The sequence below is a fragment of the Fulvivirga sp. M361 genome, assembly GCF_007097395.1.
In the GTDB taxonomy this organism is placed as follows: Bacteria; Bacteroidota; Bacteroidia; order Cytophagales; family Cyclobacteriaceae; genus Fulvivirga.
On the sequence record NZ_VKDC01000035.1, the window covers coordinates 1 to 57671 of the forward strand.

The 57671-nt window shown below is 39.9% G+C and carries 52 protein-coding genes (1 of these 52 running past the window's edge); 26 read left to right on the top strand and 26 right to left on the bottom strand.

The window, feature by feature from the left end; translation table 11 throughout:
• Positions 1 to 468: 468 nt before the first annotated feature.
• From FNH22_RS25565 to FNH22_RS25575, 3 genes are all read right to left on the bottom strand, one after another.
• The gene (locus FNH22_RS25565) at positions 469 to 1698 is read right to left on the bottom strand and encodes a hypothetical protein (protein ID WP_143401355.1); all 1230 of its coding nucleotides are present in this window, start codon (positions 1696 to 1698) and stop codon (positions 469 to 471) included.
• A 19-nt stretch (positions 1699 to 1717) separates the two neighbouring features.
• On the bottom strand, positions 1718 to 4468 hold the full coding sequence (locus FNH22_RS25570) for a TonB-dependent receptor (RefSeq protein ID WP_185154410.1): 2751 nt from the start codon (positions 4466 to 4468) through the stop codon (positions 1718 to 1720).
• Between the two features lie 194 nt (positions 4469 to 4662).
• On the bottom strand, positions 4663 to 5658 hold the full coding sequence (locus FNH22_RS25575; protein ID WP_143401357.1) for a MoxR family ATPase: 996 nt from the start codon (positions 5656 to 5658) through the stop codon (positions 4663 to 4665).
• Between the two features lie 191 nt (positions 5659 to 5849).
• Here FNH22_RS25575 and FNH22_RS25580 point away from each other — a divergent pair, with 191 nt between their 5' ends.
• The 5 genes from FNH22_RS25580 to FNH22_RS25600 all read left to right on the top strand — a co-directional run bounded on the left by FNH22_RS25580 (position 5850) and on the right by FNH22_RS25600 (position 9574).
• Complete coding sequence (locus FNH22_RS25580) at positions 5850 to 6545, top strand: metallophosphoesterase (protein WP_143401358.1); 696 nt, start codon at positions 5850 to 5852, stop codon at positions 6543 to 6545.
• A 105-nt stretch (positions 6546 to 6650) separates the two neighbouring features.
• A complete protein-coding gene (locus FNH22_RS25585; RefSeq protein WP_143401359.1) occupies positions 6651 to 7031 on the top strand; it encodes a Rid family detoxifying hydrolase in 381 nt (126 codons plus the stop codon).
• A 1-nt stretch (position 7032) separates the two neighbouring features.
• Positions 7033 to 7506 (top strand): hypothetical protein, encoded by a 474-nt coding sequence (locus FNH22_RS25590; protein ID WP_143401360.1) that lies wholly within the window; start codon positions 7033 to 7035, stop codon positions 7504 to 7506.
• A 274-nt stretch (positions 7507 to 7780) separates the two neighbouring features.
• Entirely contained in the window at positions 7781 to 9334 is a 1554-nt protein-coding gene (gene gltX, locus FNH22_RS25595; RefSeq protein WP_143401361.1) for a glutamate--tRNA ligase, read from the top strand.
• 6 nt (positions 9335 to 9340) lie between these two features.
• Positions 9341 to 9574, top strand: a complete 234-nt coding sequence (locus tag FNH22_RS25600; protein ID WP_143401362.1) for a hypothetical protein — start codon at positions 9341 to 9343, stop codon at positions 9572 to 9574.
• Between the two features lie 154 nt (positions 9575 to 9728).
• Here FNH22_RS25600 and FNH22_RS25605 read toward each other — a convergent pair whose 3' ends face one another.
• Positions 9729 to 10316 carry an isoprenylcysteine carboxylmethyltransferase family protein gene (locus tag FNH22_RS25605; protein ID WP_143401363.1) on the bottom strand — a complete coding sequence of 196 codons (588 nt, stop codon included), beginning with the start codon at positions 10314 to 10316 and terminating at the stop codon, positions 9729 to 9731.
• A gap of 92 nt (positions 10317 to 10408) precedes the next feature.
• Here FNH22_RS25605 and FNH22_RS25610 point away from each other — a divergent pair, with 92 nt between their 5' ends.
• Together FNH22_RS25610 and FNH22_RS25615 are read left to right on the top strand one after the other, a co-directional pair.
• The gene (locus FNH22_RS25610; protein WP_143401364.1) at positions 10409 to 11620 is read left to right on the top strand and encodes an NAD(P)-dependent oxidoreductase; all 1212 of its coding nucleotides are present in this window, start codon (positions 10409 to 10411) and stop codon (positions 11618 to 11620) included.
• Between the two features lie 32 nt (positions 11621 to 11652).
• Complete coding sequence (locus FNH22_RS25615; RefSeq protein WP_255518160.1) at positions 11653 to 12888, top strand: Pycsar system effector family protein; 1236 nt, start codon at positions 11653 to 11655, stop codon at positions 12886 to 12888.
• A 79-nt stretch (positions 12889 to 12967) separates the two neighbouring features.
• Here FNH22_RS25615 and ppk1 read toward each other — a convergent pair whose 3' ends face one another.
• From ppk1 to FNH22_RS25630, 3 genes are read right to left on the bottom strand one after another with little or no spacing between them, the layout of a single operon-like run.
• Positions 12968 to 15007 (bottom strand): polyphosphate kinase 1, encoded by a 2040-nt coding sequence (gene ppk1, locus FNH22_RS25620; RefSeq protein ID WP_185154411.1) that lies wholly within the window; start codon positions 15005 to 15007, stop codon positions 12968 to 12970.
• A 58-nt stretch (positions 15008 to 15065) separates the two neighbouring features.
• Positions 15066 to 16799, bottom strand: a complete 1734-nt coding sequence (locus tag FNH22_RS25625; RefSeq protein ID WP_143401366.1) for a choice-of-anchor I family protein — start codon at positions 16797 to 16799, stop codon at positions 15066 to 15068.
• Positions 16800 to 16818: 19 nt separating this feature from the next.
• Positions 16819 to 20109 carry a carboxypeptidase regulatory-like domain-containing protein gene (locus FNH22_RS25630; protein WP_143401367.1) on the bottom strand — a complete coding sequence of 1097 codons (3291 nt, stop codon included), beginning with the start codon at positions 20107 to 20109 and terminating at the stop codon, positions 16819 to 16821.
• Between the two features lie 177 nt (positions 20110 to 20286).
• Between FNH22_RS25630 and FNH22_RS25635 the strand changes: the two genes are divergently transcribed.
• The 9 genes from FNH22_RS25635 (at position 20287) to FNH22_RS25675 (ending at position 28210) form a co-directional block, all read left to right on the top strand.
• Entirely contained in the window at positions 20287 to 22863 is a 2577-nt protein-coding gene (locus tag FNH22_RS25635) for a M14 family metallopeptidase (RefSeq protein WP_143401368.1), read from the top strand.
• A 118-nt stretch (positions 22864 to 22981) separates the two neighbouring features.
• Positions 22982 to 23371 carry a DUF4783 domain-containing protein gene (locus FNH22_RS25640; RefSeq protein WP_143401369.1) on the top strand — a complete coding sequence of 130 codons (390 nt, stop codon included), beginning with the start codon at positions 22982 to 22984 and terminating at the stop codon, positions 23369 to 23371.
• Between the two features lie 88 nt (positions 23372 to 23459).
• Positions 23460 to 24323 carry a carboxylating nicotinate-nucleotide diphosphorylase gene (gene nadC / locus FNH22_RS25645; protein ID WP_143401370.1) on the top strand — a complete coding sequence of 288 codons (864 nt, stop codon included), beginning with the start codon at positions 23460 to 23462 and terminating at the stop codon, positions 24321 to 24323.
• A 104-nt stretch (positions 24324 to 24427) separates the two neighbouring features.
• The gene (locus FNH22_RS25650) at positions 24428 to 24901 is read left to right on the top strand and encodes a YcxB family protein (RefSeq protein WP_143401371.1); all 474 of its coding nucleotides are present in this window, start codon (positions 24428 to 24430) and stop codon (positions 24899 to 24901) included.
• Between the two features lie 2 nt (positions 24902 to 24903).
• Positions 24904 to 25410 (top strand): regulatory protein RecX, encoded by a 507-nt coding sequence (locus tag FNH22_RS25655; RefSeq protein ID WP_143401372.1) that lies wholly within the window; start codon positions 24904 to 24906, stop codon positions 25408 to 25410.
• Between the two features lie 63 nt (positions 25411 to 25473).
• Positions 25474 to 25938 (top strand): YHS domain-containing (seleno)protein, encoded by a 465-nt coding sequence (locus FNH22_RS25660; protein WP_143401373.1) that lies wholly within the window; start codon positions 25474 to 25476, stop codon positions 25936 to 25938.
• A 78-nt stretch (positions 25939 to 26016) separates the two neighbouring features.
• Positions 26017 to 26523 (top strand): DinB family protein, encoded by a 507-nt coding sequence (locus tag FNH22_RS25665; protein ID WP_143401374.1) that lies wholly within the window; start codon positions 26017 to 26019, stop codon positions 26521 to 26523.
• A 57-nt stretch (positions 26524 to 26580) separates the two neighbouring features.
• Entirely contained in the window at positions 26581 to 27591 is a 1011-nt protein-coding gene (locus FNH22_RS25670; RefSeq protein ID WP_143401375.1) for a hypothetical protein, read from the top strand.
• A 1-nt stretch (position 27592) separates the two neighbouring features.
• Positions 27593 to 28210: a LysE family translocator gene (locus FNH22_RS25675; RefSeq protein WP_143401376.1), complete on the top strand. Its 618-nt coding sequence runs from the start codon at positions 27593 to 27595 to the stop codon at positions 28208 to 28210.
• Positions 28211 to 28234: 24 nt separating this feature from the next.
• Here FNH22_RS25675 and FNH22_RS25680 read toward each other — a convergent pair whose 3' ends face one another.
• The gene (locus FNH22_RS25680) at positions 28235 to 28858 is read right to left on the bottom strand and encodes a DUF4230 domain-containing protein (RefSeq protein WP_143401377.1); all 624 of its coding nucleotides are present in this window, start codon (positions 28856 to 28858) and stop codon (positions 28235 to 28237) included.
• 294 nt (positions 28859 to 29152) lie between these two features.
• Between FNH22_RS25680 and FNH22_RS25685 the strand changes: the two genes are divergently transcribed.
• Complete coding sequence (locus FNH22_RS25685; protein ID WP_143401378.1) at positions 29153 to 32899, top strand: hydantoinase B/oxoprolinase family protein; 3747 nt, start codon at positions 29153 to 29155, stop codon at positions 32897 to 32899.
• On the opposite strand, the gene FNH22_RS25690 is transcribed toward FNH22_RS25685, so the two are convergent.
• The 13 genes from FNH22_RS25690 to FNH22_RS25750 form a co-directional block, all read right to left on the bottom strand.
• Positions 32888 to 33784 carry an LD-carboxypeptidase gene (locus FNH22_RS25690; protein WP_255518161.1) on the bottom strand — a complete coding sequence of 299 codons (897 nt, stop codon included), beginning with the start codon at positions 33782 to 33784 and terminating at the stop codon, positions 32888 to 32890. The genes FNH22_RS25685 and FNH22_RS25690 overlap by 12 nt on opposite strands.
• Positions 33785 to 33856: 72 nt before the next feature.
• Entirely contained in the window at positions 33857 to 34390 is a 534-nt protein-coding gene (locus FNH22_RS25695; protein WP_143401380.1) for an OmpH family outer membrane protein, read from the bottom strand.
• Between the two features lie 22 nt (positions 34391 to 34412).
• The gene (locus tag FNH22_RS25700; protein ID WP_143401381.1) at positions 34413 to 34943 is read right to left on the bottom strand and encodes an OmpH family outer membrane protein; all 531 of its coding nucleotides are present in this window, start codon (positions 34941 to 34943) and stop codon (positions 34413 to 34415) included.
• 1 nt (position 34944) lies between these two features.
• Positions 34945 to 37752 (bottom strand): outer membrane protein assembly factor, encoded by a 2808-nt coding sequence (locus FNH22_RS25705; protein WP_143401382.1) that lies wholly within the window; start codon positions 37750 to 37752, stop codon positions 34945 to 34947.
• Positions 37753 to 37755: 3 nt separating this feature from the next.
• Complete coding sequence (locus tag FNH22_RS25710; protein WP_143401383.1) at positions 37756 to 38478, bottom strand: isoprenyl transferase; 723 nt, start codon at positions 38476 to 38478, stop codon at positions 37756 to 37758.
• 76 nt (positions 38479 to 38554) lie between these two features.
• Positions 38555 to 39292, bottom strand: a complete 738-nt coding sequence (locus FNH22_RS25715) for a DUF6089 family protein (RefSeq protein ID WP_143401384.1) — start codon at positions 39290 to 39292, stop codon at positions 38555 to 38557.
• Position 39293: 1 nt separating this feature from the next.
• A complete protein-coding gene (locus FNH22_RS25720; RefSeq protein WP_143401385.1) occupies positions 39294 to 40358 on the bottom strand; it encodes a DUF6089 family protein in 1065 nt (354 codons plus the stop codon).
• A 78-nt stretch (positions 40359 to 40436) separates the two neighbouring features.
• Positions 40437 to 41315, bottom strand: coding sequence for an NAD kinase (locus FNH22_RS25725; RefSeq protein ID WP_370513198.1), 879 nt, complete (start codon positions 41313 to 41315; stop codon positions 40437 to 40439).
• A 4-nt stretch (positions 41316 to 41319) separates the two neighbouring features.
• Positions 41320 to 41991, bottom strand: coding sequence for a CBS domain-containing protein (locus FNH22_RS25730; RefSeq protein ID WP_370513199.1), 672 nt, complete (start codon positions 41989 to 41991; stop codon positions 41320 to 41322).
• Complete coding sequence (locus tag FNH22_RS25735; RefSeq protein ID WP_143401387.1) at positions 41975 to 42742, bottom strand: alpha/beta fold hydrolase; 768 nt, start codon at positions 42740 to 42742, stop codon at positions 41975 to 41977. Before FNH22_RS25735 ends, FNH22_RS25730 begins: the two co-directional genes overlap by 17 nt.
• Before the next feature lie 42 nt (positions 42743 to 42784).
• Positions 42785 to 43354, bottom strand: a complete 570-nt coding sequence (locus tag FNH22_RS25740) for an aminodeoxychorismate/anthranilate synthase component II (RefSeq protein ID WP_143401388.1) — start codon at positions 43352 to 43354, stop codon at positions 42785 to 42787.
• Positions 43338 to 43874: a CvpA family protein gene (locus tag FNH22_RS25745; RefSeq protein WP_143401389.1), complete on the bottom strand. Its 537-nt coding sequence runs from the start codon at positions 43872 to 43874 to the stop codon at positions 43338 to 43340. Before FNH22_RS25745 ends, FNH22_RS25740 begins: the two co-directional genes overlap by 17 nt.
• Positions 43875 to 44327 (bottom strand): GatB/YqeY domain-containing protein, encoded by a 453-nt coding sequence (locus tag FNH22_RS25750; RefSeq protein ID WP_143401390.1) that lies wholly within the window; start codon positions 44325 to 44327, stop codon positions 43875 to 43877.
• 170 nt (positions 44328 to 44497) lie between these two features.
• On the opposite strand from FNH22_RS25750, the gene FNH22_RS25755 reads away from it, so the two are divergent.
• On the top strand, positions 44498 to 45226 hold the full coding sequence (locus tag FNH22_RS25755) for a pyridoxine 5'-phosphate synthase (protein ID WP_143401391.1): 729 nt from the start codon (positions 44498 to 44500) through the stop codon (positions 45224 to 45226).
• Here FNH22_RS25755 and FNH22_RS25760 read toward each other — a convergent pair.
• Positions 45223 to 45963 carry a head GIN domain-containing protein gene (locus tag FNH22_RS25760; protein WP_185154412.1) on the bottom strand — a complete coding sequence of 247 codons (741 nt, stop codon included), beginning with the start codon at positions 45961 to 45963 and terminating at the stop codon, positions 45223 to 45225. The two genes, FNH22_RS25755 and FNH22_RS25760, sit on opposite strands and share 4 nt — an antisense overlap.
• Before the next feature lie 111 nt (positions 45964 to 46074).
• On the opposite strand from FNH22_RS25760, the gene glyA reads away from it, so the two are divergent.
• From glyA to rpiB, 3 genes are read left to right on the top strand one after another with little or no spacing between them, the layout of a single operon-like run.
• Entirely contained in the window at positions 46075 to 47346 is a 1272-nt protein-coding gene (gene glyA, locus FNH22_RS25765) for a serine hydroxymethyltransferase (protein WP_143401393.1), read from the top strand.
• A 39-nt stretch (positions 47347 to 47385) separates the two neighbouring features.
• Positions 47386 to 48195: a twin-arginine translocase subunit TatC gene (gene tatC / locus FNH22_RS25770; RefSeq protein WP_143401412.1), complete on the top strand. Its 810-nt coding sequence runs from the start codon at positions 47386 to 47388 to the stop codon at positions 48193 to 48195.
• 1 nt (position 48196) lies between these two features.
• Complete coding sequence (gene rpiB / locus FNH22_RS25775) at positions 48197 to 48628, top strand: ribose 5-phosphate isomerase B (RefSeq protein WP_143401394.1); 432 nt, start codon at positions 48197 to 48199, stop codon at positions 48626 to 48628.
• Between the two features lie 7 nt (positions 48629 to 48635).
• Here the strand turns inward: rpiB and FNH22_RS25780 are convergent, their stop codons facing one another.
• Positions 48636 to 50066, bottom strand: coding sequence for a hypothetical protein (locus FNH22_RS25780; RefSeq protein ID WP_143401395.1), 1431 nt, complete (start codon positions 50064 to 50066; stop codon positions 48636 to 48638).
• An 80-nt stretch (positions 50067 to 50146) separates the two neighbouring features.
• Here FNH22_RS25780 and rbfA point away from each other — a divergent pair, with 80 nt between their 5' ends.
• The 3 genes from rbfA (at position 50147) to FNH22_RS25795 (ending at position 54808) form a co-directional block, all read left to right on the top strand.
• Positions 50147 to 50527, top strand: coding sequence for a 30S ribosome-binding factor RbfA (gene rbfA, locus FNH22_RS25785; protein WP_143401396.1), 381 nt, complete (start codon positions 50147 to 50149; stop codon positions 50525 to 50527).
• A 90-nt stretch (positions 50528 to 50617) separates the two neighbouring features.
• Positions 50618 to 51760: an ABC transporter permease gene (locus tag FNH22_RS25790; RefSeq protein ID WP_143401397.1), complete on the top strand. Its 1143-nt coding sequence runs from the start codon at positions 50618 to 50620 to the stop codon at positions 51758 to 51760.
• A gap of 123 nt (positions 51761 to 51883) precedes the next feature.
• Positions 51884 to 54808 (top strand): DEAD/DEAH box helicase, encoded by a 2925-nt coding sequence (locus tag FNH22_RS25795; RefSeq protein ID WP_143401398.1) that lies wholly within the window; start codon positions 51884 to 51886, stop codon positions 54806 to 54808.
• Between the two features lie 10 nt (positions 54809 to 54818).
• Here the strand turns inward: FNH22_RS25795 and FNH22_RS25800 are convergent, their stop codons facing one another.
• Positions 54819 to 55673 carry a lysophospholipid acyltransferase family protein gene (locus FNH22_RS25800; protein ID WP_143401399.1) on the bottom strand — a complete coding sequence of 285 codons (855 nt, stop codon included), beginning with the start codon at positions 55671 to 55673 and terminating at the stop codon, positions 54819 to 54821.
• A gap of 107 nt (positions 55674 to 55780) precedes the next feature.
• Between FNH22_RS25800 and FNH22_RS25805 the strand changes: the two genes are divergently transcribed.
• Together FNH22_RS25805 and FNH22_RS25810 are read left to right on the top strand one after the other, a co-directional pair.
• On the top strand, positions 55781 to 56587 hold the full coding sequence (locus tag FNH22_RS25805) for an SDR family oxidoreductase (RefSeq protein WP_143401400.1): 807 nt from the start codon (positions 55781 to 55783) through the stop codon (positions 56585 to 56587).
• A gap of 32 nt (positions 56588 to 56619) precedes the next feature.
• Positions 56620 to 57123, top strand: coding sequence for a hypothetical protein (locus FNH22_RS25810; protein WP_143401401.1), 504 nt, complete (start codon positions 56620 to 56622; stop codon positions 57121 to 57123).
• Between the two features lie 137 nt (positions 57124 to 57260).
• Here FNH22_RS25810 and FNH22_RS25815 read toward each other — a convergent pair whose 3' ends face one another.
• Positions 57261 to 57500 carry an acylphosphatase gene (locus FNH22_RS25815; protein ID WP_143401402.1) on the bottom strand — a complete coding sequence of 80 codons (240 nt, stop codon included), beginning with the start codon at positions 57498 to 57500 and terminating at the stop codon, positions 57261 to 57263.
• A protein-coding gene (deoC, locus tag FNH22_RS25820; protein ID WP_143401403.1) for a deoxyribose-phosphate aldolase crosses the window boundary here: on the bottom strand, positions 57484 to 57671 show its final stretch. It continues 478 nt past the right edge of the window; only the last 188 of its 666 coding nucleotides appear in the window; its start codon lies off the right edge, out of view — the gene reads right to left on this strand; the stop codon is at positions 57484 to 57486. The genes FNH22_RS25815 and deoC overlap by 17 nt, the downstream gene beginning before the upstream one ends.

Here is a 57671-nt window from a genome sequence, read left to right on the forward strand (position 1 = left end):
TTATCTTTAAGCATAAGGGTTGTTTTTGGGATTAGATATATTGAAAATCACAACTTTAATATACCCAAAAACAGCCTTTTTTCATAAACTAAATAATGCCTCACTTATCCGATATTCACGTTAAGTATGCTTCTCACACCATCATAAAACATTTAGTTAAGCCATTTACTCTGCCACTTTTATAGTATTAGCCCACATTTTCAATTATTCAATTGCTGGTAGCTTAAATTACAAAACCATAAAAGGGTCCTGATCTTACATCCAGCCCATTAGAAATAATCTTGCATGCATCTGATTAGAATGAAATACTGCTGAGGGTGTGGTTCTATAAAAAAAGAAAGCTGCCCTTTTGAGGCAGCTTCTTTAAGAAATATTGACGTTTCGGACTATCCGAAAACTGGGGTTTCATATTGGTTGCAGGTGAACACGCCAGATTGCGTCAATATTTTATTTTTAATGGATTTATTATTAAAGTAAACCTGTCCAGGAAAAAACTGAAGCTGCAACACCAGTAGCGCTTTCATCCAAGGTAAATGACGCATCAGTCATTTCGTCTGCCTGAATACCATCTGCAGGATCATCAAAATCCGCTTCTGTCTTCACATCATTAGTATCTACTTCACCATCATCTTTACCAATACCATTACCACTTACTGTAGTATCATCAGTCGCCATTCCCTTCCTATCACTGAAATCTATAAAGTCACTGGCTTTTGAAACATCTGTTACATATGCATTAGTAATAGTAGCTTTACTACCTCTTCTAATCTTGATCCAGTCAGCAACGTTGATCAAAGGCTCCTCATTGATAAGCGTTAGGTTTGTCACAACAACATCAGATTGACCAGCCTGGTCCGGAGAGTTACCATCTAGGTTTCCGTCTGCTTCAATACCTCTTACATCTTCAGAGATAGCTGTGAAACCTTCTTTTCTTATGCCATATGCATTTGTAATTGTACCAACGTACCCTTGAGTCCAATCAAACATATCGTCACGAGCATTAACTACCAACGCATTGTCTACATCCACTGTTCCTCCAAACCACTCAATGCCATCATCATCACCAAAGTTTACAGCGATATTATTAATAGTTGTTCCGGAACCCACTGCATAAAAAGTAAATCCATTGAATTCTTTCTCTCCATTAATACGAGCACCGGTATATTCTAATGTCATATAAGTAATAGTACCTGAATCATCATCAGCTGCTGTTCCCCCATAAGAAAGTGGTAATACTTCAGTAGTAGATGTACCGCCACCGCTGATAGGTGCCAGTCCGTTTACTAATAAACCACCCCAGTCACCAGCTCTGGGGTTAGTCGCTGCTGAAGTAATGATAATAGGGTTAGTTGCTGTACCAGCAGCATTAATTTTGGCACCTGTTTCAATTACAATATATACGTTAGTACCACCGGCCTGTGCCTTGATTGTAGTACCCGCTTCAATGGTAAGCGTAGCCCCACTTTTAACTGCCAAAGGTCCGGTTAATGTCCATTCAGTTGCTGCATTTAGCGTGATATCTGCTGTTACATTACCTTTTAGGTCATCCTTATCAAGATCATCGTCTTCCTGAGAAGCTATAGTCCCATCTTTGTTCAACATACCTCCTCCATTGTCATCATCATCATCACCACATGCGGAAAAAACCAGCATGGCGGCAATTGCAATCATGGAAAGAACTTTTCTAGTAATTTTCATTTTTAGTCAATAGTTAAGTTTAAAATTTATAAGTAAGGCCTAATGAGACACTTGTTCCGCGGTTAAAGTCCTCAATAGAAAAGTTTTCACCTGTCCCTATATCTTGCGACAATTGATATTCAGGATCAAGAATATTTTTCGCACTAAGATTGACCTGAAAGTTTCTATTTAATTTATATGAAGAAACAAAGTCCAGAGTAGGGATACCTTTTTCAACAATGTTTTTTCGATCTGCCGTACCAATTGTAAAAATACGCTCACTGAAAAAACCAAAAACCAAAGCAGCAGTAATTCCAGATTCTTCTGTTTCAGACCTAAAGGTCAAATCAGCATTAACTAAAACAGGTGACGCTCCCTCTAATTCATCTTCCTCTTCCGTAAATAAGACAGTAAGATTATCTCTCGGGTCATCTTTTAATTCTTGGTTAGAGTGTAGATAGGAAACATTAGCACCCAATGACAATGAGCTGATTTTTTCTCCAATCGTTTTTCGCCAAACATCTTTTTGGAATTCAACTTCAACTCCTGCCACGTCAGCATTACCTGTATTTACATAGGACAATTCAGTAGCTGCCGATGTCACTAAAACTCGATTGATAGCATCTTCAATACGCTTATAAAATCCTGTTATAGCTACTAACCCGTTACGTCCCAGGTACTTTTCAAATTTTAAATCCAAATTATAGTTTTCTGCAGGTCTTAGATCAGGATTACCAAAGCTTGAGAAGTTAACGTCTTCATAAAGGAATGGAGCTACTTCTTTAAACTGGGGAAAAGTATAAGATCTACTGGCCGCAAAACGGAAAACGTTATCATCGGACAATGCATACCTAATGTTCAAATTAGGCAATACATAGTTTGGGTCCCGAATTGCTATATTTTCACCAAATTCGTTTCTATCTTGATTAAAGTCCCAAATTACCTCCTGGTTTATTTGTTCAAACCTTACTCCGGCATTTATGATCAATTTAGTATTGAGCTCATAATTTACATTTGCAATGATTGAATGGATAGTTCGACTACCTTCATATGTATCAGGAGCAAAGACATCTATAGCTTCTTGATTGAACCCTCTTGTAGTAACCAATCGAAAAATCCCATCGTCAATAGATTGTTGATTAAACAAAGATTGATCGGGATTATTAACATCCACGGTGGCCTGTGATGAGAAATCAAAGCTATATTGGCGAAATCCAAATTCCCTATCTGTATTACGGTAAGAATAGCCTAATTCAACTTTGCTCTTACTTTCAGCATCATCTTTCAGTCTAAAGCTTAACGTACTCTCAGCGGTTAAATCTGTCTCTTCTAATTCTGAAAAGAAGCGATGGTTCAATCCGGCACTTCCTGCTGCTGCACTAAATTCTCCGGTCAACTCATTCAAAATAAAAGTATTGGTCCTCCTGTCCGGCTCATTACCTTTAGTCGTGTTGTAGGAACCTGCTACTTTCAAGTTTAACCTATCGGTCAATTCAAAATCTGAGAGTATTTGATTAACAAATAAGCTATTATCATTTATTTGCTGCCTTCTAACCAACGCGGATACATTATCAAGTTCTGTTAAATTTTGAGCCTGCCCTCGATATTCTCCAACATTTTGATTGTTATTATGAATAAAAATGGCGTTGTATGAAATATCCGCTTTACTTGAAATGTTGTAATTAAAATTACCCATAAGTATTTGAGAAGTGCTGTAGTCAAAACGCTCATAGGTATAATCTCTTCCGGCACCACCATCGGAACTAACAGCAGAACGCGTGATCCCTTCCTTGTAAACAAATTGGTTGTTGATAGAAGCAACTAAAAATGCATTAAAGTCATTGCCACCTACCTCAAATTTCTTACCTCCAGAAATAGAAAATGAACTATTCAGTGGTAGATCAGAAGTATAAGGCTGGAAACCAGAGTTAAAATCATAGCTTGTAAGGTCAGATATAGGATTACCTTTTTCAGTACCAGTCCCGATACCATTCGTCCCGTCTGCTCTCAAAAAGTCTTGACCTATCGCTTGAGTATTGAAGCCTACAGAAGCACTTACCTGCAATTCCTGGTCCTCAAAAAGCTCCTTAGATACTATATTAATATTAGCACCATCAACATCGCCAAAAAGAGATGAATTGAAAGTTTTGTTGATATCAATACTATTAATGATATCACTAGAGAAAAAATCAAGTGATATATTTTTGTATTCCGGGTCTTCGGAGGGTAGCGGCAAACCATTTAATGAAGTTGAATTATAACGATCTCCTAATCCTCGTACAAAAACGTTCTTTACCCCTTCTTGCTTACTGACCCCTGTAACTTTTGTAACAGCTGCTTCCGCATCGCCTACTCCTTTTCTTGATAATTCTTGTGCCCCTATGCTTTGCTTGATTTCAATTGACTGTTTCCTGTCAAGCAGCAATAAAGTCTCAGAGGCCTTATCAGCTTTTGCGGTAACAACTACTTCTTCCAATTGCACATCATCGGTCTGCAACTGGAGAGTCAGGTTTACTTCTTCGCCCTCAGATACAGTTAAATCCGTAACTCTGAAATTGGCATACCCAACAAACGTTGCAACCAAATTATAGGTCCCCGGTTCCACCTGGAAGGTAAATGCTCCAAAAACATCTGTAGCGGAACCGACTGTAGTTCCTTCAATAAAAACATTGGCACCGATGATCTCTTCACCAGTCTCTTTGTCTTTTACCACTCCTTTGAGTGTGCCTTTTTGTGCCAAGGCAAGTACTGTCGAAAAGGACAGTAAACATGTGATAATTAAACTTTTCATTTCTGCAACCATTAATAATTTAAGTTGCAAATCTGTAAGTTAATTGTTAAGTCATGCGGACGGCCATGTTAAGGGTTTATTAATAATGTGAAGTAATCATTAATCTAATGTTAAGACCTTTTCATTGTAATATTGCGATAGATTATGATAAATGTCTAAAAGGAAGAATTACTGCCTTTCTAAACAAACATTACCTAATTGTTAATAGGAACTTTACTTAAGATCGTCTGAATAATCTCTTTGGTATCCACGTTTTCAGCTTCCGCTTCATAATTGAGGATAATCCTGTGGTTGAGCACATCCGGCGCTATCTCTTTAATGTCTTCGGGTAGTACATAATCGCGTCCTTCAAAATAGGCAATGGCTTTTGCCGCCAGGTTCAGGTTGATAGAAGCCCTGGGTGAAACGCCAAACTGAATGTATTCAGCGGCTTTATCCAGTCCATACGACTTAGGGTCCCGCGTAGCATAAACCAATTCTACAATGTACTTTTCAAGGGACTCCGACATGGTGGTTTGATTGATCTCATTGCGAATAGCAAAAATATCTTCTTTCGAAAGAACTGTGTTTACAGTATAATCGAAATTCATATTGGCTATACGTCGCATAACCTCCAGTTCCTGGTCTTTGGTAGGGTAGTTCACATGTACTTTCATCATGAATCGATCTACCTGGGCTTCTGGCAACGGGTAAGTTCCTTCCTGATCCACCGGATTTTGTGTGGCCAATACAAGGAACGGCTTGTCCAATGCAAACGTATTTTCACCAATGGTAACCTGCTTTTCCTGCATGGATTCCAATAGTGCAGACTGCACTTTGGCAGGGCTACGGTTGATCTCATCCGCCAGTATGATATTGGCAAAGATCGGTCCCTTTTTCACCTCGAAATTACCTTGTTTCTGATTGTAGATCATGGTACCGATCAAGTCTGCAGGAAGCAAGTCGGGGGTAAATTGTATACGTTGAAAATCAAGATGAAGCACTTTTGCTAAAGTACTTACAGTAAGTGTTTTGGCAATACCCGGCACTCCTTCGAGTAAGACATGGCTCTGCGTAAACAGACCTATCAGAAGGCGATTTAACATGGCTTCCTGGCCTACTACCACTTTACCCACCTCTGCAAACACCTGTTTGATCTTCTCCTGGTATTCGTTTTTCTTTTCAGTTGCTGTTGTTATTGACTCTTCCATTGCTGATTATAATTTCCTTACTTTCTATCAACTTTTAAACGTATTGCAATATTATAGAATTTCAAAGCATATTTTTACAAAGGGACTCGAACGTTGGCCCTTTTGGCTCAATATTTACGTTTGCCAACAATAATAGTTTATATGTACTCCGTCTCTCACACTTATACTTTAAAAAAATATTCTACTGACTTATGCGACGTTACGTTATAGGTGATATCCATGGGGGTTATAAAGCATTGCTGCAATGTTTCGAACGCTCTGGTTTTGATCATAATAATGACCTGCTGATTTCACTGGGTGATTTATGCGATGGCTGGTCTCAAACATCTGAAGTATTGGATGAGCTTTTAAGCGTCAAAAATCTCAAACTGGTCCTCGGCAACCATGATTATTATTTACTGGAATGGGCAAAAACCGGTAAGGCTTCGTCAAACTGGTTACAAAATGGCGGTGACACTACACTGAAAAGCTATGGAAATCAATTTCCTGACGCCCATTTCCAACTACTTGAAAGCGCCTTTACTTATCTGAAGATAGATAATGCTTTTTTTGTTCATGCAGGCTTTGAAATAGGCATACCCATTGACCAGCAGCAAGCCGATATTTTTTTATGGGACCGGTCATTATTCCGGGAGGCCATCACACAATACCAGGCAGGTGTATATGAAAAGCTCACCCCGTTCGATAAGGTTTACATAGGCCACACCCCGTTACACAGATATAACATAGACAAGCCCATTTTATCCGGTGATGTCTGGCTTATGGACACCGGCGCCGGATGGGAAGGTGGGAGGCTTTCTATGATGGATATAGATTCTTCAGAAGTTTTTGCAAGTGACCAGGTGGACACACTTTATCCTCCCGGGTCAGGCAGACAACGCTATTAATACCTAATAGGGTCCTTTTATATACAAGCGTTACATGGTATCCTTTTCATTTCTGTTTAAATCAATTACTTTTCACTCTTCTCTTATTAAAACCAAATAATCGGTATGAAAAAAAACATCATTAACAGTGTACAGGCGCCTGAGCCCATTGGGCCCTACAGTCAGGCAGTTATGGTAGAAGATACCCTCTACATTTCTGGCCAAATAGCTATAAATCAATCTTCAGGCGATTTGGTTAATGAAAATATCACCCTCGAAACAGAGCAGGTTATGAAAAACCTGGGATTTATTTTAACTGAAGCCGGACTATCTTATGAGCATGTTGTGAAATGCAGTATTTTCATCAGTGATATGGACAACTTTGGCGAGATCAATGCTTCATATGGAAAATATTTTACTCAAAATCCTCCTGCACGTGAAACGGTAGAGGTTTCGCGATTACCTAAAGATGTGAATGTAGAAATATCATGTATTGCAGTGAAGTAATATGATCTTCCCACGCAAAAGGGAGACGGTGGTTTTACCCATCACAACGGATGAAGTGCTTATAAAACTGGCACGTGTCACAAGGGCTGTCTCTCTTTTGACAAAAAAAGAAGGGCCACAACATCTTTTTAACGGGACCATAACCAATGCACAGTTCACCCTTTCACTCAGGATAGATTATCCTAATAACTACATTCCACTGATCAAAGGCCGGTTTGAGGATTCCAGCAGAGGCTGCATTCTTTTTCTTAGCTATGACCTCTTTTTCAGTTCACTCTTATTTCTGGTGTTTTGGTCTGTATTGAGTGTTTTGATCAGCCTGTTCCTATTTTTTTATGCACAGGAAAGTACTTATGCTTTCATTGCTCTTAGCGGGGGACTGGCGAATTATGTAGTGACTCTTATGAATTTCAAAAAGCAGTTTTTCCAAAGTAAGCAGCTTCTCCTGGACGTTTTAGTTTCCGAAGATGGATAGAATGGCCTGATGGTTGAAAACTCCTAACACGAAAGACCGGACACCTTCATTAAAAAAGCCCAAACACGGAATTAACCCTGAATTATTTACTTTCTGTCATTGGAACCGGATTACATTCTACGCATGGACAAATCCTTTCTATCTTAATATCAGTACATTAAGATATTAATTGGTAAATCATACATGTTTATGGGTTTACTTTCTCTTATCTCATGTGACACACCTACAACTCATTGATATTTATTAATTTTGCAGCCCAAAATAATGATGACGAATGAGTAACGAAGTACGGGTAAGATTTGCCCCCAGTCCAACAGGCGCCCTTCACATAGGCGGGTTAAGAACCGCAATGTATAACTACCTTTTTGCCAGGAAGCACAATGGCACCATGATATTGCGTATAGAAGATACAGATCAATCACGATATGTCGACGGAGCGGAAGAATATATCAAAGAATCACTGAAATGGGCTGGCATACTTCCCGACGAAGGGCCTAATGCCGGCGGGCCTTACGGACCCTACCGACAGTCAGAACGTAAAGATATCTATGGACAGTACGCACAACAACTGCTGAACAGCGGTAAGGCTTATTATGCTTTCGATACTACAGAGGAACTGGATGCTTTACGCCAGCGCCTGAAGGAGGCCAAGGCAAATTCGCTTCAGTACAATGCCATTACGCGCATGCAAATGAAAAACTCGCTCACTTTATCTGCTCAGGAAGTAGAGAAACGACTGGCTGCCGGTGAGCCCTACGTCATACGATTTAAAATTCCTTTAAAAGAAGATATCCGGATCAATGATATGGTGCGTGACTGGGTGGTGGTACATAGCAGCACATTAGATGATAAAATATTAGTAAAATCTGATGGCATGCCTACCTATCACCTGGCAAATGTGGTAGATGACCACCTGATGAAGATAACTCATGTAATACGTGGTGAAGAATGGCTTCCGTCAGCTCCGCTGCATGTGCTACTCTACCGGGCATTGGGCTGGGAAGGAACAATGCCACAGTTCGCACACCTGCCTTTATTGCTCAAGCCGGATGGCAATGGAAAGTTAAGTAAACGTGATGGCGATAAACTTGGATTCCCCGTATTCCCAATTAATGGAGATTTTCCAGGTAAAACAGGCAAACCAGAACACTTTAGCGGTTTCAGAGAGGCAGGATATCTTCCCGAAGCATTTGTAAACTTCCTGGCGCTATTAGGTTGGAACCCCGGTACCGAGCAAGAACTGTTCTCCCTGGAAGAACTGGTGCGGCATTTTTCCTTAGAGCGTATTAACAAAGCAGGCGCAAAATTTGATATTGAAAAAGCCCGGTGGTTCAACCAACAATATATCAAACAGAAAAGTCCATCAGAACTCTCCACCTACCTTATTAAAGAACTTAAAAATCAAGACATAGACTATAAAGAGCACCTTTTAGAAAGGATCTGCGACCTGATGCAGGAAAGAATTGATTTCCCATTCCAGTTATGGACTGAAGGACAATTCTTTTTTCTTAAGCCCACGACATTTGACCAACAATTAATAGCTAAAAAGTGGACCGATGAAGCCATAACTATTCTCACCGCTTATCAGGCCAGTCTGGCAGAATCGTCAGATAGCATCAGTGCAGAAGAGGCGCGAGACATTTTAAGTAACATCCTGGATACAAAAGGCGTTAAAATGGGGAAAGTTATGCAGGCGTTACGTCTGGCCATCACAGGCAGAGGGGGAGGCCCCGATCTAATGGAGATCATATCAATATTAGGCAGTGATGAGGTGGCTGATCGTATACAGTATGCCATTGATAACGTAAAAGTATCCACATCAAATTAAGCAGGTATGGCTAAGAGAAAAGATAAAAAAGAGAAGAAAGATAAACCATCAGTGAATCCGGCGCTAGAGGGATTTAATATTGAAATAGACTCGTTTGGTGAGATCAAAACCACTTATAATATTGACGACATCAATAATTTTTTAAATGAAAATGTCGAAGATAAAAAACTAGAGGAGCGCGAAGACTACAAAGAGTTAAAGTCCGGCAAGAAAAAACAAAACCCTGACAATGAGGATTAAAGGCTGGAAAATCCTATAAAACTAACTTTAAGGCCAGAATTAATGGTATTCAATTCAGCCGTCAAAACAGCATACTTAACCCGAATGGAACGGTAATGGTTAAAATCAGCGCCATGTTAATATGCTGATCAGGGTATTACGCCCAAACGAGCGGTTAGTTATTATTTTTTTTGAAAGCCGGGATAAGCATGGGGACTTTTCTTTTATACTTTTGATACTTTTCTCCGAATTCTTCAATTAACTTTTTTTCTTCAAAATAGATCCCGAAAGGCAGGTAGATAAATATACATCCTGCTGATATTAAGGAAGGAAGTCTGGAATCGTATAGAAAAAAACCTATTACAAGGAGAATAGTGGCTGTATACAATGGATGTCTTATGTGGGCCAATATACCTGAAGCATGAAATTTCCCGGCTTCTGCTTCCTGCTCTAACCCAAGAAAAGCGCGCAGACTGTAAGATCTAAATGCTGCTTTGCCAATTAAAATACCACCTGTTGCAATAAATAAGCTCAGCAATTTCATCTCACGTGTATCAGGCAACAGATTATCCCCCCCTATCATACCGTTAAACAGAAACAATAAGAAAAGTCCCATAACAGATATGATCGTATAAATAATTCGCTGTTTTTGGAAGCTTATACCCAATCGTTTCCTGGCATATTGCTTGTTGTTTTTATCAGCTAGAGCGCTATGAAGAAAAAAATAAATACCCCAGGCCGTGATTAACATAACGTATTGCATAGTAACGATTAAAGTACGAATTAATCCGTGTTGACAAAATCCACATACATTTTAATGGTATATTTGTTAACGTATATAAAACTGCATGAGGTATGAAAAAAGTCAAAATCGGCATTATTAAAGAAGGAAAAGTACCGATAGACCGGCGAGTGCCTTTTACACCTCAACAGGTAAATGAGATAACGGAAAGGTTTGATAATGTTGAAATAAAGGTTCAAAGCAGTGATATACGCTCGTTTAAAGACGATGAATACCAGGCCTTAGGCGCCGAAGTTGTGGACGATGTCTCTGACTGTGACATACTGATGGGGGTGAAGGAAGTACCTATGGAGGACTTAATAGATAATAAGACGTACTTTTTCTTTTCCCATACTATCAAAGAACAGCCTTACAATCGCGATTTACTCAGACTTATTCTTAAGAAAAAGATAAGGCTCATTGATTATGAGCTACTTACTGATGAGAATAATGTCAGGATAGTCGCTTTCGGAAGATATGCAGGGCTGGTAGGTGCCTATAATGCAATTCTTACGTTTGGTAATCGATACAATCTGTTCCACCTGAGACCTGCACACGACTGCTTTGACCTGGACGATTTACAAACAGAATACGAAAAAGTACATCTCCCAGCCATAAAAATTGCGCTTACCGGGGGTGGAAGAGTCGCCAAAGGAGCCATAGAGGTATTAAACGGAATGAAAATTCGCAGAGTGACTCCGGCTAGTTTTATATCCGAGCGATTTGACGAACCTGTATACACTCAACTTAATTCAAGAGATTACCATAAAACAAAAGATGACACTGAATTCTCACGGGCTGAATTCTATCAGCATCCACAAAATTTTGATGGGGATTTTCTAAAATATGCATGTGAAGCAGATGTACTGATAGCCGGGGCCTTTTGGCATCCTGCCGCCCCGCGATTATTCACACGTAAAGATGCTGTAAGCCCGGATTTTAAAATTCGTGTGATAGCAGACATCACCTGTGATATAGAGGGATCCATCCCTTCCACCAAAAAACCCAGTACAATAGATGATCCTATCTACGATTATAATCCTACAGATGATAAAATAGAACCGCCACTAACTGATGAAGGAAACATTACGGTAATGGCTGTGGACAATTTACCTTGCGAACTACCGCGTAACGCTTCTGAGGACTTCGGCCACGAGTTAGTCGTCAATGTTCTACCGCATTTACTCGGAAATGACGCGCAGGGTGTTATTAAGAGAGCTACCATCACTAATGACGGTAACCTGACAAAAGGTTATGAATACCTGAAAAACTATGTGGGCGATTAGACAGAAAACAGCAAACAAGCGTTAGAATACTGATGTTAACACAGAAAATCACTACTTTAGATAAGATGGAAGAATTGAATCTGGTCAATGAATCGCAAAAATATGCGGAGAGTATCCTTCAATCATTATCACCTGGTTTTCATTATCATAACTTGGCCCATACCAGAGAAGTAGTAGAAGCTGTTCAGGAAATCGGTACCCGATCCGAGCTTTCACCCTATGATCTTGAAACTGTTATACTGGCAGCCTGGTATCACGACCTGGGGTATAGCCTGGGGGAAGAAAATCATGAAGATGAGAGCATACGCCTGATGAAGGAAAAGCTCCTGGAGTTAGGCGAAAAGCAGGAACGTATCGACCAAATAAGTAAAATTATCAAAAGCACACAGATGCCTCAGAACCCAAAAGATGAGCTGAGCAAGGTAATGTGTGATGCCGACCTATATCACCTTTCTACTGATCTTTTCTCTAACCGAAGCGAATACCTCAGAAAAGAATTAGGAGAGGTATGTCAAAAAAGCTTCAGTGAAAAGGAGTGGAAGAAAGTTACGGTGGAGTTTATGAATGCACATAGTTACTTCACCAATTATGCTAAATTAATTTTAGAACCAAGAAAAAAGAAAAATCTCAAGAAGCTGAAAAAAGAAAAAGCAACCGACTCGAAGTACATTGAAAAACTGGAAAATCAGGTAGTAAAACTTCAAAACAAAGTTGAACAAACCAAAATCCAAAAACCGGATCGAGGTATTGAGACTATGTTTCGTATTACCTCCAAAAATCACCTTACCTTGAGTGGCATGGCTGATAACAAAGCAAACATTATGATCTCCATTAACTCGATCATTCTATCCGTATTGGTATCGGTTCTATTCAGGAAGCTAGAAGACTATCCTCACCTTATAGTGCCTGGCCTCATCTTGGTATTTGTATGCCTTACCACCATTGTTTTTGCTATACTCGCTACAAGGCCTAACGTATCTTCAGGTACCTTTACCAAGGAAGACATTGTCAATAAAAAGACCAACCTGTTGTTCTTTGGAAATTTTCATAACTCACAACTGGATGACTATATGTGGGGCATGAAAGAGATGATGCGCGATGCAGACTACCTCTATGGAAGCATGATCAAAGACATCTATTTCTTAGGGTTAGTATTGGGGAAAAAATACAAGATGCTTCGAAAGAGCTACACCATTTTTATGTATGGATTCATCTTTTCAATTGTATCGTTTTTGATTGCCATGCTTTTCTTCAAACCCGGGGTATAAAGCATGCACTAAAGTTAACGGTTAAGCGCTGTATCAATATCCTGACCCTGACCTCTTCAAATTTTAATCTCCGGAAAATTTAATCTAAATCCGCCAACCACTGATAAAAAGCATGTTGCGACCTGATATCTTCAGCACCGTTTTCTACCTTGATGTTATTTAGGTCCCGGTCCAATTCACATCCTTTTACATTGTCCGCGAGTTGTATTTGAACCAATTTTATCACTTCCTTTTTCAATTCAGGGTTATGAAGGGGGAAAACTACTTCTATCCTATGATACAAGTTTCGTTTCATCCAATCGGCTGAGCCCAGGTATAGATCTTCCCGGCCGTTATTGTAAAAGTAAAAGACCCGTGAATGCTCCAGGTATCGGTCCACAATACGATGAACGGTTATAGTTTCACTTAACCCTTTAACACCAGGACGCAAGCAGCAGATTGCTCTAACGATCAATTCTACTTTCACCCCTGCCTGGCTTGCCTCGTACAGCTTGTCAATCATGATATCATCCTGCAGGTTGTTAAGCTTAATGATGATATGCCCCGACCTCCCCTGAAGAGCATGCTCTATCTCCTGATCAACCATTTGTTTGAATCGATCGGTAATATTGAATTGCGACACCAAAAGTTCCTGAAATGACACCTCCTGTGACTGGTCCACTAAATAGGAAAAGAGCTTGTCCAATTCATTCGTGATGTAATCCTGATGGGTCAGTAATGCCTCATCAGCATATATAACCGCTGTCTTTTCATTGAAGTTACCCGTTCCCAGGTAACCATATTTACGTATTGCGCCATCATCAGAATGCCTGATAACCAGCGCCACCTTGGCATGTACTTTTAAACCAGGAATACTATAAAGTATTTCAATACCGGCTTTTTTCATTTTTTCAGCCCATTTCAAATTATTCTCTTCATCAAAACGGGCCTTGATCTCAACAAAAACCGTGACCTTTTTCCCGTTGTTGGCCGCACTGATCAACGCATTGCAGATAAAGGAATCCGAAGCTATACGATAGAAGGTGGCTTTTATTTCTTTCACCTGTGGGTCCAGCGCAGCTTCATTAAAAAACCGGAGCACATAATCGTAGCTCTGATAAGGGAAGTGTAACAAGATATCTTGCTCGTCGATAGCATGAAAAATCAGGCGACTGTCATCTAACTTCTTTTTGCGAATAGCCGGTAATCCGGGATTTTCCAATCTTGGTTTTAATGGATTACTAAGCTGAAATAGGTCATACATATTATGGTATCGCCCCCCGGCCAACAGATCATTTGAAGTAAGTTGAAATTTTTCAGTAATGTATTCGAGTACCGGCAAGGGCATGGCGCTATCATATAAAAACCTGGAAGGTACCCCAAGGTCTCTTTTCTCAATCTGTTTCTTAATTTTTTTTACCAGGTTACCTGAGTATTCATCTTCAATATTTAAATCAGCGTCCCTGTTAAGTTTAATGCTATAACAGCCTTCGATTTGATATTGTGGAAACAGAAAATCGAGGTTTTCCCGCATAATATCATCAATAGCAGCTATGTAATAGGTATCCCCTATTTTAGGAAGGGCAATGAATCTGGACAGGTTGTTAGAAGGAATATTGAGTAGTGCATAGTCTATGTCACCTGTACCGTTTCTTAAGCAAACTATAAAATAAAGCTGCCTGTTTTCAAGGTGTATTGGACGGCTATGTGAACTGGTTAAAAGTACCGGCTGCAGGTAAGAAAGTATTTTACTTTTAAAGTAATGCTGTGCGAACTCCTGGTGTTCCGCAATAATTTTTTCGCCACGATAGAAATGGATACCCTCCTTTTTCAGTTGAGGTATGATCTCATCACGTTTTATTCTGCCAAATTCTTCCTGTTGTTGATATACCTCTTCCAGTAATTCCGAAAGGATCTCTTTGGGAGGTTTATTAAATTTCTTATTTATCTTCTTTTTATCAATGTCTACAATACTTCTAAGGCCTGCCACCCGTACCCTGAAAAACTCATCAAGATTAGAAGAATAAATGGCTAAAAACTTAATACGTTCATATAAAGGAACATCAGGGTTCGTGGCTTCCATAAGCACGCGCTTATTAAAAGAAAGCCAGGACAAGTCACGATCAAAGTATTTTACCATAGCCATATGAAAAAAGGAGGCCTAAATTAGGCCTCCTTTTTATTTAAATCAATATTGATCAGTTAGCGGTTTCATAAACTCTGATCGTTCCATCCCCTTCAGATGCAACTACCAATAAGCTTTTCCGAGTAGGACTTTGAGCCGGATTAATAAACACCAGTCCTTCGGGTGCATCACCTGTTTCCAAAATAGATAAAAACTTAGGCTCTTTTGGTTCTGAAACATCGTAAATAGCCACAGCGTCTGCTCTTTCCAAACCTATGAAAGCAACGGGACTTCCACTAACACTTCCAACTACCACACCTTCCGGCTCCACCCCCTTAGCATCACTTCTGCCATCAGGATATAAACCGGCTTTATTAGCCTCTTCCTCAAGTTCATTTCCACTGTCCCATTCAAGTTTGCCAGTGCCTCCATTCCAGATGGAGAACGATCTTGCTCCAAATGACCATAGAGCTTCATAGATACCGTCTCCGTTGATATCTCCGTTGACATTCGTGACTAGGAGTCTGCCTAAATTCTCATTCTCTTTTAACGTGGCAGCATCAGGAAATGCAGTAGCATCAAGCGGTAAATCACTAACTCTAACTTCTTCCGAAAAACCACCATAATCACGAGCGTCCCCTTCATTGGCAGATATCACATACGTTGTTCCATCTACTTCATAAGCTGCAATCGCATCTGGTTGATACATGCCAAAAACGGGAACTGACCGGAAGTTTACCCCGGCATCGTCATCACTGGGGTCAATTTCGTTACCTTCCTTAGAATAGTCCTTCAAACCGAGCGGTAATAAACCGGAGATGCGCTTAGCGGCCAGGTCAATCACAGCTAATCCATTATTCTCTTGTAGAGCTACGTATGCTGTAGATCCATCCGGAGATACTGTTATGTATTCGGGCTCTACATCCTGTGCCAATGTAGCTCCGGGACCGAAAACTCTAAATGCATCTTTGGCCAGGCTATCCACCATGTTATTAAACCCACTAAAACCGAGTGTAAGAGAAGAGAAATTTTCCGTTTCAACAATGGTCACAGAGCCTTCAGGATCCACAGAATAATCATCCTGAGGTTCCCCCTCATTAGCTGATAAAATGTAACTTCCATCCGGGCTAAAGGTCACCATATCAGGTAGTGCACCAGCTGTCACTACGGCTACAGGACCTGCTAAACTATCTGCTTTCCATACGACTATTACACCATTATCAGTAGCTACATTAGCCTCAATAGCCGCAGCCAGGTATTGTTTACTTACCGCCACGCTATTCACTCCGCCTCCATAAGCGCTGACATCAATGCTAGAAGTCACTGACATAGTGTTAGGATTAGAGAAATCGATCACATCAATAGTAGAACCTCCATCATTATTCACCACAAATAATTGTTGATTAATTGCGTCATGGGCGGCAATCTCAGCAGCCCCTTCGCCACCAATCGGCAAACTCGATATTTGTGCAAAAGAAGACGCATCTTCTGAAGGCGGTGCAACTGTCACTGTTCTTTGCACAGTAGCATCTTCGTCATTAATAGATAATGTAACGGTATATGAACCAAAATTTTCATATGTAATCGTCGGATTTTCCGCATCAGATGTTTGTCCGTCACCAAAATTCCAGTCATACGAAGTGGCATTTTCAGAAGTCACCGATGTAAAATCCACAGTAAGGAAATTTTGCTCAAAATTAAAATTAGCGAATGAGTCATTATTGAGGATTTGATCGTCATTATCGCAGCTGATCATAATCGTTGACATGAACGCAGCAGCGAATAGTATTTTAAATAAGTTTTTCATAATTAGTCTGATCAGATAATTAATTACCAAAAATATAGCGCACGCCTAACTGTATCTGCCATCTTGAACTTAACACGCCGGCATCATCAAAATCACCGAAGAAAGCTTCGTTTTCATCAAAACCATTGAAGGTGAATGTAGGTGTATCCGAACCCTCTTGAAAGCCTGCAAATTGAAGCAATTCGTAGCCTGCAAACTGCCGGTCATATCTTTTCCCCCATGCTTTATTCAACAGATTAGGAAGGTTGAAGATATCCAGGGAAAATTGTAACGTATTTTTCTTGCCATTGCCCATTTCCAAATAGAAATCCTGCAATACTCTCAGGTCGATGATACTCTCAAAAGGAGTTCGAGACTGATTCCGTTGCGCATACCTTCCTCTTCTTTCTTTCAGATAGTCATCTTCCTCTATAAATGCGTTAAGTGCCTCCCATTGTTCTGCCGCAGTAGATATCAGGTTATCATCATCATCAAACCGGTCTACCAGTACAATTTCATCGGCATTTCTAGGTACGTAAACCAGTTCTCTGTTCCTGGAATCTTCACCTGTGATATCATCTCCCAGCCCATAAACATAGCTGTATGGGTTACCGGATTGGCCTTCATAAACCAGAGATACTTGAGTAGCAGCAAATCCGGCATAATCTTTTCTATAGGTTAAGTTCGCTAATATTCGATGCCCCTGAGCAAAATCAGAACGCTGAATTTGCAACCAATTGTTTCTACCATTCACGGCATGAAGTCCTCTCCATTGCGAAGAGTTTTGTGAAGACGTGCCGTCATAAATAGTCCATGCATCTCCAAATGAATAACTCAATTGAGCATTTAATCCATAATCAAATCTTTTCGAAAGCGAAGCACTCAGGTTATAGGTATAGCCTTTGCTAGTATTACTACCCAGTAGAATTCGTCCGTAGGTGCCGTCAACTCTATCGTTAAAGTTTATCAGACGATTATCCGGTGTTCCGGTTGCTCCACCGGTAGGTCTGTCAACGTTAATATTTTGATAGTAAACATTGTTTAGAAACTTGGTATAAATACCTTCTACGGTAAGTACCATATCACCGGGAAGTGCCTTATCACCGGCAAGGTTTACCTTCAACACTTGAGGAATTCTGAAATCATCTACAAAAAGATCTACATTTCCGGAAGGTTCTTGTTCACCTACGGCAATGTTTCTCGGCTGATTGTTCACATCCGGAACAAGAGAAGGTGGAGTAGTAAAATCGATCCGTTCAAAATCAAACCCTGTATTCAGACCATTGTTGTTGTAAGCAGAACCCGGCCACACCAAAGGAATTCTACTTGTGAAGATACCTACACCTCCACGCAGCTGAAACGTTCTGTCTCCACGAACATCATAATTGAAACCAATACGTGGAGACCAGGAAACCTGCGGATCAATAAATTCACCTGTTTTAGCTCCCTGAAGATTATAAGGAAATTGCCTCAATGTACTTGGATCATTGAAGAAAGGGTTCGCAGGAGTATCTTCAAAGAAGTTGATATCTGCGCGTACACCAACAGTAAGTTTTAGCTTATCATTTACTTGAACTTCGTCCTGTACGTACAATCCGAATTGAGAGCTATTAAATTCTGCCGCAGTACCTGTTGTCTCATCACCATTCTGTGCACTGTTCAAGCCATAGCTAAACTGATATAAACTTGCCGGTCGGCGGTTGAGAAAATCATCCAGGAAACTTGGTCCTACGGATCCGACGCCTCGGGTAAACTCGTATGTATAATCTCCGAAGTTAAAAGGAATAAATAAGTTTTTCACACTGTAGAACTCAGCATTAGCCCCGACCAAAATAGTATGTCGGCCTTTGTAAATCTCCAGGTTATTGTTGATCGTAATAATATCCTGGTCCAATAAGTTGGCCGTTGAAAACGGTTCAGAACCAAAAGTGATACCTCCTTCTCCGTCATCAATAAAAACAGAGGGGAATGGATCGCCCTGAGGATCTCTGTCATCTCTAACAATGGTAGCGCCAATAGTAAAATGGTTTGACATATTGTTCCCCAAAAGAGATTTCAACTCTATGGCACTGGAATGGGTCTCCGATACAAAGAACTCCGATCCATTGATAAATTCAAGACCTGTGGCCGTAGACCTTCTTGCCTCAAGATTTTCAGCTTTAGTGTAAGAATGTCTTAAGGTTAACTTATGATTTTTATTCAGGTTAACGTCAAATTTAGCAATGACCTTATCACTCTCTAAAAAAGCAGTGTTGTTCAAGTAAGAACCCGGATTATAATTGTACGCCGTGTCAAGAAAGTTTACTAAAGTATCTATAGCCCCTCGAGTAGCAGACCCGCGGTAATTGGTAAAATCGAAAGGTTGAGGTGTCTCATCTCTTTGAAGCTCGACATTCACAAAGAAAAAGGCTTTATCTTTTACGATCGGTCCTCCAACTCTAAACCCATAAGTCTCTGCACTGAATTCAGCCAGTTTCTGACGATTGACTGTACTTTCATTGGCATCTTCAAACGGTGTCTTGCCCGCTAAATCTTGATTTCTAAAAAAGTAGTAGGCTGATCCTTCTATGTCATTTGTACCACTACGGGTAACCGCATTAATGCTACCCCCTGCAAAACCGGATTGTCTCACATCAAACGGAGCAACAGATACTGTCAATTGCTCTATAGCGTCCACCGATATTGGTGATACACCTGTTTGACCACCATTTGTACCACTCGCAGCCAATCCAAAAACGTCATTATTTACTGCTCCGTCAATATAAATGGCATTATAACGATTGTTAAGACCTCCAATGGATATTTCCAACCCATCATCTCCCTCATTTATAAGAGTTTGTGGATTAAATCGGGCAAAATCACCAAGTGAACGCCCTACGGTAGGAGCAGCATTGATGTTTTCAACAGATAGTGCCGTACCAGCACCTGTTTTATTTCCGTCAAAAATATCTCCCGCTGCCGTAACTACAATCTCTTCTAATTCTGTAGCCGTTTGACTCAGCTCAGCCGCAACGTAAAGCTTTTGACCAAGCTTTAATTGTATTCCCGATTTTTCAAAAGGTTCGAAACCAACAAAGGTTATCGTTACTTTGTAAGGTCCTCCTACGCGCATATTGGGAATCCTGAAAAATCCCTGCAAATCTGTTACGTTTCCGTATTGAGTTCCTGATGGAACATGCACGGCAATTACTGTAGCTCCAGGCAGCTCTTCGCCGTTGGAATCAGTAACCTTACCATTCATAGAAGAGGTGGTCACCCCTTGTGCAAATGCCATGGAGATCCCCATAGCAAGCAACATCGAAAAAGCAATCTTTCGTAAAAGTTGATTCATGTTGTTTAGGTTAGTTAAAATTTATCACTCGTTTGTTTATAATCGTGCAAAACAAATCATTAATCGCCCTGTGCGGGCATTTTTCATGTTAAGTTTAAGTTAATAAACCGTTCGTAATTTTTGACTTTAAATGGCCAATTAGATGTCTTATATTCGGTTTTTTAATAAAATAATCACATGGTGCACAAACTCCTTCGAAGGTCTATATTAATTTTCATAAGTACTAATTTTTGCATAGCACAAAGTCAGATCGATCTCTCTTATTATCTTCCTGAGAATGTCACTTACAATCAAGCTATCCCGAAGCCAAAAGAAGTGATAGGTCATGAACTTGGAGAATGGCACATCAGTCATGACAGGCTGGTCAATTACATGTACGCAATAGCCAAAACTTCTGAAAGGATCTCTATAAAAGAATTTGGGAGGACCTTTGAAACCCGGCCGCAACTGGCACTTACCATTACCTCTCCAGAAAATCATGCTAACCTGGAAAATATCAAAGCACAACACATCAAGTTAACCGACCCTGCTCTCTCCGGAAACCTGGAGCTGGAAAATATGCCGGCTGTAGTTTACATGGGATATAGCATACACGGTAATGAGCCAAGCGGTAGCAATGCCGCCCTGGCTGTGGCTTACTACCTCGCTGCCGCCCAGGGAAAAGAGATTGAAGCGCTGCTGGATAATGTAATCATCCTACTTGATCCAAGCTTTAACCCAGATGGTTTGAACCGTTTTGCGCACTTCGTAAATTCGAGGAAAAGCAAAAACCTGATATCAGACCCTAACAGTTCAGAGCTTAATGAACCATGGCCCAGGGGGCGTACGAATCACTACTGGTTTGATATGAATCGTGACTGGCTTCCTGTGCAACTTCCCGAATCAAGAGCACGCATAGCGCTATTTCATGAATGGAAACCCAATATATTGACAGACCATCATGAAATGGGAAGCAACTCCACTTTTTTCTTCCAACCCGGTATCCCTTCACGTAATAACCCGCTGACCCCGGAAAATAACTACAGGCTCACAGAAAGGATGGGAGAATATCATGCGAAAGCACTGGATAAGATCGGCTCACTCTATTACAGTCGTGAAAGCTTTGATGACTTTTATTTCGGAAAAGGATCTACTTACCCGGACATAAATGGCGGAGTAGGCATTCTTTTCGAACAGGCAAGTTCAAGAGGGCATTCCCGGGAAACTGTAAATGGTATACTTCGTTTTCCGTTCACTATAAGAAACCACTTCACTACTTCACTTTCTACACTTCAGGCGGCGCATGAAATGAAGAATGACTTTCTGGAACATCAACGGACATTTTATCAGGAAGCTATTCGGGAAGCCAATGCAGATAATAATAAGGCTTATGTATTCGGGTCAAAAGACCATTACCGGAATTATCACCTGGCTGAAATCATCCATCGCCATCAGATAAAAGTACATCGGGCGAATAAAAACATGAAAGTAAACGGCTATGACTACGAGGCAAATGAGTTATTCGTAGTACCTCTTAATCAGCCACAATACAAGCTGATCAAAGCAATATTCGAAAAAAACACTACTTTTCAAGATAGCCTTTTCTACGATGTTTCCGCGTGGACCTTGCCTCTGGCTTTCGGAGTAGACCACACTGTACTAAAAGGCAAGTCGTATAACCCGAATATAATCGGCGCGAAATTTTCACTGGAAAAAAGACCTGAAGGGAGTATCATTGGCGGAAAATCTGACTATGCTTATGTGTTTGAATATTATGACTATTATGCTCCAAAGCTCTTATATCAATTACTCAAAGATGATTATAAGGTAAAGCTTGCCAATGAATCATTTTATCATCCTGATGGTAAAAAATTTGGTAGGGGGTCAATCTTGGTACCTGTGAGTATTCAACAAAAAGACAGTGAAACCCTTTTCCAAAAACTAAGGATGCTGGCTAAAGATAATGGTATAACTATTTACTCTTTTAAAACAGGCCTGGACTATAAGGGAGTAAGCCTGGGAAGCCCTTCCTTTAGCAACCTCAGAAAACCCAAGACAGCAATGCTTGTAGAAGGTGATATGAGTGGCTATGATGCGGGTGAGGTATGGCATCTGTTTGATCAACGCTATGACATAGACCTGACATTGCTTCCGGTTGAAGTTTTTAATGAAGTAGATATATCGCGCTACAATACGCTGATCATGGTTAGCGGTAACTACACGGATATTACGCTTTCCGGAAAAGAAAAATTAAAAACCTGGATTAAAGAAGGGGGCACAGTGGTGGCCTCTAAAAATGCCGTAAAATACCTGAGCGGTATGGGTTTGTTCAAGTATATATTCAAACCTAATCCCTATCTTGATTCTGCCCGTACCATGCCCTATGCAGATATAGCAGAACATCAGGGTGCTCAAAGAATAGGTGGAGCTATTTTTGAGACAAGCATAGACCTGACCAATCCGCTACTTTATGGATATTATCGAAACAAATTACCTGTATTTCGAAACGGAAATTTATTTCTATCGCCATCTTCTAAACCCTTTGGGAATCCTATTACCTATACGGCATCTCCTCTGATGAGTGGATACATCTCCAACCAAAACCTCGATAACCTAAAAAACACATCCGGTGCGGGTATCACCACTTTTGGAGCTGGTAAGGTCATAGGGTTTACCGATAATATGAATTTCAGGGCCTTTTGGTATGGTACCAATAAAGTATTTATGAACGCAGTAATGTTTGGGAATACCATCAGTTCTTACGCTTCCAGGTAAATTTTGGGGGTAAAAGGTACACAAAATTGTAAGTGATCTTTAATTATGGTAATTTGACGGATTTACAATAAAGATTGGCATAGTTTTGGCCTATTTAACTCGGACATAATCTTTAGACATGAAGAAACTGATATGCATGGCGGCAGTAAGTCTGCTTATCATGGGAAGCGCTTTTGGGCAACGTGAGGTGATAGAAGATATTAAAACCGCCATGAAAACCGGTAGCTCCAAAGAATTGGGTAAGTTAATGTTTCAAAGTGTGGACGTCACCCTCAACGGAAACATTCAAACGTATAGCAGGACTCAAGCTGAATATGTTTTACGTGATTTTTTTAAAAAACACCTGCCTGAGAGCTTCACGATCATACATCAGGGTGCCTCTAAAGGAGGGCTTCACTTTGCCATAGGTCAGTATTTAAGTAAATCAGATACTTTCCGTGTTTTTGTAAGAATTAAAGGGCTGGAAGGACGCTACCTCATACATGAAATAAGTATTGATAAGGAATAATAACAATGTACATACTAACGTGTTGATTTTCTGCAAAAAGTATGTACTAATCCTCAATAATAGTCAGGGCCTTTTTTAATTTTACAGTATGAATCTGGCCTACCTTTCTACTGAATCTATCCACCATTTTATAACAGAAGCATTTTCCGAGGACGTCGGAGACGGAGATCATTCATCACTGGCCTCTATTCCTAAGGATGCTCGTAGCCGCGCTCAGCTTATTATAAAAGATGATGGGATCATCGCCGGTGTAGAACTAGCCAAAATCATTTTTCATCATTTTGATAAGGACCTGAAAGTAGACCTGCTGGTGAATGACGGTGACCTTGTCAAAAAAGGAGATATCGGGCTTTATGTAGAAGGTTCCGCCATTGCCATACTTACCTGCGAACGACTGGTCCTTAACTGCATGCAACGGATGAGTGGTATTGCTACTTATACCCGCTACTTAAGTAGCCTTATACAAGACACTAAAGCAAAACTATTGGATACCAGGAAGACCACTCCTAATTTTCGTTTACCGGAAAAATGGGCGGTAGCCATTGGTGGCGGCAAAAATCATAGGTATGGCCTCTTCGATATGATCATGTTGAAAGATAATCATATCGACTTTGCCGGAGGTATAGCCAGTGCCATCCGCTCAACACAGCAATACTTAAGTACACAAAAGAAAGCGCTTCGCATAGAAGTAGAAACCAGAACATTAAGTGAAGTCAAAGAAGTACTGGCAACAGGTGGTGCAGATGTGATCATGCTGGATAATATGACGCCGGAAGATATGAAACAGGCCGTAACAATGATCAATGGTATCTGTGAAACAGAAGCAAGCGGAGGTATCACAGAGGCCACTATTCAGGAGGTAGCCGCTTGTGGGGTAGATTATATCTCCATAGGCGCATTAACACACTCGGTAAAAAGTCTGGATATAAGCTTAAAAGCAATGACTCATTGAAAAAGCCAAGAAATCTTATCGTATTATTCATTGAAGCTGCCGTTTTTACGATAATCTTTGTATCATTTTTTTATCATTGCACTTGAATTGGAAAAAGCAGACTGATGATCGTTAAAACTAAGAAGTATAAGCTCGAAAGCGGAACATACATAAAATTAGCGCTGAAGAGCGTACTAAAACAACAGTGGTGGGTATCCTTAATCGTATTGGCATTATGTGCAGGCTATTTCTGGATACCAAACATTTGGTGGTTTATAGGTACAGGCATAGCTCTGGTGTTGTACATATTGTTTTGGCTCATTCAATTTGTAGGAGTAACACAGCTAGAGCAAACTAAAATGCTCTTCGAAAAGTTGTCGTACGAAATTAACAGCCAGCAAGTATTGATCAAACTCAATTCAAAACAAGGAATGCCTATCAAATGGGACCAAATTAAACGTGGCAGTATAGGGAAAAATTATATTCTTTTAACGGTCAATAAAGCTCAGCTGATCCATCTGCCTTTTAAAATCTTCAATAGCGACAACGAAAGAAAATTTGTGGAAAGCATTCTAAAAAGAAAAGGGCTGGTCAGTTAAGCATGTTCTTTGATGAAAATGCACGAAAGAAAAAAACCATCCCACCGCATGAGGTAAAAAGGAAGATTGCGGATTACTGTGCCTATCAGGAAAGATCACAACAAGAAGTCAGGGACAAGCTTTACTCCTATGGCGTTTTCAGTGATGAAGTAGAGGAGACCATTGCAGAGCTTATACAAGAAGGTTTTATAAATGAAGAAAGGTTTGCACGTGCTTATGTAAGGGGTAAGTTCAAATTAAAAAAGTGGGGCAGACGCAAAATCCTGAATGGGTTGAAACATCACAGATTATCTGAATATTGCGTTAAGAAGGGCTGGGAAGAAATCAATGAAGACGAATATATTCGTGTAATACATGAGTTGATCCAAAGAAAAATGGATTCGACAGGAGGCCTAAAAGTGATCAATGCAAGGCAGAAAATCGCTAATTTTCTCCTGCAACGAGGGTTTGAACATCACCTGATCTGGGAAGCATTGAGCAATTATCCTGAGAATGATGAACTGTACTGAATATGACAAACACTGATTTAGAAGTAACCCTGGCACATACTCAGGAGTATAAGTAACATGCCTATGAAAAGAATAGTACTATACTTTGTCTTGTCAATAACTTCTATACAGCTATTGGCTCAAAATGGAGAAATAAGAAAAAAACATTTCAATCTAAAAAAAAACGTAGCCATCCAAGGATATGACCCGGTCAGTTACTTTGATCATGACCCCAAAAAAGGAGACATGAACATCTCCTATAAGTATAATGGCATTTTGTATTACTTCAGCTCACAATCCAACCTTGAAGCTTTTAAAAAAGCACCCGAAAGGTATGAACCTCAATATGGTGGGTGGTGCGCTTATGCCATAGGAAAAACCGGTGATAAGGTTAAAATAGATCCAACCACTTATAAAATAATAGATGATAAACTATACCTTTTTTATAACTTCAGAGGCACTAATACCCTGGATAGTTGGAATAAAGAAGAACAAAGCCTGAAAAATAAGGGCGATAGAAACTGGCATCAACTCGTTAATGACAAGTAAGTAGTCACCGGAGGGTAGTAAATCATTAATGATAATTTAACTTTGTATTTATATTAACTTTTATTTCATATTTAACAGATGAAATTAATTAACGCTTGTATTAATATCCTTGAGCAGTTGGAATCTGTTTTGGAAAGTATCACGGACAATGATTTTACGCTTCAGATTGAGACATTAAATAACTCTACCATAGGGCAACATGTTCGTCATACACTGGAATTCTTTTCATGCTTGATGACCAACTACAACCAGGGAGTCATCAATTACGATGATCGAGATCATGACAAGTTGATAGAAAGCGATAAAATGATCGCACTAGAATTGATCAAAGATCTGAAACGTTTTGTTGCAGGCACCACCGGAGATAAAGAACTCACATTAGAAGCAAGTTATAGCCTGGAAAGTAATGATGTGGTAAGTATTAAAACAAATTATTTTCGTGAGTTAACATACAATATAGAACACGCTATTCATCACATGGCCATCATCAAGATTGGTTTGAAAGAAATAGCCCCTTACGTACCCATATCAAGTCACTTTGGAGTAGCCGTTTCTACTATAAGGTTCCAAAAAGGAACTGCCTAGTAACTGCTCTATCCTGACGCTATGGGCCTCTTCAGACAAATATGGCGTAGTAACTTCATGATTAAACTGAGGAGCTGGGAGTACTGGCCCTTTGGGGTAATATATGCTCCTGTATTCATCTATTGGTGTTGGCTATCACTAAAAGCACGGTCATTGTTTTTTTTCAGCGCGTCAAATCCAAGCATTGAAAATGGCGGGATGTTAGGGGAGTCCAAGATCAAGATCCTAAACCTGATACCTGAACAGATCAAACCTACCACACTTTATTTTCCGACTAATGTTAGCCTGGGTGAAGTAATGCGTGAAATGAGTACGTGCAAACTTGATTTCCCTGTTATAGCCAAGCCGGACATAGGAGAACGTGGGTGGCTGGTAAAAAAAATATCCTCTGAAAAAGAGCTTTCTGAGTACGTCAATAAGGTTCCGGTTGGTTTTTTGATCCAGGAATTTTTGAAAGACCCCTTAGAGATGGGTGTATTCTACTATCGGTATCCTAATGAAGATCAGGGTAAAGTCACCTCCATTGTTATCAAAGAAATGCTGACTATTGAAGGTGATGGAAAATCAACCTTAAATGAACTGATCCTGGGTAACGACAGAGCCAAGTTGCAGTGGGAGACACTTCGCTTAAAATATAGCAATGAGTTAGACTGTGTGCTGGGGCCAGGTGTAAAAAAGGAATTGGTATCTATCGGCAATCATTGTTTGGGCACTAAATTTCTCAACGGTAATGATCTTATTAATGATCAACTTCATAAAACCTTTGATGTTATTAGCAAAACCATCAAGGGGTTCTATTTTGGTCGTTTCGACATCCGGGTAGCCTCGACAAAGGATCTTCAGGAAGGTAAAATCAAAATTATGGAACTGAACGGTGCAGGGGCAGAACCAGCCCACATCTATCATCCGGGATTTTCTCTTTTTGAAGGAATAAAAGTATTACTGCATCACTGGAAAGTACTTTATGAAATTAGTGTGGAAAATCATAGGAGAGGGGTTTCTTACCTTTCGTTTAAACAAGGGCGTGTTGAATACGCCAAAGTCCAGGCCTTAAACAAACTAAAATAAATTGCTCCTCATATTTATTTTTGCTTTTCTTTTCAGTTTTCTGGGCTCCATTCCTCCAGGGTCCATCAATCTCAGTATACTACAACTGGCACTGGATTCTCGTGTGAAGGCTGCTTTGCGGTTTGCACTGGCTTCGGCTCTGGTAGAATTTCCATATGCTTACGTTGCAGTTCAATTTGAATCTTTCGTAACTTCATCCATTGGCTTGACAGATAATTTCCAACTTATCGCGGCCGTAGTAATGCTTACTCTTGGAGTACTGAATATTATTTCTCATTTCAGGGGAAGTAAAAACACGCTTCATGAAAAATTGAACAAAAGCGGTTTTAGAAAGGGAGTGCTCATCAGCATTCTTAATCCACTTGCTATTCCTTTTTGGATTGGCGTAACGGCCTATCTGAAGCACCAAGGCTGGATAGAACTATTGGATACAACTGATGTGATCATATATGTTAGTGGCATATCTTGCGGAACATTTACCTTGTTAGCGCTACTTGCCTTATTGGCCACCAGGGTCAGTCACTTTTTTAAAAAAAATGGTTTGATCGATCTCTTACCAGGAGTGGTATTTATGTTACTGGGTTTCTACGCACTTGCACAATATTTACGGCTTGTATGACTGTAAACAGGGATTTCTTTACACTTAATAAGTTGTTATATTGACACTGTCAGGTCTTTCCTTAAACACTACTACCTTTCCACTTATTTTTTCAAGTATAGGTTCCAATATGGTTTTGGCATTGCTTTTCGTCTGCATCAAAATACCAGAAGCCAATGCTGCTTCCCTAATATCCCGCTCAGCCTGCCGGTAGGCTTTTTGGATGAACTCTCCTTCATCTTTCAGTGGGTTGGTCTGGATAGAATAAATGTAGGTCTTTTCCATGTCCAACTTATAATAGCACATTTCTGGTTCAGGTAACCTTAAATACACCGTATCTGCCGACATAGAAATATCATCATCCATAAGGCGCGTTAAGTCAAGACAACCTACGGCCTCACCGACACTTACCAGTGCAATTTTAGAGTCAGGGCCTAATTTAAAAAAGCTCAAAAACTCTTCACTTAATTCTGTCAATTCGGTAATCTCTTTGAAATTATACCTGACCAGTTCAAGTTTACCGATTTTTTCCACCTCTCGTAAAATAGCAGATTGGTTTACAACCGATGTAGTTGCCTTATTCTTTTGGCTGGTAAACATAACCCAACCAATCAAACCGATGATTATCAGCCAGGGCAACATCCTGAGGAAAATTTGTATGGTCTTCATTGATCTCGTTTGAATCTAATTTACCGATATTTAAGGAAATCATTAAACCCGGATCATGCATCAAGATTCGTTATGAAAGTTCAAAATGCAGTAAGATCAAGTATTTTGGGTTATTTTGTCGCGGAATCGTGGTCTACCATCACGGTGAGTACCAAAATGTTCTGAAATGCTGGATGTTGAAGCAGTTTGGGCCTGGAATAGAATGTTAATGCATGATCCGGATTAAAGATGTGTATACATCAGAAGCTCAAAAATGAAAGGATCTCAAACTCATAAAATATTTACCTGACTATTATGTGGCAATTGTGGATTGATACAGGAGGTACTTTTACTGACTGTATTGCAGTAAGCGAACAGAAAATAAAAAGGCTAAAAGTACTAAGCAACAGCAGCCTTAGGGGCAAGATCATAAGGGTAAATGGCAATAAGGTAATGGCAGATTTTTCCTGGTCGGCGTCACACGATATATTTCACAATTATACATTTCAGCTCCTTAAGACAAATTTCAGTTCGGCTATTGAAAATGTTAATTTAGAAAGTAAAACCATTGTATTACGTGATGCACCAAAAACAAGTCTTCCTGAAGGTACTGACTTCCAACTCATTTCACCTGAAGAAGTACCCATTTTCGCTGCGCGACTAATAACGGGTACACCATTAAATGAACCGCTTCCTCTTTTAGAAATGCGCCTTGGATCTACAAAAGGCACTAACGCATTATTAGAGCGCAAAGGGCAAAAAGTAGCTTTTTTGGTCACGGAAGGTTTCAAAGACCTCTTAGTGATCCGAGATCAACAACGTCCTGACTTATTCACTACAAATATCAAGACACCACCTCCTGTTTATGAAAAAGTAATAGAGATATCAGAAAGGCTAAGCAGTGATGGACAAGTAATTAAAGCACTAAACACCAACAAGTTACTATCTCAACTTAAAAAACTACCAAAAGACACCGCAATGGCCATAGCTCTTGTCAATAGCTATAAAAATGATATCCATGAACAAGAATTAAAGAAACAGTTAGTTACCCTTGGTTTTAAGTACGTCAGCTGTTCTGCAGCATTATCTAAAGCCATTAAAATACTTCCAAGAGCGGAGACTGCGGTAGTTAATGCCTATTTACAACCGATCATTTCATCTTACATCAACGGAATTGAAACCAAGTTAGATAAGGGGAATTTACGTGTTATGGCCAGCAGTGGTTCCATCGTTAGTTCAGGTCAATATCAGCCCAAAGATAGTTTACTTAGCGGACCGGCGGGTGGAATTGTAGGAGCGGTTAAAACCGCTGAATTAGCAGGTGAGAATAAGATCATCACCTTTGATATGGGTGGCACCAGCACGGATGTAGCCATTTATAATAACCAATATGATTACAGTTTTGAAACCAAGGTAGGTAATGCTCAAATTGTGAGCCCCAGCCTGCACATAGAAACAATCGCTGCCGGAGGTGGATCGATATGTGCTTTTCGGAACGGCCTGTTTACCGTTGGCCCGGAAAGTGCCGGTGCTTACCCAGGGCCTGCATGTTATGGAGCGGGAGGCCCACTGACGATCACAGATGTTAACCTGCTTTCCGGCAAAATAGCCCCGCAGGGTTTTAGTATTCCGCTAAGTAAATCACACGCAAGGGAAGCCGCTCATCATATTATTGATGAAGTGTACCATAAAACCAGTAAAAAGTATTCCCTGGAAGAACTTTTAACCGCTTTTACAACTATTGCCAACGAAAAAATGGCCGAGGCCATTCGTAAAGTATCATTGAAAAAAGGGTATGACCCTAAAGATTATACCCTGGTGACTTTTGGTGGCGCCGGAGGGCAACATGCCTGTCAAATTGCTCAGCTACTAGGAGTAAAAAAAATAATCATCCCGTATGATGCCGGTCTATTAAGTGCTTATGGCATCGGGCATGCTGACATAGAAGTATTTAAGGAGAAAGTAATATTAGAAACTTTCGCATCCCTTTCAAACGTGGATGACTATTGGAATGAGCTAAAACGTGAAGCTTTCGATCATTTCACTAAGGATCATCATCCCGAAGGTCGCATGAGAGTAAAGCGAAGACTTTATTATTTACGGTTTAAAGGTCAGGAGAATACACTAGAGATAGAAGAAAAGGGGAATGTACTTAAGGCTTTTGAAGAAGCATATAAAAAAAGGTATGGACACTGGCTGGAAGGTCATGACGTAGAGGTAGAATCTTTAAGGTTAATTGCAGTAGTTAGAGGCGGCCAGGTAACACAACAGGTTTCTTCTACCAGCACACACACGCCTCTTTCACTTACTTCTCAATTAAGTTATACAGGTGAAAAGTGGGAAGATACTACAGTTTACAGCTGGGAAAACATCTCAACTGGCGCTACCATAGCAGCACCTTCCATCTTATCCAGCAATAACACCACGGTGCACTTAGGTAAAGGTTGGAATCTGGTACTGAATGAGTATAACGCAGCAATTCTACACTTTCAAACAGATGTCTCACACCAAACCATTAAGAGTAAGGAAGCCAACATAGAGCTGTATAAAAATCGGTTTATGTCTGTGGTAGAAGACATGGGCGCAATTCTCAGGAGAACCTCCTTTTCCGTAAATGTTAAGGAGAGGCAGGATTTTTCATGCGCTCTTATGGATGCTCAAGGTTATTTAATCGTAAATGCCCCACATATTCCGGTACACTTAGGCAGTATGGGAGTTTGCGTGCGAAGGGTCATGGATGTCCTGGATATGCAAGATGGTGATGTAGTGATCACCAATCACCCAGGATATGGAGGATCTCATTTGCCGGATATTACGCTAATAAGTCCCGTGTATATTGGAAAAGAGCTTCTTGGGTTCGTTGCTAACCGCGCACATCACTCAGAAATCGGCGGGAAAACACCAGGATCAATGCCTACCGACGCCACCTCATTGGAAGAGGAAGGTGTAATAATAACACCTCAATACCTGATAAAACAAGGACAGGAAAAATGGAGTGAGATTAAAGAACTATTCACCCAGGCTGTTTATCCTTCAAGAGCCATAGAAGAAAACCTTGCAGATCTCAGAGGTGGAATAGCAGCTCTAAAAACAGGTATTGAAGGAATAAAAGGACTTTGCGACAAATTTGGCATGAACAACATCCAATACTATATGAAAGGGTTAAAAAGCTATGTAGCAAATGCCATCGCAGATAGTATTAAGCCATGGAAAGGAGAATACCAGGCGAGGGAACGGCTGGATGACGGAACAAAACTTCAAGTGACTATCTCAATAGATAAACGTATAACTTTTGACTTTAAAGGTACCGGATCCGAGCACCGGAACAACCTGAATGCCACACCAGCCATTGTAAACAGTGTCATATTATATGTTTTAAGGCTAATGCTGGACAAGGACCTACCGCTGAATGAAGGGTTATTGGACAAAGTAGATATTCATCTGCCGCAAAGTTTACTAAATCCAGACTTTTCACATAGTAACCTGCCTGCCGTTGTCGGAGGAAATACCGAGGTGAGTCAACGCCTGACTGACACATTACTCAAGGCACTAAGGATGGCCGCTTGTAGTCAGGGCACAATGAATAACCTGCTGTTTGGCAACAGTAAGTTCGGCTATTACGAAACCATTTGTGGAGGTACCGGGGCCGGGAAAGGTTTTCATGGGCATGATGCTATTCATCAACATATGACCAATACCAAGATTACGGATCCGGAAATTATTGAACATCGCTACCCTGTGCGACTCGAAGAGTTCACCATACGAAATGGATCAGGAGGCACAGGTATATGGAATGGTGGAAATGGAATAGTACGTACGTTCACTTTTTTAGAAGCACTTAGCGTAACTTTCTTGACACAACACCGGCTGGAACAACCTTATGGCCTTCATGGAGGTGAACCTGGTCAGGCCGGTGAGCAGTTTTTGATTCGCAGATCTGGTGTTCAGCAGATGCTCCCGGGAATAGATAACCTGTTGGTAGAAAACGGAGATCAGCTCACCATTAAAACACCTGGCGGTGGCGGTTGGGGAGATAAAGCAAACGCCAAATCAAAAACTTAGTACTGTTTCTGAATTCGTTACATGTAGTTTTACCTCGCGCATGAGTGGAATGGAAAAGTTGGGTATTTCGTGCCCTGCCGGTAAGTTAAATGCTACCGGATAGTCATAATTTGAGACGTGTTCCAGGATAACCGTTTCAAGTAATTTACCAAAAGGTATCTGTGTGTCCTTGGTATTTGAAAAATCACCAATCACCAGTCCCTTCAATTGGTCTAGTTTACCAGCTCTTTTCAATTGGACCAACATACGGTCAATTTTATAGAGGTATTCATCAATTTCTTCCAAAAACAGTATTCTATCATGTGTCTGTACCTCGCTGGAGGTACCTAAACTATCACAAATCAACGACAAATTACCTCCGACTATGGGGGCACTTACTGTCCCATTTCGATTATATTCATTCCGTTGAGCTGATATACTCCCATCTCCTCTAAAAAGTAAACGTCGGAGTTGATCGGCTGATGATTCAGAATCCACATAGTCAAATTGCACCGGCATTAGCCCATGGATGCTTTCGATACCCGCCTTATTCAATGCAAGATGTAGTGCCGTAATATCGCTAAAGCCAATAATCCATTTCGGACTTTTCTGAAGGGGTGATAAATCGAGGTCATCCAAGATTCTCGTCATCCCATACCCTCCGCGTGCACAAAAAATGCAGTTTACGGATGAAAGATCAATCATCTGCTGAAAGTCTTCAAGCCGCTGCCTGTCGGTACCGGCAAAGTAACCCTCCTTGCAAAAAAGAGACTCTCCCTGCACAACTTCAAGGCCCCAGCTCTCCAAGGTTGCTATACCTCTGGCGATCTGGCTTGGTAAGATCATTCGGGCGGGGGCTACTATTCCAACAGTATTTCCCGGCTTGAGCAATGGAGGTCGTATCATAATCTGAATAACAAAAAAACCCCTCGTTTAACGAAGGGTTTTGCTTTTTTAATGAGTTTTAGTGATGCCAGACTAGTTATTTGGAGGAGTTATCCCCATTTTCAAAAGCACCTCATTAGAAATATCATATTTTTCATCGGCATAGAGGACTACGTCTATTCCACCCACCTGACCATTGAGGACATGAGTATATCCCTTTTCTTTTGCAACAGCCTCAATAGTGTTACCTACTTTCGTATATAGTGGTTCCATAAGCTCTGCCGTTTTCTTTTGCAATGAGCCTTGAGCATCCTGCTGAAACTTTTGTATCCGCTGTTGTAGTTGTGTCAGTTCCGTCTCCTTCTCCTGTCTTACAGCATCCAGCATGGTGGCTGCACTTTGTTGATACGCCTGCAGTTTTTGCTCATATTCCTGGTATTTAGCCTGAAGCTGATTTTGAAGTTGCGTATTGGTGGTTTGTAGCTGACTCTCTACTTCTTTTGATTCTGGCATCTGACCCAAAATAAAGTCGATATCTGCATATCCAATTTTCATGGCGCTTTGCGCATGCGCAAACACTCCAATTAAACTAAAAGCTAAAACTGCTAGTAACGATTTCTGTCTCATGATTTTATTTGTTAAAAATATTTTACTTTACTACATCGTTAGGATCTCCTAAACCTAATTCATCCAGTACATAGTCCGTATAATCGTGGCGCGGATCAGTGTAGATCATCACCAGATCTCCGGCTTTATCAAACATTATGGCCAAACGCTGTTCTTTACAGACTCTTTCTATAGCCTCAAAAATTTGATCCTGCACTGGCTTGACTAATTCTTTCTTTTTCAAGAAGAAAAGTCCATCAAAGCCGAATATCTTCTTCTGATACTCTTTCAGCTCGTTTTCTTTTTTGGTTATATTATCCAGTCTGTCCTTTTTCATTTCAGCCGTGAGTAACACTTCTTCCGCTTGTAACTCATTATACATGGCTTCAATGTCTTTTGACATACTTAAAATCTCCTCTTGCCAACCCTGCGAGAGTTTATCAATTTCACCCTGAGCCTCCTTATACTCAGGCATTTTCGATAGTACATAGTCTGTATCTACGTAGCCAAATTTTTGTGCTACCACCTCTGTAATCGAAAATAATGCCAGAAATATAAATACTACTTTTTTCATGCTACCTAATCTGTTGACCAATAGTGAAATGGAACTGAGCGCCACTAGGCCCGGCTGCACCCGGAAGAGTATCAAAACCATAGGCCCAATTGATCCCTATCAGCCCGAAAGCCGGCATAAATATCCTTGCACCCACACCAGCCGAACGGAACATATCAAAAGGGTTAAACTCTTCAAAACTATTCCAGTTGTTCCCTGCTTCTGAGAAAACAAAACCATAAATAGTAGCTGCCTGACCTGTGGTAACAGGATAACGTAATTCCATACCTACTTTATTGTAAGCAATACCTCCTTCAATGGCATTGTCCTCCAGCCTGTCAAAAGGTGGATTAATAGAATTGTTTTCATATCCCCTCAGGCCAATAATATCGGTTCCCAATAAAAACCCCTGTTGCCCGGCTAATCCATCTCCTCCCAGAATAAATCTTTCGAACGGACCTACTCCTGCGTTCTTGGAAAATGATCCTATAAAACCAAAGTGGGCCTTTGTCTCTAAAACGAGCTTCCCGACCACAGGTATATAGTATTTGGCATCAAACATCCATTTATGATACTCTATCCATTTGTATCTTCTTGAATTCTCAAGATTACGTTTTTCACTCGCCTCCAAAACCGTTCTTGTATCACTCTCACTTTCCAGCTGAGGATATTTATCAGCTAAAATCTGATTAACCAATTGGTCATCATTTTCTTTAATCCAAAAATCATCTCCTCTAAAAGCAGAATATGGAGGCGTAATTGCCAAACTCAAAGAAAGTGTGGAACCGGAAGAAGGGTATGTGGGATTGTCAATGCTATATCTGCTAATAGTAGTATTAAACGTAATACTGTTTGCCGGGCCATTCTCAAAGCCTAATCCTCTTGTACCAAAATTCTCCAACTCATATTGTAAATATGAAATTGAGTTATTCAATGAGAAATAATTATCCGGCCATTCTAGTTGTCGTCCAAGTCCCAGCGTAATTCCTCTTACGCCCAAACGAGCGTTAAAATCATCAAAGCGCCTAGCCGTGTTCTCTAATTCACCATCCAGCCCACGTCTGGGAACCGTCTGCCTCTGAACAGAATAATTAAAACTCACCGAAAATGAATTCGGCTTCCTACCTCCCAGCCAAGGTTCGGTAAAAGAAAATGAGTAACTCTGGAACTGCCTCCCGTTAGCTTGTGCTCTGAGAGACAAACGCTGTCCGTCTCCTACCGGAATAGGTGTGAATTTACCCTTTAGCATGTTGCGGACTGAGAAGTTATTCAACGTTAATCCTAGGGTACCCACAAAGCCAAAAGCACCCCCCCAGCCACCGGAAAGTTCTATTTGGTCACTTGAACGTTCTACCAATCTCCATTCAATATCTACCGTTCCATCTGCAGGGTTAGGCAAAGGTGTCGGTGATATTTGCTCAGGATCAAAATAGCCCAATTGTGATAGTCGTTGCTGGGTTCTGATAATGTCACTACGGCTGAATTTTTGCCCTGGAACCGTTCTAAGTTCTCTTCGGATCACATGATCCCTTGTTTTATCATTACCTGCGATAATAACATTTTTAATGGTAGCCTGCTCACCTTCATAGATCCTCATCTCAACGTCAATTGAATCACCGTCAACAGCCACCTCTACCGGGTTCACACGGAAAAACAAATAACCATCATCCATATATAGACCGCTTATGTCAGGACCCTTCGGATTAAAAGATAATTTTGTATCAATCAATTCCTTGTTATAAACGTCTCCTTTTTCAATGGCCAATATTTTTTGAAGGGTCTCATCCGTATGAATAAAATTACCTGTCCATATTATGTTTCTGAAATAGTATTTACTTCCTTCATCAATCTTAAGATGAACATTAATTTTATCGCCTTCATAAGCATATATGGTGTCAGCAGAGATATTTGCATCACGATATCCTTTTGAGTTATAGAAATTGATCAATGCTTGTTTATCGTCTTCATAGTCTGACTTAATAAATTTTGACCCTTTGAAAAAATTCAGCTTTACATTGTCATTGACAAACCTTTTCAGGTCTTTACCAGACATTTCATAAGTAGAATCAAAAAAGTTGACGACTTTCCCAGGCCTTATTCCCGCTAATAATTGAGCCGCCTGCTTAAAAAGTGAAACCCTAACATGTTCGTTAGTAGACTTCATTTTCTTTTTCAGACGAGTATCTGAGTACTCTTCATTGCCCTCAAATATAATTCTATTAACCCTTACTTTAGACTTTGGATTGACCACAATACGCAGTTTAACCCCGTCTCTATTAAGAGTATCCAACGTTTGAATCACTTTAACATCAGCATTTAAGAATCCCTTTTTCACATAATGGTTTTTTACCGTTATCTGGGTATTTCTTATAATGGCATCAGATAGAATTCTACCACGAATAAGATTGAGATCTTCACGTATTTCAGTTTCTCTTGATTTTTTGACCCCTTCAAATGTAAACCCGGTCAGGCGAGGGCGTTCTGTCAGTTCTATTTTCAGATAAACCTGGTCTCCCTCGATCTTGTCAATGGAAATGGAAACGTCCCCTACCAGACCGTGTTTCCATAATTTCTTAATGGCCCCGCTTATCTCGTCACCTGGAATTTTCACCTTATCTCCTACCTTTAATCCGGATAAGGATATTAAAGCATTTTTATCCAAAACTTTCAACCCGGTAACATCAATACCACCTACCACATATTGTGTAGGGTTCGAATAATTAAGAGAGCTATTGTTTTCTGAATTATCAGTGCTTCTCTTTCTACGGATCTGACCATCCACATGGTTAACAAACAGGCATAAGGCCAATAAGACTACTGTTCTTCTCATCAATCAAGAGTTCACTTGTTCACTAATTCTACCAAATCTTCTTTCTCTACTTTGAAAAGCCTGAATAGCCTCATAAAGATCTTCTCGTCTAAAATCAGGCCATAACTTACTTGTGATGTAAATTTCTGTATAGGCTATTTGCCATAACAAAAAATTACTGATTCTTAGTTCTCCACTTGTTCTGATCAATAGTTCCGGGTCAGGAATATCACGGGTTTGAAGGTATTGGCCGATCAATTCCTCATTAATATTACTTGCCATTAAGTCTCCATGCTGTACTTCTTTTGCTATCTGTTTTACAGCTTCGGTAATTTCCCACCGTCCGCTATAACTTAATGCCAAAATCAAGGTCAGACCCGTATTATCTTTTGTCATTTCCATAGCTTCCATCAGCTCTGATTGACATTTTTTCGGAAGGCTTTGAAAAGACCCAATAGTCGTTAGTCTGACGTTATTGTTTAACAGGGTTTTTAATTCTTTTTTTATTGTTAGCACAAGAAGCTCCATGAGTCCACTGACTTCTTCTATCGGCCGGCCCCAATTCTCTGTAGAAAAAGCATAAAGTGTAAGGAATTCCACCCCGAGTTCCGCGCATCCCTCGGTAACTTCCCGAACCGCCTTAATAGCATTTTTATGCCCAAAAATTCTGGCAGCGCCTTTCTTTTTAGCCCACCTGCCATTGCCATCCATTATAGCGGCAATATGCCTTGGAAGACCACTTGTCATAATATTTTCCTTTAAAGCAGACACAAGTTTGCAAAATTAAGTTTTTTGCACTAAATATTTCGTTATTACCACTTTTTTAACGACTTCTGTAGTTCCTTTTATACGGACTGTTGGGACAAGGAATAGTATAGAAAGAGTAAGTCATAGAAACACCGAAATAATAATAAGAATCATTATCGAATCGATTACCATAATCAAAATTCTTGATTGTTCCATCTCCTTCACTCACGTTATCTAAGTAGTCAAAAAATATTTTTCTCGCTCCAAACTCAACCCCCATATACCATTTAGGATTTAAAATGTATTTTATCCCCAGACCAAAAGGAATAGCAGGCTGTATATTGCTATATTCCGCAGGCTTATCACCTTCTCCGGACAGACCAAAAATGGCTAAGCCTCCAAACAAATAAGGGGTCCATCGGATAAGCGTATGCTCTTGCCTCCACTTTAAAAAATGGTACTCAAATACTGTAGAAGCTTCAAACACAAAAATGTCAAAAGAGGCATCACGTTGTTGCGCAAATGGATCAATAGGGGTTTTGTCATCACTGGCTGCCATTTGACCTGCAGTGAGGCCAACCCTAAAACTTACAGCATTGCTTAGGTTATTCCTGAAGAAAACAGTACCAGCCGGGGTAATAGATTTCAAATTTATACCTCTGGACAGGTCGCCGGAATACTTAAACCCGCCTATGCCAAAGCCTATTTCGGTCTCTTGTGACCAAGCCGACGAACAGAGCATGCAAAGCATTAAAACAAAAATGGGAAAACCGATAGTAGGTTTTCCCTTGAAAGATGCCATCATTAATTTCATATTACCTGAATTTCGCTCTTCTGAATGTAGCGCCTATAATATAAGCTAGTTTGATCGTTGTAACGAAATATTGGTCGTTATCGTCTTTATTGCCACGTATATTATCTCTGAACTCTGTACCATACCCATCGAAGAAGCCATCTCCATCCCTATCAAATGCTGTTGCATTGATCGCAGTGAAGTCCCTTTCCGAGTTTGAAACTGCAGCAGTCGTTTCCTGAGAGCGATCAGCCAGCTCTCTGGATAGATCGTTGGGCAAGAGGGATGGGTCAATATAGTTTTGACTTACATCATCAAGATAATCCGTAAAGGTGTATCTCAAGCCTACTTCAAAAGAAAGGTCAAACACCTGATTTAATCTATATCTAACTCCTATTCCTATTGGGATCGCTATTTGCCATAAGCTATAAGATTCGATCCCCGAATTCACGGCATCATCAGGCAAATTCGAATATTGCCCTTCCGTACCCAGGGGCTCCAAATCTACCCAACTACCTGCTTCGGGCAAAGAGCTACTTTCATTTACATATGCCTGTGGATTATGGTGAAATACAGTTAAGCCCACAAATGCGTAAGGGGTAAATTGTACTCTGCTTATATAGGATCCTTCATTTTTCAAAAGATCAAACATGGCTGTTATGGTAAGTTCCTTAATCCTATTCCTGAAGTGAAGGTTTCTGACATATCTAAACCTTGCCTCTTCATCTCCCGGATCTGCCGATTCAAAATCATCTCCTCTCAGCGTTCCATAGGTAAAAGCACCTCTCAAAGTATACCTTGGACCAAATCTATGTCCAAACTCCAATCCAAAACCTGGCCTCGTAAATGATATATCTGTGCTAAGCCGTCTCGATAAAGGGGCCAAATCACCAAAATAATTAAATGCATTAATAGAAAATGCCAGATAATTATATTTCTTGTCTGCTGTGAAATTATTTTTCTTTCCCTTAAAGCTGGAAATTCTCTTGTTGTTTTTACGGATAGATTTTCTTTTTAACTGACTGTGAGCGGATTCACTTACCCCCATCACTAAAACAGTAAGAATTAGAATTAAATATCTTTTCATTGCAACGTGTTATAATCCAACTGTTGAAAACAAAATCAAAAACGCCTAAAAGTAAACATTATCTTAGAAAGATAAAACTTAGTTTCTAACGTCCAGTCCCCAGTTTAGTTTTTGTCTGAGCGTTTTAAAGTAGTTATTTTCTTTCAACTTAATAAGCCTTATCTTAAATTTTTCCTTAGTAACAGTCAATCGAATAGAATTGTCAACTGTCTCAATACGAGAATCTAACGATATAAGAAAACTGTTACTACGGCCTTCAACAGTAAATGATAGCTCCGAACTATCAGGGACAACAATAGGACGAACCGTCAGATTATGTGGGCTGACCGGTGTTATAATGAAGTTATCAGACTGCGGCAGCACCAGTGGCCCTCCGCAGCTTATAGAATATCCGGTCGACCCGGTGGGTGAAGACACAATTATTCCATCAGCCCAATAAGAATTTAGAAACTCTCCATTGATAAAAGTATTCACAACAATCATAGACGTGGTGTCTTTTTTCAGAATTGTGAAATCGTTGAGCGAAAAATTAAGCCCATCAAATAAATTAGCATTAGAATCCAGGTGAAGCAGTGTCCTTTCGTCAAATTCATAATCCTGGTCGTGTAAGCACTTTAAGGCTTCGTTGATAGACTCTTTCGAAGTAGTGGCCAAAAACCCGAGCCGTCCGGTATTTATACCCAGTATAGGTACATCCGAACCAGCTATGTAGGTAACAGCCTCCAGTAAAGTGCCATCTCCTCCAAGGGTTAACATAACATCAAGATAACTTAGATCAGACTTGTAACGGAACACCTCATAAGCAGGCAGCTTAAGTCCCTGGCGCTCTACCAGTGGGAGATAATCGTTTGAAATATGAACATGGCAATTCCAGCCTTCTAATATTGAAAATACGCTTTGAATAAAATCCTTACCTTCAGGTCCGAAATCTTTACCGTGAATGCCAATATTCATCATTGGCTCAAATATCCAGGAATTTTAATAACATATTGATGCGATCTTTTTCCTGATTCTCCATGGTACTTTCCTGAAATCGGCCAATGACTTTAAATCCAAATCTTTCAAAAGTAGCTACTATAGGTGACAGGTCTAACTTATCAATCTTAAGTGTTACTCTCAATTTACTGGCATCATCATCGTCCACTTCGACATTACTACTCAATATCTTTGCGTTATTTTCTTCAATCAAGCGACTTATCTGTGAAAGTGAATAATCGATCTGTTGTAAAGAGAGCACCAGGATACTACCCGGTATTTGAATAGCCACAGACTGAGCAAATGAATTAATCGTATCACGAACGGTGATCACCCCTAAATAATTCTTTTCATCATCTTCCACCCCTACCATTTGAAGAAAATTCTCTGACGCAATCTTCAGGACATCATAGAAGTGCGAATTTTTTGACAGGACACAATTTTTACCTATTGTATCAAAGTCCTCTATCAACATCTCCACATCATTCTGCTCCATTACCATCTCTTCTGTAATAAAACCAATGAATTTTTCATTATTTACAACAGGTAACTCGTTACTGCGTAATTCCTCCATCCAAACCAGGGCTTTATGAGCGTCGTCCTTTGGTTTCAATGGCGGTATCATATGGTTTATTAATTCCTCAGCTATCATATTCATTCTCCTCTATATAGTCACTTAAAATTTTATTGAATTTATCAGGATGTTCCATCATAGGTGCATGGCAGCAGTTATCAATAAATCTGAGCTGCGAATTAGGTATTAACCTGTTAAACTCATATCCCACCATTGGTGGGGTAATGGTATCATTTAAACCCCAAATCAGCAACGTTGGTTTCTGAATTGTCGTAATATCTTTGGCCATATTATGTCTTTGGGCAGATTTGGCAATAGCCACTATCCTCAAACATTTAGGAATACTTTTAGTAGTCTCAAACACTTCATCTACAAGTTCTTTATTAGCTGTATTCGGATTATAAAATGTATATTCTACCTTTTCTTTAACATATTCATAACTACCTCTTTTAGGAAATGAACCTCCAAGAGAATTCTCAAAAAGACCTGAGCTCCCTGTAAGTACAAGTCGTTTGACATTGTCCGGGTTTCTAAGGGTATAAATAAGTCCTACATGACCTCCAAGAGAATTACCTATTGCTGTTACGGCACTGAGCCCTCTGAGCCTTACAAAATCCTCAAGGAACTTCACCAAACCATCAAGACCCGCCTGCTTCAATGGCATGTCATAAATAGGTAACAGAGGTATAACTACTTTACAATTATGTTTAAAGAAATTTACTGCCGCCTCCCAATTACTCAATGCACCAAATAATCCGTGTAACAACAAAAGCACCTCGCCTTCGCCTTCTTCTATAAATTTATATTCTCTCTGTTGCTTAATCTTTAGCGACATACACGTGTGATTGATACTGGCAAATTAAACAAAAATGACGAATTAAATTACTAGCTGGTTTCCTTTAAGCCAATTTCTGATGATGGCAAGTCCATGCTCGGTTAATACCGCTTCAGGGTGAAATTGAAGCCCCCAAATAGGCAGATAACGATGCCGAAGTGCCATTAATTCATTTTCAGCACTCCAGGCTATCGGTTCTAACACTCCATCATTCAGATCCACTATCAATGAATTATATCTGACTACTTTAAACTCTGAGGGTATACTTTTAAATAGGACATCATTCACTACTTTTATTTGGGATATCTTGCCATGCATGGGCCGTAAGGCTTTTACCACTTTTCCTCCAAAATACTGTCCTATGGCCTGATGCCCCAGGCATATACCAAGGATAGGGACCTTGTTGTGGTATATATCCAAAATTTTCATTAGGTGACCGGACTTCGATGGCGTTTCCGGGCCCGGGGAAATGACAATAGCCTCAAAATCCAATGCATCTATGGTCTCTAACGACACATCATTTCGTACTACTTTACAACTAGTATTTAATTGCCTAAAGTAATCTTCAAGGTTAAATGTGAATGAATCATAATTATCAAGTAACAGGATCATTCTGAAGTAATTCACGAACCATTTGAAAAAGGTCTTCTGCAAAAGGCACTACAAAAGAGAAGGATTCTACCAGTTGTGGCGCCCATGTGATAAGAAACGGGTACAAAACAGACTGGCCAGTCCAACTATCAGATGGCTGAATACCAAAAGAGTTGGTAAGCCAAAATATTACGCTTATCCCGAAGCTCCATTTTAAAACAGCTACAATGGCGCCTGCGATATTATCCACAGGCCCTAAAAGTGTCATATTCAATACTTTTTTTAAAAACTTCCCTAACAAATTGATGATCAGAACTATACCAATGAAGATAATCAAGAATGAAAGGTAAGGCAACAACTGACCGTCTATATTAAACTGGGCATTCAAAAAGGCCATGCCCAGGTGTAAAAGCTTAAAACCTCCAATGACAGCCAGTACAAAGGCTAAAATCGTAATAATCTCCATTAAGAAGCCTTTTCGAAAGCCCTTGTAAGCTCCAAAAGAAAGTATTGCCAATAAAACGATATCCAGTATGCTCAACTAACCTGCCAGTATTACTTTTACTAATTCTGATATCTTTTTCCCATCCGCTTTTCCAGCCAATGATTTAGTGGCTAACCCCATTACCTTCCCCATATCCTGCGGGCCTTGCGCACCTGCCTGAGCAACAATTTTTTGCAATGCCTCTTTTAGCTCTTCTTCAGTAAGCTGCTTGGGAAGGTATCTTGATATCACTTCAAGTTCAAAAGATTCTTTATCTGCCAGGTCCTGACGACCTTCTTTCTGGTAAAGTTCGGCAGACTCTTTACGCTGTTTCGCCGCTTTGGTCAAAAGCTTGATCTCTGCATCAGCCTTCAGCTTATCTCCCACACCCTTCTCCGTTTCTGCCAATAATATTGCTGACTTTATAGCTCTTAATGCAGTAAGTTCTTCCTTCTTTTTTGCCAGCATAGCCGACTTTATATCCTGGTCAATTTGCTCTTTAAGACTCATCTCATGTAATAGTTTAACAAACTTCTTGTTATTTTGAAGCTGCAAAGCTAAGTCATAATTCATTGACTTGCTAAATCTGAATGTGGAGCCTGGTAAACATAATAATCAGGCTGTTATGTTAGATAATACATAATTTTGATTTACAATATTATTATTAAACCTGTCAGTACATGACTCGATTGAGTGTCAATATTAACAAATTTGCCACATTGCGAAATGCACGTGGGGGCAATAATCCGGATCTTGTTAAAAGTGCTGTGGATTGTGAACACTTGGGGGCTCAGGGCATTACAGTACATCCACGGCCAGATGAGCGGCACATAAGATATGACGATGTACTTGCTCTCTCTGAGGTGATAACAACAGAATTTAACATTGAAGGGTATCCTGATAAGAGGTATATGGAACTAGTACATAAAGTTAAGCCTACACAGGCAACACTGGTACCTGATGCTCCTAATGTACTCACTTCCAATGCAGGCTGGGATACCATGAAGCATAGATCCATGCTGGTTGATCGGATCGCCGAATTGAAGGAAAGTGGGGTAAGAACCTCTATTTTCGTTGATCCGAATGAAAAAATGATTGAAGGGGCAGCGGAAACAGGAACGAACCGGATAGAGCTTTATACTGAGAGCTATGCTTCAAACTTCCTCAAAAATAAGGAAGCGGCCATACTTCCTTTCAAACTAGCAGCCGCCAGAGCACTAGCGCTTGACATTGAGATCAATGCTGGTCATGATCTGGATCGTCATAACCTTACATATTTTATTTCAGAAATTCCTGAAACAGAAGAAGTATCCATTGGCCATGCCCTTATTTGTGATGCTATCTATTTAGGGCTAGAGAATACAATACAGCTTTACTTAAAATGCCTGAAACAGGCACAAAATGACTAGACATCAGGGTCACTCTCTTCAGCACCTTCATAACGTGTGATCTGTCCCAACCCAGACACATCCGTTTGAACATCTGACGGATTACCTTTGTAAGTGATCCCTCCTATGCCGCTTACAGAGGCTTCTAGTTTTTCACGTACCTGAATAGAGGCGCCTCCAACACCGCTGATACTTATGGTACAATCATCACTGATCAATTCGTCTGCCTCCAGACCACCTGCTCCATTCATATCTATTTCTTGCTCGATCACATGACCGCGCAGTTTTACCGCACCGGCTCCTGAAATATCCACAGCCAGTAATTTCAGATCCACTTCAAGGTCTACCGCACCGGCACCAGCCATATTCACTCGAAGATAATCCCCTTTGATCAGTTCACCACTGCTAATTCTGGCTGCTCCACTCACATCTATTGATTTCAAATCATTGTAGTATAGCGTTACCTTAACCCCTTTATCGCTGATCAAATTTTTGTTCGTGGAGATTCTTACTGCACTTCCCACTTTCTCCACCACGATGTATGTAAGTAAATTTTCATCCGTAGCAATGGTTACATAGGGCGTTTCACCACGTTGTAAGGTTATATCGAAGTTACCTTCAGTTTCCAAAGCGGTAAACTCACCTACATCGAAACGATCGGTGGCCATTACCCCGTTACCACGTTCCCCAATGATATGATTGCAGCCACACACCGGTATTACAAAAGATAGAAATAAGGTTCTGATTAAGTTTCGCATGATCGTAGTTTTCATTAAAATTAAAAATTTAACATGAAACCAACCAGTATTGGTTATCTGTAGTGCTTACCTTATTTTTGCCGCTCTTTATACCCCCCTAAATAATTACTTATGCGCAGAGATACAGTTATTTTCGATCTAATTGAACAAGAAAAAAGAAGGCAACATGAGGGTATTGAGCTTATTGCCTCAGAAAACTTCGCTTCTCCACAGGTAATGGAAGCAATGGGTACTGAGCTGACTAATAAATATGCTGAAGGTCTTCCGGGCAAGCGATACTATGGGGGCTGCGAAGTTGTAGACAAGATAGAGGAATTAGCCATAGAAAGAGCTAAGGAATTATTTGGAGCTACCTGGGTAAATGTTCAGCCACATTCAGGAGCACAAGCCAACGCCGCGGTGATGTTGGCAATACTCAATAAAGGAGATAAAATCTTAGGGTTTGACCTATCACATGGCGGCCACCTCACACATGGTTCCCCTGTAAATTTTTCCGGGAAACTGTATGAGCCAGTTTTCTATGGTGTAGAAGAATCAACAGGTTTAATTGATTGGGAGGGAGTAGTAACCCAGGCTAAAAAAGAAAAACCAAAATTGATCATATGCGGGGCTTCAGCCTATAGCCGTGATTGGAATTACGAGATACTCAGGGAAGCTGCAGATGCCGTTGGAGCATTACTCCTGGCGGATATCTCACATCCGTCGGGCCTTATTGCAAGAGGGTTACTAAATGATGCATTGGAATACTGCCATATTGTAACGACCACGACTCACAAAACACTCAGAGGACCCCGTGGCGGAATGATCATGGTCAGAGACAATTTTGAAAACCCATGGGGACTTAAAACTCCAAAAGGTGAAGTTCGCAAGATCTCAAGCCTGTTAGATTCTGGTGTATTCCCGGGAACACAAGGAGGTCCTTTAGAGCATGTTATTGCTTCGAAGGCGATTGCTTTTCAAGAAGCATTGAGTGATGATTATTTGAATTATGTGGTTCAGGTTACAAAAAATGCCAAAACGATGGCTAATGCATTTGTCCAGAAAGGTTATAAGGTAATTTCAGACGGCACAGACAACCATATGATGCTCATTGACCTCAGACGCAAAGATCTCACAGGAAAAATAGCTGAAAACACGCTGATCAAAGCGGATATCACCATCAACAAAAATATGGTCCCATTTGATACCCAGTCACCTTTTGTAACCTCTGGGATGAGAGTGGGTACTGCGGCTGCCACTACACGAGGCATGGTAGAAAGTGACATGATCAAAATAGTGGACCTGATCGACAAAGTGCTTATAAACCATGATAATAATGAAGCCATTCTTGCTGTAAAGCATGAGGTAAATTCATGGATGGGTGGCTTCCCCTTATTTAAGTAGATTGTGAAGCAATTAGACCAACCCGGTGAGGAAAAAGAGATGTCGTTCTTAGACCATCTTGAGGAACTCAGATGGCATCTCGTACGGTCGGTAGCAGTTATCTTCATTTTTTCTATTGCTGCATTCATTGGCGTCGACTTTATATTTGATACCGTTATTTTCGGACCTGCAAAAGTAGACTTTTGGACTTTTCGTAAACTTTGTGAACTGGCCGATTTGATAAACTCTTCCGCACTCTGTATTGACGAATTGGATTTCAAAATACAAAGCCGGAAGATGACGGGACAGTTTACCATGCACATTACTTCTTCCTTCGTAATAGGAATTATTGTGGCATTCCCTTATGCTTTTTGGGAGTTTTGGAGATTCATTAGCCCCGGACTATATTTCAATGAACGCAGAGCTTCCAGGGGGGCTGTATTTTCTGTTTCTTTTTTGTTCCTGACAGGCATTCTGTTCGGCTATTACATTATGTCACCATTATCCGTGAATTTCCTGGCAGGTTACCAGGTCAGTGAAATTGTGGCAAATGAATTTGATATTACTTCCTATGTATCCACTATAAGTACATTAGTATTAGGGAGTGGGCTTTTGTTTCAGCTCCCTGTCGTGGTATATTTTCTCTCAAAAATAGGTTTGGTAACCCCAACTTTGATGAAAGCCTACCGTAAGCATGCTATAGTAGTCATACTGGTTTTAGGGGCTATGCTTACCCCCCCGGATCCATTGAGTCAAGTACTCATCGCATTCCCTCTATTTGGATTATATGAATTCAGTATAATAATATCCAGGAGAGTGATTAAAAAGAAAGAGAAAAAAGAATTATTAGAGCAACAACAATCCAAATGAGATGTCAAAAATAGCAATCGGTAGTGATCATGCTGGTTATGAATACAAAGGTTTGATCTATGAATTTCTTGAAAAATCGGGTCATTCATTAAAAGACTATGGTACTTACTCTTCTGAATCAGCGGACTATGCAGATTTCGCACATCCTGTAGCTAGCGCCGTTGAAGAAGGAGAATACGAGAAAGGCATATTAATATGTGGTAGTGCTAATGGTGTGGCTATGACAGCCAATAAGCATCAGGGTATTCGTGCTGCCATTTGTTGGAATACAGAATTAGCAGCACTGGCCAGACAACATAATGATGCCAACATTCTTTGCATCCCTGCCCGCTTCGTGGATACAGATATGGCCAAAAATATGGTAAAAACCTTTCTTTCAAGCGATTTTGAAGGCGGCAGGCATAAAAGGAGAATTGATAAGATAGGCTGTTAACTTCATATCAGTTAATTTCTGAATTTATTGGTTGGGTTTTCAATTGATATATGCCCGGAAGTTTACTCTCGTAAAATTCACTCAGTGGTACTATCCGTTCGAAAACTACGGGCATTACAGCGTGCTTATCTATAATAAGCTCTGGCATATCATCATTAAACCCTTTAAAGATCAACGACAGATTATCATAATAGTCCGGATTCTGGAAAATACTCTTTGAAATGTCCCAATTCAGGAAAGGTGTAGCCATTTTCGCATGCCTGTACGGACTTATATCTTTTCCCAGCACCAGGATCTTCTTACCTGCAAACTCCTTGTACTTTTCATTGTCAATCACATAATCCTCCGTATGAAATCGGTTTGCAAAAAACGAAAATGAATAGGTCGTTCCATAATTTACATAGACCAACGAGGCTATAAATAAAATAAAGGTTAATTCCGCCAGCCACTTTCGTCTCATCAATAAAAAAAAGTGCCCAAAATAGAAAGCTAATGACGGTACTAAAATGACATAAGTATTGGGCGCATTAACATCACTCAGGAAAACAACCACGAGAGAAAACAAAAACCACACAAACATGGCCCTGTTCAGTCTGACCTGGTAATTATTAAAACGGCCACTACTACCCATTTTCAGAAAAGAAAAGACCAATAACAGCAAAGGGACACTCAGGATCATTAAAACAGAAAGGTAAGAGGTATACCAATGTCGAAAACCGAAGAAAAGCGGCTGTAGAAAGCTATAGCTATAATCTTGCCATCGCCCTGATACAAGAAAATACAGTGATGTCAGAATAAACGGTAAAAAATAGCCATACATCAGCATGAAGTATCTCCTGATTACAGTACCTGTAAACAAAACAAAAATAACCAACGTACCTAACCCAAAGATAAAGGCCGGAAAATAGAACAGATAAGCGATGCCCAAAAACAGTCCGATGTTCAGGATCATTTCATCTTTTCTGGCACGAAACTCTATATGACTAAAAATATTGTGTAACGCTAATAAGATGAAAGTAACACTCATCAAAATCGGTGTCAGCGTAAAGAAGTCCCAAAAATAGGACATCAAAAAAGCATAGATCAAGCCAGGAATATAGGTATTTTCGTTGAGTACCTTATTGATGAGCAGTATTCTGTTAAAAAAAAATGCCTGAACAAAAACAAAGAGTAACGCAAAAATTTGATATGCCAATTGAGACCGGCCAAATAGAAAGTCGATAGTACCGTAGACTAATGCAGAAAGAGGGCCTATGTTAGCCCATACACCATCGTATAGACTTTCTCCGGCGGCCAGCTTTTCACCTACCAACATATAATTCAACTCAGGAACCGTTAATGTTTCTTCGCTAATTAGTGCCGGCATTCTTAGCGCCAGCAGCAGAAAAAAAATGATAACAAGACGATACGGATCATTAAGTCTGAAAAATGTAAGCAAAGCACTGTGTTTTAACTCTTACCAATAGTACCAACTTGAGCGAATATAGAAAAAAAGCAAATTAATCGGATATTTGTGGTATGACAGAAAGCAAACGTCAGCAAAAATTTTCTCGACTGATCCAAAAAGACCTTAGTGATATCATTCAAAAAGATAAGCCTGGGATTTTCTCGAATTCATTGGTGACAGTGGCTGATGTCAAAGTGAGCCCTGACCTTGGAATAGCCAAAGTATATTTTTCTATGATGCTGGTCAATGACAAAAAGCTTATGTTGGAAAAGATCAATAAACATAAAAGTGAGTTCCGCCGGGATTTGGGTAATAAGATAAGTAAACAGGTAAGAAAAGTCCCTGAATTGATATTTTATATAGATGAAGTAGAAGAGCAGGCATCTCGTATTGATCAAATTATTGACAATCTGGATATACCTGAGGCAGACTCATCTGACCTGGAAAATTGATCAACAGTGAATCTGCCTTTCTTTATTGCGCGTAAGTATTTTTTTTCGTCTAAAAAACGGAATTTCATTAATGTCATCTCAATAATTTCTATGATCATCGTAGCGGTTTGTACTGCTGCATTAATCATCGTGCTTTCCGTTTTCAACGGCTTGAGTAACCTGATAAGTTCACTTTATAGTTCTTTCGATCCACAGATAAAAGTAGAATATGTTAAAGGCAAATCATTTGATCTGACCGATAGTTTATTCACTGAAATAGAAGCCACTGAAGGTATAGGTATTTTAACAGAAGTGATAGAAGACTATGTCTACATCAGATATCGTAAATCAGAGATGGTGGCAACTATTAAAGGAGTAAGTGATAATTTTCTTGAACAAGGTCGTTTTGACAAGCATAACATTGTTAGTGGTGAGTTAAAGTTGAAAGAAGGAGATGTTAGCTATGCCATAGTAGGTCAAGGCATTCAATACGCCCTTTCCATGTCACCGGAAAACGACCTGCATCCCTTACAAGTGCACTATATAAAAGACATAAAATCTGGCTCACTTGATGTAAGCAAACTCTACAGCAAAAAAAACATCCTCCCTGGTAGCGTATTTGCTATTGAGAAAAGTTACGATGAAAACTATATATTCGTTCCTCTAGATTTTGTAAAAGATCTTTTAAACTATGACAAAAGGCGTACTTCTCTTGAGATTAAAGTAAAAAACGGATATGAAGTGGATAACGTAAGAGATGAGTTAAGAAATATACTCGGTAACGATTTCAGGGTCCAAAACAACCAAGAACAACATGCTGATATTTACAAATTACTCAAGTTAGAAAAACTATTTGGTTTCATCGCGTTCGCATTCATACTTGCGGTGGGCTCTATAAATATCTTTTTTTCTCTCACTATGCTGGCCATTGATAAGAAGCAAGACATCTCTATACTGTACAGTCTTGGGGCAACGGATAACTTAATAAAGAAAATCTTTTTGGGTGAAGGAATTATTATTTCACTCAGCGGAGCTATTGTAGGTCTTATGCTAGGGGGTACAATCTGCTGGTTGCAGCAAAATTTCGGACTTGTATCTATGGGGATGGAAACTTCCGTTCTGGAGAATTATCCTGTTCAAATGGAGCTAACCGATTTTTTATTCACTGCTGTAAGTCTTATTATAATTACATTTATTATTGCTTACCGGCCTGCAGTTATGGCTACACGCTACAATAGTGCCCAATATCTTTAGTTCAAAACGCTGATATTCTGCTTATTGAATGGCTATGTAATTTTTTTAACGAAAACACATAAAGAATTGAAGGTCTAAGTGTAGCAAAATTATTAATTTGCAAGTTCCGTTTTTTAGAATAATATGAAGGTATCAGCTACTAAGCCCTTTCAAATTATATATTCACTATACCAACATGAGTACCTTGGGTATCTGTTCGAATCTTTCGTCATCCATTTAGATGATAAAGGTAAGCTTACCCTACAGCATCAAAATATTTCTTCTAAAAATGCACGTGAATTTGAAAAAGGTCTGGATGCTACTGATTTCGAGTTGATAGACCTGATGGATAGCACACAACAAGATGCTATTATCAAGCAGTTTTACAAGAAAACGATTAAACCGGAAGACTTCTTCCTGAAAGTGTATGACGATCAAAAAGGGAATGAGCTGCTTCAAAGAGAAATTGAGAATTTTCTGGAAAGAAGAAGGGCAAAAATCCTGGAAAGATTAAAAGGGAAGATGCTTTTTGAAATGGGTAACGACGGTGAACCTGCCTGGCGGCATATAGAGGTATTAGAAAATAAAGCTTCTGTACTCTTTCACTTTCGGAGAAATGATGACAACACACATTATTTCCCCACCATAAAATACAATGATGAAAAAGTCGATTTTCAATATAAAGGCGCTTTTATAGTGTGTAAGAACCCGGCATGGATGGTACATGCAGGTAAGCTTTATTCATTTGAAAAAAATATCGATGGCAAAAAGTTGATGCCTTTTCTCAATAAGAAATTTATTGTTATTCCCAAAAACGTAGAAGAAACCTACTATAATAAATTCGTGGCCCCATTGGTAGCCTCTTTCGATGTTTATGCCAAAGGCTTTGAAATTAACAGTGAGCAATATGAGCCAAAGCCCATTTTGGCAATCTCAGAGCTAGCAGGTAACTATAAAAGCCTGGAGTTATTTGACGAAAAAAATACCCCCTCGGAAAATCAAAACGGGAAGATAGTATTTGACCTATCATTCCAATATGGGCCATTCAAGTTCAGGGCTGATCACCTTTCTCCGGTAAGTGTCAGTGTTGAAAAAAAAGGAGATAATTATATCTTTCATCGGGTAAAGCGAAAGCTGAATGATGAGAAGAAGACCTTAAAATTCATGGCTGAAACAGGTCTGTCTTTAAAAAACTCTAAGATCGCTTTGACAAAACCAGTCGCTTTCAGTTGGTTAGATGAACATAGACAGGTATTGGAAGAGCAAGGCTTCATTATTGAACAAAAGGGCAAGAGCTCCAAAAAGTATTTCTTAGGCGAATACAAGATCAGCCTGGAAGTAAAAGAAAATATTGATTGGTTTGATATTCATGCTGTTATCAAATTCGGTAACTATGAAATCAGTTTCAAGGAACTACGGAAAATGGTTTCGAAAAAGAAACTGGAATTTGAATTACCAAATGGGGAGATAGCCGTTATTCCCGAATCGTGGTTGGTGGAATATGCCGAATTGTTTTCTTTCACTAATGAGGCCGAGGACGGCAGCACTAGATTAAAAAAACATCACCTTGCACTGGTCCAGGACCTGGAGAATGGCAATCTTGCCAAAGTAACGATGAGTCGTAAACTTGAAAGTCTTCGCGGCTTTGAAGGAATTGAAGAATTTCAGACTCCAAGTAATTTCAAAGGTGAATTGAGGCCCTATCAGAAAGCAGGGTACAACTGGCTCAGGTTCCTCAATCAATTTCGTTTTGGCGGGTGCCTTGCCGATGACATGGGATTGGGTAAAACGGTGCAAACCTTGGCATTATTACAAGCCGAAAAAGAAGCAGGTTCCAGTGGTGCTTCACTATTAGTTATGCCCACCTCTTTGCTGTATAACTGGGAGATGGAAGCCGCTCGATTTACCAACCTGAAAGTTTTTACCTATACCGGATCAAACAGGGAGAAAGACCCCTCAAAGTTTACTGATTACGATATTATACTTACTTCATATGGTATCGTAAGATTAGATATTGATATCCTCACAGATTATTATTTCAACTATGTAATACTGGACGAGTCACAGGCCATTAAAAACCCAAGTTCAAATATTGCAAAAGCAGTTAAAGACCTTAATACACGTCACAGACTGATCTTAACAGGTACGCCATTAGAAAACAGTACAATGGACCTGTGGTCGCAAATTAGTTTTGTTAATCCGGGTCTGCTGGGTGGGCAAAATTTCTTTAAGAATGAATTCCTGACACCCATTGAAAAGCACAATGATCAGAACAAGACAAAAAAGCTTTATTCAATCATAAAGCCCTTCATTCTTAGGAGGCATAAATCACAAGTAGCAACAGAGTTACCAGAGAAAGTGGAGAATATACAATATTCTTCATTATTACCTGATCAGGAAGCAGAATATGAAAAGGTAAAAGCGTTTTATAGAAATAAGATCCTTGAAAACATTGAAGAAAAAGGATTAAATAAATCGCATATGATCTTACTTCAGGGGCTCACAAAATTACGGCAGATTGCTAATCACCCAAAGATGGTAGATCAGGATTATGAAGGGGCTTCCGGTAAAGTATGGGATGTAATGTCTATGCTGGACAATGCCATTAGCGAAGGTCATAATGTACTGATTTTCAGTCAATTTGTTAAGCATTTGTCTATTGTCTCCGATCATTTGAAAGATATGAATATAGATTTTGCCTACCTTGATGGATCTACGAAAGACCGTAGAGGTCAGGTAGAGCGCTTTCAAAATGACCCGGATATAAAGGTTTTTCTTATTTCATTAAAAGCCGGTGGGCTAGGACTTAACCTGACCAAGGCGGATTACGTGTTTATTCTGGATCCATGGTGGAATCCAGCCATAGAAGCCCAAGCTGTAGACCGGGCACACCGAATAGGTCAGGAGAACAAAGTCTTTACGTATAAGTTTATCAGCAGAAATACGGTAGAGGAGAAAATATTGGAGCTTCAAAAACATAAGAAGCGTCTGGCCAGTGAGTTAATCACCACTGAAGAAAGTTTCGTAAAAAGCCTTAACAAAGACGATATTGAAGCGCTACTAACTTAAAATCAAGCCTTTAATCTTCTACTGACTCCCTTTGTAACTTCCACCTCTTATGTGTCCATAAATATCCTGGTGGATCACTACAAATCAGTTGCTCCGTGCATTTAGCATAGTTTTCCAGTACTTCATGTCCGTGCTTGTCATAAGGAGGCGCACCTAATGGCTTAAGTTCTACGGAATAATGACCCCTTTTAAGTCGTACTACATGAAAAAAATAAGCAGGATATTGACCCGCCTTGGCAATTTGCTCTGGGCCTAAAAAAAATGCTGTTTCCTGGTTTAAAAAGCTGGTCCAATATTTAGGTGAGTGGATACCTGGTGACTGGTCCGCCACAATGCCCAACGCACGCAACCGATCTTTGGTGGTCAGGATGGTTCTTAACACTCGTTTTTTATCTATTGGGCTACCACCAAATTTACCCCTTGTATGGAGCATGAGGCGGTCAAAAGACTTATTAGAAAGCCTTTGATATACTGCGTCCACGGGAAAAGGTAAAACCAGGCAGCCTGCCAACAATGCCCATTCCCAGTTAAATTGATGAGAAGCGATTACAATAATAGACTGTTTTTTATCTGCATGAGGTTGCACTTCGGGTACATTGGTATAAGTAACACGTTTTAGTAGTTCTTTCTCCGTAATTGAAATGGCTTTGAGCGTCTCTACAGCGTACTCGGAAAATCTTCTGTAAAACACTTTTACAATATGTCGGTGTTCAGCAATACTTAGCTTTGGGAATGAGTTACTTACATTAGCCAGCGCTACTTTTTTGCGATAACCAAAAACATAGTACAGGAGTATAAAGATACCGTCCCCAATCAAGTATAGTACACCCATTGGAAGCCGGGAAATCAGCTTTAAGAGAAACATGTTCAAATGTACTTTAAAGCATACGAATTTTCAGAAAGTTCCGCTGTGCCAAACAATAGTTCTGGTGAATTCAAACTATTTCGGCAAATTTGGACGAAAATAATTAAATGGAGGATAAAGTAGTTATCATCACCGGAGGGACATCTGGCATTGGAAAAGCGCTGGCATATGAATTTGGCTCTCACGGGGCTAAAATATTGATTACGGGCAGGAAACAACAAACACTGGATGAGGCCGTAAATGAACTCTCACAGAACGGAATAACTGTGACTGGTGTGCAATGTGATGTGAGTATAGAAAAGGACAATGAACGAATGGCCCGGATAGCATTAGAAAATTATGGTAAAATAGATGTACTTATTAATAATGCCGGCATTTCCATGCGCGCACTTTTCAAAGACGTAGATCTGGATGTCATAAAAAAAGTTATGGATATTAACTTCTATGGAGTGCTATATGCTACTAAACACTGCCTACCTTCAATCATTAAGAATAAAGGTTCTGTAATTGGCATATCCAGTATAGCGGGATTCAGGGGATTGCCTGCCCGTGCAGGTTACTCCGCATCGAAATTTGCTTTGCAGGGTTTTCTGGAAGTACTTAGAACAGAGATGCTAAAGACCGGAGTTCATGTACTTACAGCCTGCCCTGGCTTTACAGCATCTAATATTAGAAAGGCATCACTTTCGGCTGACGGATCCCAGCAAGGAGAATCACCAAGGGAAGAGAATAAAATGATGACGGCAGAAGAGTGTGCTCAACATATTTATAGAGCTACCATCAAAAGAAAAAAATACCTGATATTGACTACACAAGGAAAATTGACGGTGTTTTTAAATAAGTGGTTTCCGGGCTTCATGGATAAAATGGTATACAATGTAATGGCTAAAGAACCTGACGCTCCTTTTAAATAAGATCAGTATATTTGTGAAATTTTAATAAAGCCGTGATCCAAAAGTATTTTCCTTTCGATAAAAACTATATTCTTGAAAAAGCTCAATTCGATCAGGAAGAAAGGTTAATCGTATACCTTATTAACTTTGTAAAGGCCTATTACCAGGTGAATGCTAATCCTTTGGGGCTGGAAGATGATACGACTATTGCCATAAAAAATCATGCCACGGAATATACCGACCGGCTAACTGAATTCTATCGACATCTGGCCGGAATATATCGTTTTAAGCATGGTCAGAACCAATTAGAATTACTATTTGATGGGCAAGATCATTACCAAAAATACGTGGAAGACTGGAAAATCAAATACAAAGAGTGGCTCCATGAATTCTGTGCTAAACCGAATTTTGTAAAAGCAGTGCTTGAGCTAACAGTATTTTTTCCGGAAGGTAAGAAGTCATTTTTAGCTGAATCACGAATGAAAACCTTTATACAGCAACACTTTGATTTAAAGGTATATAAGTACAAAGGTATAGTGCAAATGAAAATAGCCTGATTTTTTTATTCCTAAGGCTTGATGGTTCAAGGTATACACCAGGAGTTAAGTGTTTTTAATTCGGCCCTCCCTGAAAATTAAAGCTGTACAGAGTCAATTAAGTATTTAATAGATTACTTCAAACTTGTCATAATTCTTCAGCCCCCCTCTTCAAAATCAACCTGGATAACATCAGACCTGGATGCCCCATGCCAACACCAGGAAACCAACTTCTCTAACTTTACCGCAGTACCTTCTGCTTCAATATATACACTTCCATCCGGTTGGTTCTTTACAATTCCCTTAATACCAAGCCTTAGCGCCTCTTCTTTGGTAGAAGCTCTATAAAACACTCCTTGTACCTTACCTTGAACCACTATTTTATAGTGATGTATCATTTGACTGTTTGATAATTCGCACACCAGATGAAGTGCCAATTCTATCTGCTCCTGCCATAATCATTTCTATGGCTTGTTCTAACGTTTTAATTCCTCCCGACGCTTTGATACCAACATTGGAAGGAAGTGACCCCCTCATTAAACGGATGTCGTTTGCCTGAGCTCCGGCGG

What these genes read in the sequence shown, in the direction of transcription:
- FNH22_RS25565 (WP_143401355.1), bottom strand. Translation starts at nt 1,698, where the DNA reads ATGAAAATTACTAGAAAAGTTCTTTCCATGATTGCAATTGCCGCCATG.
- FNH22_RS25570 (WP_185154410.1), bottom strand. Translation starts at nt 4,468, where the DNA reads ATGAAAAGTTTAATTATCACATGTTTACTGTCCTTTTCGACAGTACTT.
- FNH22_RS25575 (WP_143401357.1), bottom strand. Translation starts at nt 5,658, where the DNA reads ATGGAAGAGTCAATAACAACAGCAACTGAAAAGAAAAACGAATACCAG.
- FNH22_RS25580 (WP_143401358.1), top strand. Translation starts at nt 5,850, where the DNA reads ATGCGACGTTACGTTATAGGTGATATCCATGGGGGTTATAAAGCATTG.
- FNH22_RS25585 (WP_143401359.1), top strand. Translation starts at nt 6,651, where the DNA reads ATGAAAAAAAACATCATTAACAGTGTACAGGCGCCTGAGCCCATTGGG.
- FNH22_RS25590 (WP_143401360.1), top strand. Translation starts at nt 7,033, where the DNA reads ATGATCTTCCCACGCAAAAGGGAGACGGTGGTTTTACCCATCACAACG.
- gltX (WP_143401361.1), top strand. Translation starts at nt 7,781, where the DNA reads ATGAGTAACGAAGTACGGGTAAGATTTGCCCCCAGTCCAACAGGCGCC.
- FNH22_RS25600 (WP_143401362.1), top strand. Translation starts at nt 9,341, where the DNA reads ATGGCTAAGAGAAAAGATAAAAAAGAGAAGAAAGATAAACCATCAGTG.
- FNH22_RS25605 (WP_143401363.1), bottom strand. Translation starts at nt 10,316, where the DNA reads ATGCAATACGTTATGTTAATCACGGCCTGGGGTATTTATTTTTTTCTT.
- FNH22_RS25610 (WP_143401364.1), top strand. Translation starts at nt 10,409, where the DNA reads ATGAAAAAAGTCAAAATCGGCATTATTAAAGAAGGAAAAGTACCGATA.
- FNH22_RS25615 (WP_255518160.1), top strand. Translation starts at nt 11,653, where the DNA reads ATGTTAACACAGAAAATCACTACTTTAGATAAGATGGAAGAATTGAAT.
- ppk1 (WP_185154411.1), bottom strand. Translation starts at nt 15,007, where the DNA reads ATGGTAAAATACTTTGATCGTGACTTGTCCTGGCTTTCTTTTAATAAG.
- FNH22_RS25625 (WP_143401366.1), bottom strand. Translation starts at nt 16,799, where the DNA reads ATGAAAAACTTATTTAAAATACTATTCGCTGCTGCGTTCATGTCAACG.
- FNH22_RS25630 (WP_143401367.1), bottom strand. Translation starts at nt 20,109, where the DNA reads ATGAATCAACTTTTACGAAAGATTGCTTTTTCGATGTTGCTTGCTATG.
- FNH22_RS25635 (WP_143401368.1), top strand. Translation starts at nt 20,287, where the DNA reads ATGGTGCACAAACTCCTTCGAAGGTCTATATTAATTTTCATAAGTACT.
- FNH22_RS25640 (WP_143401369.1), top strand. Translation starts at nt 22,982, where the DNA reads ATGAAGAAACTGATATGCATGGCGGCAGTAAGTCTGCTTATCATGGGA.
- nadC (WP_143401370.1), top strand. Translation starts at nt 23,460, where the DNA reads ATGAATCTGGCCTACCTTTCTACTGAATCTATCCACCATTTTATAACA.
- FNH22_RS25650 (WP_143401371.1), top strand. Translation starts at nt 24,428, where the DNA reads ATGATCGTTAAAACTAAGAAGTATAAGCTCGAAAGCGGAACATACATA.
- FNH22_RS25655 (WP_143401372.1), top strand. Translation starts at nt 24,904, where the DNA reads ATGTTCTTTGATGAAAATGCACGAAAGAAAAAAACCATCCCACCGCAT.
- FNH22_RS25660 (WP_143401373.1), top strand. Translation starts at nt 25,474, where the DNA reads ATGAAAAGAATAGTACTATACTTTGTCTTGTCAATAACTTCTATACAG.
- FNH22_RS25665 (WP_143401374.1), top strand. Translation starts at nt 26,017, where the DNA reads ATGAAATTAATTAACGCTTGTATTAATATCCTTGAGCAGTTGGAATCT.
- FNH22_RS25670 (WP_143401375.1), top strand. Translation starts at nt 26,581, where the DNA reads ATGATTAAACTGAGGAGCTGGGAGTACTGGCCCTTTGGGGTAATATAT.
- FNH22_RS25680 (WP_143401377.1), bottom strand. Translation starts at nt 28,858, where the DNA reads ATGAAGACCATACAAATTTTCCTCAGGATGTTGCCCTGGCTGATAATC.
- FNH22_RS25685 (WP_143401378.1), top strand. Translation starts at nt 29,153, where the DNA reads ATGTGGCAATTGTGGATTGATACAGGAGGTACTTTTACTGACTGTATT.
- FNH22_RS25690 (WP_255518161.1), bottom strand. Translation starts at nt 33,784, where the DNA reads ATGATACGACCTCCATTGCTCAAGCCGGGAAATACTGTTGGAATAGTA.
- FNH22_RS25695 (WP_143401380.1), bottom strand. Translation starts at nt 34,390, where the DNA reads ATGAGACAGAAATCGTTACTAGCAGTTTTAGCTTTTAGTTTAATTGGA.
- FNH22_RS25700 (WP_143401381.1), bottom strand. Translation starts at nt 34,943, where the DNA reads ATGAAAAAAGTAGTATTTATATTTCTGGCATTATTTTCGATTACAGAG.
- FNH22_RS25705 (WP_143401382.1), bottom strand. Translation starts at nt 37,752, where the DNA reads ATGAGAAGAACAGTAGTCTTATTGGCCTTATGCCTGTTTGTTAACCAT.
- FNH22_RS25710 (WP_143401383.1), bottom strand. Translation starts at nt 38,478, where the DNA reads ATGACAAGTGGTCTTCCAAGGCATATTGCCGCTATAATGGATGGCAAT.
- FNH22_RS25715 (WP_143401384.1), bottom strand. Translation starts at nt 39,292, where the DNA reads ATGAAATTAATGATGGCATCTTTCAAGGGAAAACCTACTATCGGTTTT.
- FNH22_RS25720 (WP_143401385.1), bottom strand. Translation starts at nt 40,358, where the DNA reads ATGAAAAGATATTTAATTCTAATTCTTACTGTTTTAGTGATGGGGGTA.
- FNH22_RS25725 (WP_370513198.1), bottom strand. Translation starts at nt 41,315, where the DNA reads ATGATGAATATTGGCATTCACGGTAAAGATTTCGGACCTGAAGGTAAG.
- FNH22_RS25730 (WP_370513199.1), bottom strand. Translation starts at nt 41,991, where the DNA reads ATGAATATGATAGCTGAGGAATTAATAAACCATATGATACCGCCATTG.
- FNH22_RS25735 (WP_143401387.1), bottom strand. Translation starts at nt 42,742, where the DNA reads ATGTCGCTAAAGATTAAGCAACAGAGAGAATATAAATTTATAGAAGAA.
- FNH22_RS25740 (WP_143401388.1), bottom strand. Translation starts at nt 43,354, where the DNA reads ATGATCCTGTTACTTGATAATTATGATTCATTCACATTTAACCTTGAA.
- FNH22_RS25750 (WP_143401390.1), bottom strand. Translation starts at nt 44,327, where the DNA reads ATGAGTCTTAAAGAGCAAATTGACCAGGATATAAAGTCGGCTATGCTG.
- FNH22_RS25755 (WP_143401391.1), top strand. Translation starts at nt 44,498, where the DNA reads ATGACTCGATTGAGTGTCAATATTAACAAATTTGCCACATTGCGAAAT.
- FNH22_RS25760 (WP_185154412.1), bottom strand. Translation starts at nt 45,963, where the DNA reads ATGCGAAACTTAATCAGAACCTTATTTCTATCTTTTGTAATACCGGTG.
- glyA (WP_143401393.1), top strand. Translation starts at nt 46,075, where the DNA reads ATGCGCAGAGATACAGTTATTTTCGATCTAATTGAACAAGAAAAAAGA.
- tatC (WP_143401412.1), top strand. Translation starts at nt 47,386, where the DNA reads ATGTCGTTCTTAGACCATCTTGAGGAACTCAGATGGCATCTCGTACGG.
- rpiB (WP_143401394.1), top strand. Translation starts at nt 48,197, where the DNA reads ATGTCAAAAATAGCAATCGGTAGTGATCATGCTGGTTATGAATACAAA.
- rbfA (WP_143401396.1), top strand. Translation starts at nt 50,147, where the DNA reads ATGACAGAAAGCAAACGTCAGCAAAAATTTTCTCGACTGATCCAAAAA.
- FNH22_RS25790 (WP_143401397.1), top strand. Translation starts at nt 50,618, where the DNA reads ATGATCATCGTAGCGGTTTGTACTGCTGCATTAATCATCGTGCTTTCC.
- FNH22_RS25795 (WP_143401398.1), top strand. Translation starts at nt 51,884, where the DNA reads ATGAAGGTATCAGCTACTAAGCCCTTTCAAATTATATATTCACTATAC.
- FNH22_RS25800 (WP_143401399.1), bottom strand. Translation starts at nt 55,673, where the DNA reads ATGTTTCTCTTAAAGCTGATTTCCCGGCTTCCAATGGGTGTACTATAC.
- FNH22_RS25805 (WP_143401400.1), top strand. Translation starts at nt 55,781, where the DNA reads ATGGAGGATAAAGTAGTTATCATCACCGGAGGGACATCTGGCATTGGA.
- FNH22_RS25815 (WP_143401402.1), bottom strand. Translation starts at nt 57,500, where the DNA reads ATGATACATCACTATAAAATAGTGGTTCAAGGTAAGGTACAAGGAGTG.